At 42.1% G+C, this 43,167-nt stretch carries 43 protein-coding genes, 2 pseudogenes, 1 riboswitch and 1 other annotated feature; of the genes and pseudogenes, 34 read left to right on the top strand and 11 right to left on the bottom strand.

Annotation, left to right across the window (positions count from 1 at the left end):
* On the bottom strand, positions 1-1,149 hold a 1,149-nt coding region (locus DSOL_RS18860), incomplete at its 3' end, for a YeiH family protein (protein ID WP_075366357.1).
* A 574-nt stretch (positions 1,150-1,723) separates the two neighbouring features.
* Between DSOL_RS18860 and DSOL_RS18855 the strand changes: the two genes are divergently transcribed.
* The 6 genes from DSOL_RS18855 (at position 1,724) to DSOL_RS18830 (ending at position 10,239) form a co-directional block, all read left to right on the top strand.
* The gene (locus tag DSOL_RS18855; protein ID WP_075366356.1) at positions 1,724-3,130 is read left to right on the top strand and encodes an MFS transporter; all 1,407 of its coding nucleotides are present in this window, start codon (positions 1,724-1,726) and stop codon (positions 3,128-3,130) included.
* A gap of 53 nt (positions 3,131-3,183) precedes the next feature.
* Positions 3,184-3,520: a binding site (T-box leader), on the top strand.
* A gap of 40 nt (positions 3,521-3,560) precedes the next feature.
* Positions 3,561-5,084 (top strand): 2-isopropylmalate synthase, encoded by a 1,524-nt coding sequence (locus tag DSOL_RS18850; RefSeq protein WP_075366355.1) that lies wholly within the window; start codon positions 3,561-3,563, stop codon positions 5,082-5,084.
* A gap of 129 nt (positions 5,085-5,213) precedes the next feature.
* Positions 5,214-6,299, top strand: a complete 1,086-nt coding sequence (gene serC / locus DSOL_RS18845; RefSeq protein ID WP_075366354.1) for a 3-phosphoserine/phosphohydroxythreonine transaminase — start codon at positions 5,214-5,216, stop codon at positions 6,297-6,299.
* Positions 6,300-6,695: 396 nt separating this feature from the next.
* Positions 6,696-7,670, top strand: a complete 975-nt coding sequence (locus DSOL_RS18840) for a LysR family transcriptional regulator (protein WP_075366353.1) — start codon at positions 6,696-6,698, stop codon at positions 7,668-7,670.
* A 380-nt stretch (positions 7,671-8,050) separates the two neighbouring features.
* On the top strand, positions 8,051-9,037 hold the full coding sequence (locus tag DSOL_RS18835; protein ID WP_170871562.1) for a (Fe-S)-binding protein: 987 nt from the start codon (positions 8,051-8,053) through the stop codon (positions 9,035-9,037).
* Complete coding sequence (locus tag DSOL_RS18830; protein WP_075366352.1) at positions 9,034-10,239, top strand: LUD domain-containing protein; 1,206 nt, start codon at positions 9,034-9,036, stop codon at positions 10,237-10,239. Before DSOL_RS18835 ends, DSOL_RS18830 begins: the two co-directional genes overlap by 4 nt.
* A gap of 110 nt (positions 10,240-10,349) precedes the next feature.
* On the opposite strand, the gene DSOL_RS18825 is transcribed toward DSOL_RS18830, so the two are convergent.
* Positions 10,350-12,575, bottom strand: a complete 2,226-nt coding sequence (locus tag DSOL_RS18825) for an acetyl-CoA hydrolase/transferase C-terminal domain-containing protein (RefSeq protein ID WP_075366351.1) — start codon at positions 12,573-12,575, stop codon at positions 10,350-10,352.
* A 311-nt stretch (positions 12,576-12,886) separates the two neighbouring features.
* Positions 12,887-15,115, bottom strand: coding sequence for an acetyl-CoA hydrolase/transferase C-terminal domain-containing protein (locus DSOL_RS18820; RefSeq protein ID WP_075366350.1), 2,229 nt, complete (start codon positions 15,113-15,115; stop codon positions 12,887-12,889).
* A gap of 428 nt (positions 15,116-15,543) precedes the next feature.
* Here DSOL_RS18820 and DSOL_RS18815 point away from each other — a divergent pair.
* A pseudogene (locus tag DSOL_RS18815) lies at positions 15,544-16,137 on the top strand (DNA-3-methyladenine glycosylase family protein); the annotation flags it as partial.
* A gap of 341 nt (positions 16,138-16,478) precedes the next feature.
* Here the strand turns inward: DSOL_RS18815 and DSOL_RS18805 are convergent.
* On the bottom strand, positions 16,479-17,315 hold the full coding sequence (locus tag DSOL_RS18805) for a DUF2889 domain-containing protein (protein WP_075366349.1): 837 nt from the start codon (positions 17,313-17,315) through the stop codon (positions 16,479-16,481).
* 251 nt (positions 17,316-17,566) lie between these two features.
* Here DSOL_RS18805 and DSOL_RS18800 point away from each other — a divergent pair, with 251 nt between their 5' ends.
* From DSOL_RS18800 to DSOL_RS18775, 6 genes are all read left to right on the top strand, one after another.
* Positions 17,567-18,133: an HD domain-containing protein gene (locus tag DSOL_RS18800; protein WP_075366348.1), complete on the top strand. Its 567-nt coding sequence runs from the start codon at positions 17,567-17,569 to the stop codon at positions 18,131-18,133.
* Positions 18,130-19,215: a dual-specificity RNA methyltransferase RlmN gene (gene rlmN, locus DSOL_RS18795; protein WP_075366347.1), complete on the top strand. Its 1,086-nt coding sequence runs from the start codon at positions 18,130-18,132 to the stop codon at positions 19,213-19,215. The genes DSOL_RS18800 and rlmN overlap by 4 nt, the downstream gene beginning before the upstream one ends.
* A gap of 247 nt (positions 19,216-19,462) precedes the next feature.
* Positions 19,463-19,882, top strand: a complete 420-nt coding sequence (locus DSOL_RS18790) for a DUF2089 domain-containing protein (RefSeq protein WP_075366346.1) — start codon at positions 19,463-19,465, stop codon at positions 19,880-19,882.
* Positions 19,883-19,935: 53 nt separating this feature from the next.
* The gene (locus DSOL_RS18785) at positions 19,936-20,391 is read left to right on the top strand and encodes an SHOCT-like domain-containing protein (RefSeq protein WP_075366345.1); all 456 of its coding nucleotides are present in this window, start codon (positions 19,936-19,938) and stop codon (positions 20,389-20,391) included.
* Positions 20,381-20,707: a hypothetical protein gene (locus DSOL_RS18780; protein WP_075366344.1), complete on the top strand. Its 327-nt coding sequence runs from the start codon at positions 20,381-20,383 to the stop codon at positions 20,705-20,707. The genes DSOL_RS18785 and DSOL_RS18780 overlap by 11 nt, the downstream gene beginning before the upstream one ends.
* Positions 20,708-20,720: 13 nt before the next feature.
* Positions 20,721-21,059, top strand: a complete 339-nt coding sequence (locus DSOL_RS18775; RefSeq protein WP_075366343.1) for a phage holin family protein — start codon at positions 20,721-20,723, stop codon at positions 21,057-21,059.
* 93 nt (positions 21,060-21,152) lie between these two features.
* On the opposite strand, the gene DSOL_RS18770 is transcribed toward DSOL_RS18775, so the two are convergent.
* Positions 21,153-23,198: an N-acetylmuramoyl-L-alanine amidase gene (locus tag DSOL_RS18770; protein WP_170871561.1), complete on the bottom strand. Its 2,046-nt coding sequence runs from the start codon at positions 23,196-23,198 to the stop codon at positions 21,153-21,155.
* A gap of 162 nt (positions 23,199-23,360) precedes the next feature.
* Positions 23,361-23,576, bottom strand: a complete 216-nt coding sequence (locus DSOL_RS18765) for a methenyltetrahydromethanopterin cyclohydrolase (RefSeq protein WP_139314527.1) — start codon at positions 23,574-23,576, stop codon at positions 23,361-23,363.
* A gap of 106 nt (positions 23,577-23,682) precedes the next feature.
* On the opposite strand from DSOL_RS18765, the gene DSOL_RS18755 reads away from it, so the two are divergent.
* The 8 genes from DSOL_RS18755 (at position 23,683) to aguB (ending at position 28,151) form a co-directional block, all read left to right on the top strand.
* Entirely contained in the window at positions 23,683-24,660 is a 978-nt protein-coding gene (locus tag DSOL_RS18755; RefSeq protein WP_235838895.1) for a hydantoinase/oxoprolinase family protein, read from the top strand.
* Between the two features lie 102 nt (positions 24,661-24,762).
* Positions 24,763-25,155, top strand: a complete 393-nt coding sequence (locus DSOL_RS29605; RefSeq protein WP_282433557.1) for a hydantoinase B/oxoprolinase family protein — start codon at positions 24,763-24,765, stop codon at positions 25,153-25,155.
* A 37-nt stretch (positions 25,156-25,192) separates the two neighbouring features.
* Positions 25,193-25,351, top strand: coding sequence for a hypothetical protein (locus DSOL_RS29600; protein ID WP_282433556.1), 159 nt, complete (start codon positions 25,193-25,195; stop codon positions 25,349-25,351).
* Complete coding sequence (locus DSOL_RS29040; protein ID WP_235838894.1) at positions 25,315-25,539, top strand: hydantoinase B/oxoprolinase family protein; 225 nt, start codon at positions 25,315-25,317, stop codon at positions 25,537-25,539. Before DSOL_RS29600 ends, DSOL_RS29040 begins: the two co-directional genes overlap by 37 nt.
* Positions 25,540-25,571: 32 nt before the next feature.
* The gene (locus DSOL_RS29035; RefSeq protein ID WP_235838893.1) at positions 25,572-25,715 is read left to right on the top strand and encodes a hypothetical protein; all 144 of its coding nucleotides are present in this window, start codon (positions 25,572-25,574) and stop codon (positions 25,713-25,715) included.
* Between the two features lie 277 nt (positions 25,716-25,992).
* Positions 25,993-26,181, top strand: a complete 189-nt coding sequence (locus DSOL_RS18745; protein ID WP_075366341.1) for a hypothetical protein — start codon at positions 25,993-25,995, stop codon at positions 26,179-26,181.
* Positions 26,182-26,233: 52 nt separating this feature from the next.
* Positions 26,234-27,271: an agmatine deiminase family protein gene (locus DSOL_RS18740; protein WP_075366340.1), complete on the top strand. Its 1,038-nt coding sequence runs from the start codon at positions 26,234-26,236 to the stop codon at positions 27,269-27,271.
* A 1-nt stretch (position 27,272) separates the two neighbouring features.
* Positions 27,273-28,151: an N-carbamoylputrescine amidase gene (aguB, locus tag DSOL_RS18735; RefSeq protein ID WP_075366339.1), complete on the top strand. Its 879-nt coding sequence runs from the start codon at positions 27,273-27,275 to the stop codon at positions 28,149-28,151.
* 105 nt (positions 28,152-28,256) lie between these two features.
* Here the strand turns inward: aguB and DSOL_RS18730 are convergent, their stop codons facing one another.
* The gene (locus tag DSOL_RS18730) at positions 28,257-28,583 is read right to left on the bottom strand and encodes a helix-turn-helix domain-containing protein (protein ID WP_235838892.1); all 327 of its coding nucleotides are present in this window, start codon (positions 28,581-28,583) and stop codon (positions 28,257-28,259) included.
* Positions 28,584-28,765: 182 nt separating this feature from the next.
* Here DSOL_RS18730 and DSOL_RS18725 point away from each other — a divergent pair, with 182 nt between their 5' ends.
* The 6 genes from DSOL_RS18725 (at position 28,766) to DSOL_RS18700 (ending at position 34,191) form a co-directional block, all read left to right on the top strand.
* Complete coding sequence (locus DSOL_RS18725; protein ID WP_075366337.1) at positions 28,766-29,137, top strand: response regulator; 372 nt, start codon at positions 28,766-28,768, stop codon at positions 29,135-29,137.
* A gap of 102 nt (positions 29,138-29,239) precedes the next feature.
* Positions 29,240-30,346, top strand: a complete 1,107-nt coding sequence (locus DSOL_RS18720) for an HD-GYP domain-containing protein (protein ID WP_075366336.1) — start codon at positions 29,240-29,242, stop codon at positions 30,344-30,346.
* A 449-nt stretch (positions 30,347-30,795) separates the two neighbouring features.
* A riboswitch (cyclic di-GMP riboswitch) is annotated at positions 30,796-30,887 on the top strand.
* Positions 30,888-31,087: 200 nt separating this feature from the next.
* Positions 31,088-31,552 (top strand): hypothetical protein, encoded by a 465-nt coding sequence (locus tag DSOL_RS18715; RefSeq protein ID WP_139314528.1) that lies wholly within the window; start codon positions 31,088-31,090, stop codon positions 31,550-31,552.
* Between the two features lie 3 nt (positions 31,553-31,555).
* Positions 31,556-32,134 carry an accessory gene regulator ArgB-like protein gene (locus DSOL_RS18710; protein ID WP_075366334.1) on the top strand — a complete coding sequence of 193 codons (579 nt, stop codon included), beginning with the start codon at positions 31,556-31,558 and terminating at the stop codon, positions 32,132-32,134.
* A 10-nt stretch (positions 32,135-32,144) separates the two neighbouring features.
* Positions 32,145-32,267 (top strand): cyclic lactone autoinducer peptide, encoded by a 123-nt coding sequence (locus DSOL_RS18705; protein ID WP_075366333.1) that lies wholly within the window; start codon positions 32,145-32,147, stop codon positions 32,265-32,267.
* A 139-nt stretch (positions 32,268-32,406) separates the two neighbouring features.
* On the top strand, positions 32,407-34,191 hold the full coding sequence (locus tag DSOL_RS18700; protein ID WP_075366332.1) for a two-component system sensor histidine kinase NtrB: 1,785 nt from the start codon (positions 32,407-32,409) through the stop codon (positions 34,189-34,191).
* Positions 34,192-34,194: 3 nt separating this feature from the next.
* On the opposite strand, the gene DSOL_RS27440 is transcribed toward DSOL_RS18700, so the two are convergent.
* A complete protein-coding gene (locus DSOL_RS27440; protein WP_170871560.1) occupies positions 34,195-34,632 on the bottom strand; it encodes a DUF6431 domain-containing protein in 438 nt (145 codons plus the stop codon).
* A 562-nt stretch (positions 34,633-35,194) separates the two neighbouring features.
* On the opposite strand from DSOL_RS27440, the pseudogene DSOL_RS18685 reads away from it, so the two are divergent.
* Positions 35,195-36,462: pseudogene (locus tag DSOL_RS18685) on the top strand (IS3 family transposase).
* A gap of 540 nt (positions 36,463-37,002) precedes the next feature.
* Here DSOL_RS18685 and DSOL_RS18680 read toward each other — a convergent pair.
* Entirely contained in the window at positions 37,003-37,440 is a 438-nt protein-coding gene (locus DSOL_RS18680; RefSeq protein WP_170871559.1) for a helix-turn-helix domain-containing protein, read from the bottom strand.
* Positions 37,441-37,696: 256 nt separating this feature from the next.
* On the opposite strand from DSOL_RS18680, the gene DSOL_RS18675 reads away from it, so the two are divergent.
* Positions 37,697-38,368 (top strand): flavodoxin family protein, encoded by a 672-nt coding sequence (locus tag DSOL_RS18675; RefSeq protein ID WP_075366329.1) that lies wholly within the window; start codon positions 37,697-37,699, stop codon positions 38,366-38,368.
* 158 nt (positions 38,369-38,526) lie between these two features.
* On the opposite strand, the gene DSOL_RS18670 is transcribed toward DSOL_RS18675, so the two are convergent.
* Positions 38,527-38,748 (bottom strand): hypothetical protein, encoded by a 222-nt coding sequence (locus DSOL_RS18670; protein WP_075366328.1) that lies wholly within the window; start codon positions 38,746-38,748, stop codon positions 38,527-38,529.
* A gap of 244 nt (positions 38,749-38,992) precedes the next feature.
* On the opposite strand from DSOL_RS18670, the gene DSOL_RS18665 reads away from it, so the two are divergent.
* On the top strand, positions 38,993-39,286 hold the full coding sequence (locus DSOL_RS18665; protein WP_075366327.1) for a hypothetical protein: 294 nt from the start codon (positions 38,993-38,995) through the stop codon (positions 39,284-39,286).
* Positions 39,283-39,651 carry a hypothetical protein gene (locus DSOL_RS18660; protein ID WP_075366326.1) on the top strand — a complete coding sequence of 123 codons (369 nt, stop codon included), beginning with the start codon at positions 39,283-39,285 and terminating at the stop codon, positions 39,649-39,651. The genes DSOL_RS18665 and DSOL_RS18660 overlap by 4 nt, the downstream gene beginning before the upstream one ends.
* A gap of 76 nt (positions 39,652-39,727) precedes the next feature.
* Here the strand turns inward: DSOL_RS18660 and DSOL_RS18655 are convergent, their stop codons facing one another.
* Positions 39,728-40,198, bottom strand: coding sequence for a hypothetical protein (locus DSOL_RS18655; RefSeq protein ID WP_075366325.1), 471 nt, complete (start codon positions 40,196-40,198; stop codon positions 39,728-39,730).
* 476 nt (positions 40,199-40,674) lie between these two features.
* Here DSOL_RS18655 and tnpA point away from each other — a divergent pair, with 476 nt between their 5' ends.
* The 3 genes from tnpA to DSOL_RS18640 all read left to right on the top strand — a co-directional run.
* Positions 40,675-41,013: an IS66 family insertion sequence element accessory protein TnpA gene (tnpA, locus tag DSOL_RS18650; protein WP_075366324.1), complete on the top strand. Its 339-nt coding sequence runs from the start codon at positions 40,675-40,677 to the stop codon at positions 41,011-41,013.
* 184 nt (positions 41,014-41,197) lie between these two features.
* Positions 41,198-42,430, top strand: coding sequence for a tyrosine-type recombinase/integrase (locus tag DSOL_RS18645; protein ID WP_075366323.1), 1,233 nt, complete (start codon positions 41,198-41,200; stop codon positions 42,428-42,430).
* Positions 42,423-43,167: tyrosine-type recombinase/integrase (locus DSOL_RS18640; RefSeq protein ID WP_075366322.1), on the top strand; the 745-nt coding region annotated here is incomplete at its 3' end. The genes DSOL_RS18645 and DSOL_RS18640, both read left to right, overlap by 8 nt.

The following is a 43,167-nucleotide window of genomic DNA, read 5'->3' as shown; positions in this document are numbered from 1 at the left end:
TGATGCAGTAATAACCTTGGATGTTGAAGCATCAACTGAACCAACTAAAGCGGTGATGATGATGGAAGCGACAAAGAATCCCAAGACGAATTTGGGAAAGCGGGTCCAAATCTCACCAGCATTTGGTTTGGTTCCATCCGTTTTCTTCTCCCATTTAGTGATAGAGATAAAGGCCATGATAAAGCACCAGATTCCAACGAACATGTCACGGCCAACGACTTTCATCAACGTAAAGGTTTTAATCGATTGTTCGCCAATGGCGGCAGCAGCAGCCATTCCAGCAGCATCGGCAAACTCGGAAGTTCCAATCCATGCTCCGGCAGGGCCAGCAGGAATTCCAAACGCTTTTATCATGATTGGGAGTGAAAAGATCATGACGATAGCCCACACGACGACGAGCGAAATTGCAATCGAGACATGATGCTTTTCGGCTTTAACGGAGCCACCAATGGCAATCGAAGCGGACACACCGCAGATCGATCCCCCAGCCGCGAGTGTGGACGCAAACCGCTTGTCCAAGCCGAAGAGACGGGTTCCCGCCCAGTAGATGGTTAAAAATGTGGTGGCAGCGATAACGGTTGCTTGAACGAAAGCGGTTGGGCCTGCCTGTAGGATCAACGTAAAGGGTAGGGTAGCACCCATGAGTACAATGCCCGTCTTGACGAAAAACTCGGTCCGTAAGGCAGAATCCATGAATTTTGGCAGCTTAACAAAATTGCCAATAATAAGTCCTACTGCAAGGGCCAGAAGCGGGGCTTCAAGGTTGAACTTCTTCATGACACTCCAAGAACCTAAGACAGTGACGATGAGACTCATGAGGAAGAGTAAGGCAAATCCAGGAATAAACTGGCTTAGTTTGTGGCCAAGGATCTTCACTGCGACGCCAAAGATGAGAAGAAACATTAGGAAAAGGCTGAAGATACCGCCGAGATGACTCGTGACAAAACCTGTAGCCTTGCCAAAATCGGAGTAGGCCGGCACGCTGATTGCGACATATTTCATAAAGTTACTGCCAGTGGCCCAAAGTAATATTGCAACAAACACTACCCCTAACCCAAGCCAGACTGCCCAATAGTCCTCTTTTCTCCACAGTGCGGACCAGCCGCCTGAGTGTGCAGTTGGTGTTTTTTCAATGGGAATATTACTCATTTTTTAATCTCTCCTCTAAAATAGCTTAGAAACTTTTTTCACAAATACCCCTAGACCTAGACCTTGGACGAGTTCACCTCCTAGTAATAGCAATACTTTTTAAATTTTTAGGGAAAAGGGAGAATGAGTGGACTTTTTTTTGGCACCGCTTTCCCTAAAAGCAGGCATAATGTGAATCCGTTCAAGGTTTTTCGAGAGATTCCAAAACTTTGAACGGAGATTGCGATATATTATTTGATTATTCATGTTTTTATTCAAGTATATCACTGATTCGCTGAATATCTTGTCTGTTACATGACAATTTAGACGCCTTTCGACAGATAGTAGTTTAGATCACGTACAGAGCGTTATTTTCTGACGGGTGTTACTGAGACGATGGCGGAGGGATTTTTGGGATACACGTGGTGTCTTTCCAATCAAATAAAGAGTTTAAATATCATGCAGTTCTTGCTTGACATTAATATATTTGCTAAAATGTCATAACAATTATCATCACGACAAGTAATTATTGCAGGCCCAACTAAAGAATTTGCTAACTCGAATCGTCAACAATTTGTAAGAGTGGAGGATTTCCATGCTAGAGAAAGTTAAAGATTTACCGAATTACCGCTGGTATGTCTTAGCGGCCGTCGCGATTGGTACCTTTATGTCCACGTTGGATGGCAGTATTGTCAATGTGGCTTTGCCTACAATTTCGGGTCAACTCCATTCCAATCTCTCTACCCTACAATGGGTAGTTTCAGCCTACCTTCTGACTATTTCTAGCCTATTGCCAGTTTTCGGTAGGATTGCTGACCTACTGGGACGTAAAAAAGTCTATGCGCTTGGTTTTTTAATTTTTACGTTGGGGTCAGCTCTGTGCGGCTTAGCCCAAAATATCTGGTTTTTAGTGGGGACACGGGTGTTGCAAGCTGTGGGTGCGGCTATGTTAATGTCTAACAGTGCTGCAATTATCACTACTATTTTTCCGCCTAGTGAGCGTGGTAAAGCATTAGGTCTTACAGGAACCGTTGTTGCCCTGGGTAGTTTAACAGGTCCAGCGTTGGGCGGACTGCTGATTGGTTTGGCTAGCTGGCGCTCCATTTTCTACATTAACGTTCCTATTGGAATTATTGGCTACGTGGTTGCTCTCCTAATTCTCCCCACTGATGAACCCCACAAAAACAACGAGAGTTTCGATTTTGCAGGTGCCTTCACTTTTACAATCGGAATGATTGGTGTACTCTTAGGCATAAATAATGGCGAGAGTTGGGGTTGGACAAGTCCTACTGTACTCTTAAGCTTATTTTTGGGAACGGCATTACTGGTCTTATTTATTATGATAGAACGTAAAGTTGAACATCCCATGATTAATTTATCTCTTTTCCGAAATCGCCCTTTTCTTATCGGGAATCTCTCGGGCTGGCTATCCTTTGTGGCTATGTTTGCCAACAATATGCTTCTGCCATTTTACTTGCAAGGAATTCTAAACTACAATCCCTCGCAGGCTGGATTAATGTTAATGGTCTTTCCAGTGGTGATGGCCATTGTAGCTCCCATTAGCGGTAATGCTTCTGACAAATACGGACCTGTAGTTTTAACAACAGGTGGTTTGGTCATTACTGCACTTGGCTTCTTTTATTTCTCGACTCTGCCGGCCACAGCTCCTTATTATCAAGTTATCCCCGGTCTTGTGCTCACGGGATTAGGTTCTGGCATGTTTCAATCGCCCAATAATAGCAGTGTGATGAGTTCAGTTCCCCCTCAGAAACTGGGTATTGCCGGGGGGATTAATAGTTTGGTGAGAAACTTAGGTATGGTCACGGGTATTGCTTTGTCGGTATCCTTGTTTGAGGCCTGGGGCGGTGTGACTATACCGAAATCAGGTCAAATAGGGGCGTTCATGTCAGCGTATCATTCTGTGATGCTCGTGGCCATGGCTGTGGCCCTTGCCGCCGCTGCTATCTCAGCTAACCGTAAAAGTTATGCCAAAGCCAAATAATATTTTTTGCCCTTGACATTATTGCGAAGTAGTGTAAGATATAAAAAACTGCTAAAATGACGATGAGAGGGAATAGTACAGTCGCGTTTCCGTTTTAGAGAGCTGCTGGTTGGTGAAAGGCAGTAACGGAATAGAATTGGAACTCTTCCTCGAGTAGCCGACCGAAATTGTAAGAAAGTAGGCTCGGACGGAGCTTCCACCGTTAAAAGGAAGGAGATATCGGAACTTTGATGTTAGAAGTTCGATGTTAGAAGTTCGATGAAAGAAATAATATTTCTCGTCGGACCCCGACCACCGAATAACGAAACTTGATTATTTCCGTATCTGCAGAGAAGACAGTTATTAACTGTCAACTTGAGTGGTACCGCGAACTAACCCTTCGTCTCAATCAGAGACGAAGGGTTTATTTATTTTTAAGGAGGAAGTTACAATGCGTAAATTATATGTTTTTGATACTACCCTTAGAGATGGAGAGCAATCCCTAGGGATCACTCTGAATGTAAAAGAAAAATTAGAGATTGGACATCAACTTGTGAAACTCGGCGTGGATATAATTGAAGCTGGTTTTCCTGCTTCTTCGCCGGGGGATATGGAATCAGTTCGAACGATGGCTAAGGAACTCAAGGGAGTAACCATTTGTGGGTTAACTAGGGCGGTCACTCAGGATATCGATATCTGTGCGGAAGCATTGCGCAAGGCAGAATATCCCAGAATTCATACGGGCATAGGGGTTTCTCCCATTCACATGGCCAAGAAATTAAGGCTTACCCCTGACCAGGTGGTGGAGCAAGCGGTTTTTGCCGTAAAGTATGCTAAGAAATTTATGAGTGATGTTGAATTTTATGCTGAAGATGCCTTTCGCAGCGATCCGGAGTTTTTGACCAGAGTTATCAAAGAAGTGATTTCAGCTGGGGCCACGGTAGTTAATCTCCCGGATACAGTTGGGTATGCTAACCCTTGGGAATACGGAGAACTTATCGGATATGTCATTAAGAACGTTGAGAATATTGATCAAGCCATTGTTAGTGTTCATTGCCATAACGATTTGGGAATGGCAACGGCCAATTCTCTGGCGGGTATCAAAGCGGGAGCAGGCCAAGTGGAAGGGACGATTAATGGTATAGGAGAGCGGGCAGGCAATACTTCCTTGGAAGAGGTAATTATGTCAATTTATACTCGCCGCGATGGTTATGGGGTGGGAAGCAATATTAACACCCGAGAGATATCCGCCACCAGTAGACTGGTTTCTCGGATAACAGGAGTGACTGTCCCGGATCATAAAGCCATAGTTGGAGCTAACGCTTTTATGCATGCCTCAGGCATACACCAGGACGGAGTTCTAAAAGATAGAGAGACTTATGAAATCATTCAACCGGAAACAATCGGCGTCCCACAGAATTTAATCAGCCTTTCGGCAAGATCAGGAAGACATGCCCTCCAACATTGTCTGGAGGAATTAGGGTATAAAGTAGAAGGGGCCCAGCTTGATGAGGTTTATCAAAGGTTCTTAAAATTAGCGGATCTGAAGAAAGAGGTATTTGACCAAGATCTTTATGTCTTGATGGGGGATTCAGAAACTACTGGAAATAGCATTGTACTGAAAAGCATGTCTATTGCGACTAGTGGTGTTCAAATGGCTACAGCTACTGTGATCCTAGAAATTGAAGGAACGACGATAACGGATGCCGCTTGTGGTAATGGTCCTGTGAATGCCCTTTTCAATACTATTGACAGGATCACTGGGAACATCGCAACCCTTGAAGATTTCACACTGAAGTCTGTCACACGGAGTAGTGAGGCTTTGGGAGAAGCCACAGTCAAGTTGCGTTATGAGGATGGTCGTCTGGTGGTTGGGAAGGGATTTTCGACGGATGTAATTGAAGCCAGCGCTAAAGCCTACCTTAATGCTTTAGAAAAGAGAAATCCTCATAGTGAGTTGGAAGCAGAGGGATAACAGAATGAATTTTGTGTCGTATAATAGTCGTATTATCCAATTTTTATATTGCTACAGCCGATCTAAGGGGATATAATGGTCCAATAAGGTTGTGCGAACTATTTCAAACTTGGAGAGGATTGATTAAATATGGAAAGAATATTTAACTTCAATGCGGGTCCAGCCACTCTTCCACTTGCTGTTTTAGAAGAAGCGCAGAGCGAACTTCTGAATTTTAAAGGCACGGGCATGTCTGTGATGGAAAATAGTCACCGCACCAAGGAATACGAGGCTATCAATTCAGAGGCTGAGGCTCTTGTCAAGGAATTACTAGGAGTGCCGGAAAACTATCGGGTATTGTTTCTCCAAGGTGGAGCAAGCACTCAATTTGCCGCAGTACCCATGAATCTGGTCTCCCCAGAGAGCCACGCTGACTATATTCTCACCGGAGCGTGGGCAGAAAAAGCTTACAAAGAAGCGTCAAAATTCGTTAAAACCAATGTTGCAGCAAGTACCAAGGAGGAAAACTACACCCGAATTCCCAGAGTCGATGAACTCAAGGTGAGTGACAGCCCTGCCTATCTTCATCTTTGCTCTAATAACACCATCTTCGGTACCCAATGGCAGTCATTTCCAGACTTGGGGGGTGTTCCGTTGGTTGCCGATATGTCCAGCGATATCCTCTCACGCCGCTTCGATGTGTCTAAGTTTTCTCTGATTTACGCTGGAGCGCAGAAGAACCTTGGTCCAGCCGGGGTAACTGTGGTTATTATTCGAAAGGATTTATTGGAGGACATCCCTTCCAACATTCCCACAATGCTTCGTTATGATATTCATGCTAAAAACGATTCTTTGTACAATACCCCACCAAGTTTTTCCGTTTATATGGTGAACCTGGTCTTGCGCTGGCTTAAAAATAACGGCGGGCTGGTCGCAGCGGAAAAACGCAACGCGGAGAAAGCGGCCCTTATTTACGAGGCCATTGACAACAGTGAGGGCTATTTTAGAGGGCATGCTGTCAAAGATAGTCGCTCTCTGATGAATATCACGTTCCGTTTACCTAGCGAGGAGTTGGAGAAAACCTTTGCGGCTGAGGCCACCCAACAAGGTATGATCGGTTTAAAAGGTCACCGCTCCGTTGGTGGCATCCGGGCATCGGTCTATAATGCCATGAGCATGGATGGGTGTAGGGCTTTAGCCGAGTTTATGAAAGCTTTCCAGAGCAAAAATGCGTAGGAAGTGACCTTTGATCACTCTAAACAAAAAGAGAAGGGCAGTCGAACCGAGACCATAGGTTTGACTGTTCTTCTCTTTTTTACCAATGTTTAGTGTTCATCGCTTGAGTATGGCTATATTTTGAAATATGCATATGTACTAATGTGGAAAATATTTGACTAAAGTGTTAAGATTATATTATGAATTTCAAGATATTTGGGTTAAAACTAGTAATATATCAGAAACTAGATATCAGATATCAGATATCAGATATCTGAAAGGTACTATTTTGAAATAAGTAGTACTTGTGGAAGGAAAAAAGGAACCGACACCTTAATTTATGAAGTGCCTCTAGAGATGGAATATACACGGAGCAAATAGAGATAGGAATTGAGGACCTAGAAAGGGTGCATCATTATGGAACAACACTTCAATGTTTTTAAAGAGGTGGCAGAAACAAAAAATATTACCTTAGCATCTAAGAAGCTCCATATGAGTCAACCTAGTATTAGTTTGCAGATTCAGAATTTGGAAAACCAGTATGGTGCTCGCTTTTTTGAGCGAACTAATAAAGGAGTTACTCTAACCAGAGAGGGTGAAATTTTTTATACCCATGTCCGAAGTATCTTGAACATTCTTAAGGATGCTAAAGAACAGATATGTGCTATATCCAAAGATCAGAGAAGGCTGATCTTCCTTGGTGCGACGTTAACCATAGGAGAATACATCCTTCCTAATATTCTCGCTCTTTTGTATAAGACTCACCCAGGTGTAGACTTCAAGGTGAAGATCGCCAATACAGATTCGATTACGCAAGATATTCTGGAGAAAAAGATGCATATTGGTCTGATCGAGGGACCTGTTCCTAGGTATAAGGAGTTAAATGTGGAGAGCTTCTGGGAAGACGAGTTAGTTGTTGTTATTCCCTATTTTCACCCATGGGCTTCAAGGAATAGTATTACCCTCGCCGAACTTCCTCTTGAGCGTCTAGTGACTCGGGAGGAAGGTTCTGGAACTCGCAAGGTCATGGAGATAGCCCTTAGAGAGAGAGGACTTGATCTGAGTGAATTGAATATTTCAATGGAACTGGGAAGTACTCACGCGATTAAGCAAGTGGTTTCGGCAGGGCTTGGAATCACCATTATTTCTTCGTTGACCGTTCGTCGGGAGTGCGACCTAAAAATTTTTAAGACATTAAAAATACAAGATGCTCCGGTTTATCGGCCATTAAGTATTCTCACCAATGCCAATACTACCCAGACCAAAGATGAGCGTCGTTTAACGAACTTACTCCATGATCGAGACTTGTTGTCAGATATTATAAGTATGGATTTTGGCGAATTAGAAGATCACGCGAGTAAGCTGCGTTTTTCACAACGCAGTGGTAAGTAATGACGAACATAGCAACTTTTGTCTTGTGATGAGACATTAAGCTGAATTATCTAAGTATACGGCGGTCTGAGACCGCCGTATTTTTTGCTGTGCAAACTCAACTGTTCCACCACTTGCTCGAACAGTACTATTGATTAAGAGATTCATTGCGCTGCCCAATCAAACAAATCCACTGGATGAAGCAACTTATGGGAAGGAATACATAATACATATTCTCTATGGGTTACTTTTACCAAGATTTTTCTTTATACTACAGAAAAGAAGATCAGTGCTAATTATAGTACGAATTGTAAATGATCAGGTAAAGGCGCGCAGAGGTATTCAATGCGCGCTTTATTAAATGAAAGAAAACTGTAGGGAATAATTTGGGGGGACGTTTGATGGTTGTGGAAATGAAGCTGCCGACGGTGTTGGACATTATCAGCGACAATATTGTAAAACACGGTAATCCACTGGCCTTAAAGGGTTCAGAGGTTGCCGCTTGGGCCAAGGGACTAGACTTACCAGTCCGAGGGGAACTGCTTTTTTATACAGGCGGGGAATACCAGTTGCTTCCCTTTATCGACTCTTTGGTTAAAACCATCACTCATATCGATCAGGGCAGCAAGGCGTTTTCTATGATGATGGGTGTACGTAATATGTTGGATAAGGCCGGGATAAGCGCGGAAAAGATATACTCTTCGGTATTGGCTAAGGATAGGGAAAGGTATAATTCGATTTGCTTTAAGGCTGCTAAGGTACTCCAAGGGTTAGGTTATGAGTTCTGCTATGCGGGAAATGAGGAATTGTACAGCGGTGCTTTGCTTTATGAACTGGGTTATATGGAAGATATGAAGGTCTATGTGAAAAAAGTTGCAGATAGGATCAGGAAGAGTGGAGCTAAAACCATTGTTTGTCTTTCTCCCCATGCGGCAGAAGTTTTTAAGTTCGTTTATCCTAAAATGGTTGAGGGTTTTGACATGGAAATCCGTACCTTTGTGGATTTGGTGTGGCAGCGGCGCGATAAACTAGGAATAATACCAACCCCTGGTGCCGTCGTCATTCATGATTCCTGTCGGTTAGCTCGAGAGTTGGGAATCCATCAAGAATTAAGAGATATCTTGGTATGTGTTGGAGCAGAGGTGAAAGAGGCTCCACGCAATCGAGAATGGACGTCATGTTGTGGCGGACCTATCAAAATTCTGTTTCCGGAGTTATCTCATGTCATTGGATCTCGGCGTGTTAATGAGTTGAAGGAAAGCGGCACGGAGCATATTCTGACCTCCTGTCCGTATTGTCTGTCAGCACTGGAGGGCGGCCAAGCCAAGGGCGATTCGGCCATTGTCGAAGATTTAATCGAATTCTTATATAGGGGGATTGAAGCATGACTGTTGATTTAAGAAAGGACTTTGTCACGTATGCCAAGTCCCTCAATGATGCTAGTAAAGATACCAACATACGAACGGCAATCTCTAGGGCGGTAACGTCTTACCGCAACACAGTTGCCGAAACATTGGAACGCTTTCCGCACACTCCAGAACTGGCAGTGGAGGTGCAGGAAATCAAACGCCAGGCTATGGCTAACTTGGATCAATTGTTAGAGCAGGCAATGGCTTCAGTGGAACGAAACAAAGGAAAAGCATATTACGCAAAGGATCATCAGGCTGCTTTAGAAATTGCCCTGGGGATCATTGGTCGGAATAAAACCGTTGTTAAAGGAAAAAGCATGCTGGGGGAAGAACTCCATCTGCGTGAGTACCTTGAAGAAAATGGGAACGAAGTTTGGGAAACTGATTTGGGCGAATTCATATTACAACTGCGTAAAGAACGCCCCATGCACATTCTTTCCCCCTCAATCCATGTGCCCCGTGAACAGGTGGCTGAGGTTTTTAGTAAGTTTTTCCAGAAGGAAGTACAGCCAGACATCGCCGAAGAAGTAAGGGTAGTGCGGGAATTTTTGCGCGAAAAGTATTTCACTGCCGATGTGGGGATCAGTGGGGCCAACGTGGTGGCGGCGGACACAGGCGCTATGGTTATTATTGAAAATGAGGGGAATGTGCGTCTGGCTACAGGTGCTCCACCCGTCCATATCGTGATGGTGGGTGTTGAGAAATTGGTGCCAACGTTCCAAGAAGCCATGAAAGTAGCTGAGGTCACTTGGCGTTATGCCCAGTATGGCGTGCCAGGTTATGTCAATATTGTCAGTGGTCCCAGCAAAACAGGGGATATTGAGAAGGTAACGACTTACGGTGCACACGGTCCAAAGGAATTTTATGTCATCTTCGTGGACAACGGGCGCAGTGAGATGGCCCAGGAGGATAAGTTCAGCCAGGCTTTACACTGTTTGCGTTGTGGCGGATGTATGTATGAGTGCCCCGTGTTTCAAGTGACGGCTGGACATTTCGGCCATATCTATATGGGCGGAATCGGTGCGATTTGGACGGCATTTGTGGCTGGGGGTATGGAAAAAGCGGCTCCACTCATTTATTCTTGTTTGCGGTGTGGGAGATGTGTAGAACGGTGCCCAATGAGTATTGAGGTTCCTGCCATGATCGGAGAGCTGCGCAAGCGCATTGTTTACGGTAAATAGGGAATAACCAAAAGACACTTCCTGTATAAGCTTTCATTCAAAGGGATTAATGGAAAAGTACCCACGACAATTATAAAATTATCGTGGGTACTTTTTGGTTGTTTTAAGGGCTATTCCGCTTTTGATCGATTTGTAACATGCATTTGATGAGGGGCAGCCTTAGGAAGGCTGTTGTTGTTCCTTAATGCAAAAACCACCGTCTTTCTCAGTATTCTCTCTTTTATAGTAGAAGGATTGAGAAGTTTCATTCTCTCTATGTGGCGGTGAGTTGATTCTGGGATAGGCCTGAAGAATTCATGCAGCACCCCTCCAACCATTTTAAGAGGATTTCCGGCAGAGAGTCTCTTTAAGGACTTCAAGGCTCCCCCCAGAACGGCGTCATCTTCAGTTAAATCAGTACCAAATGGGAAGGACTGGAAAACGCCGTTTTCCTGATAGGGCCTAAGCAGGGCAGTGATTTTTTGTGGTGTGTTATTTCTATACTCTTCGGGAATTTCATAATCCATGGGTATCTTTCCCGCTTTTTTTGCCTGATCAAGGAGCTGGTTTTGAAATCTGGAATCAGCGATCTTGATCATCTCAGCGATGACCTCTTTTTCTGGTTTGCTACGCACGTCAGCAATTCCATACTCAGTAACAATGATGTCCCTCAAATGTTTGGGTACTGAGCAATGGCCGTAGCTAAAGACTATGTTCGACTTGAGACTCTTACCGTAACCCTTTGTGCTTTTGATCATCATAATAACCCTAGCGTCAGGTAGGACATGACCCATGGCCACAAAGTTATACTGTCCACCAATTCCGCTCACAACCCGGCCATCTTCGAGTTGATCTGATGCTATTGCCCCAAGAACACTTGCCACCATACCAGTATTTACAAATCGGGCATCCTTCCTTTGCAGGGTCCTCAGTTCCTCCCCGCCGTAGAGCTGGTTAACCTTTTCAACTCCGGACATACCGAAAAGCTGTCTTTCCTCTTCGCTCATGTCATTAAGAGCCTGATAGAATGCTTTCGGGCCGAGAAAGAAAGCGCCAAGGATAACTTGACCTTTGAGAAGCTCTTTTCCGAGTAGCTTTTTTATCTCTATTCGACTTTTTTCATCATTCATATTAGTAGAGTAGCTGGTGGTTCCATCGATAATGGAACCATTTTCATAAGTAAGACCCTTTTTTAGAATTCCGTATTCAGTAAGAAAGGTAAAGTCTTCTTCATTAAGTTTAGAATGTAATGCTCTCATTTCAATCAGTTGGTCAATAATGTCGGAAGGGATGTTATCAGCGGTGAGTTTCCCTTCGTTTATGAGTTTCATAAGGGGGATGCTGTCAAAGACCTTTCTTTTTAATATCTTGCTTTTATACATTTGCATAAAGGCATCGACGAACATCTCTGATGAACCATAGAGCCCCTTCTGGAAAACCCCCGTATCGCCCCATGTACTGATCAGTTTTTCATATCGTTTCATGATACCGGCTTTTCCGAGGACTTCCTGATATAAATCATTATGTTCATTACGCATGATAAGTCCCGAAACAATAGCGTCACCTAAGGCTCCAATCCCTACCTGTATTGTGCCGCCGTCCTTTATCAAGGTGCTGACATTAATACCAATCATATGATCGGATAGGGCAACCGGATCTTTGGGAGGACAGAAAAGTTCATAGTCGTATTGTGGTCCCTGAAGAATCATATCATAGGTATCCGCTTCGACAACGGCATCTCCATACATAAAGGGCATATTCTTATTCGCTTCTCCTATAATAGCGACTTTTTCGCCGAGGGCCCTTTTGTCTTTAAGTGCTTTTACAGCTTCAATACAGACATCGGTGTTACAAGCCATAGAATACATCGTTTTGCCGCTGAGCTCCTTGTAGCCTACCAACTGGCCGAAGACGTTAGCTCCTAAGGCTATTGCATCACGGGTTGCATGAGTGTAGTTAGTGGCCAAATGGTTCTGCTGGGCTACGGGATTATTGAGATATCCGCCAGCTTTACTGAAAAATTCAAAAACCTCAACATTTTTGGGAAGTTTTCCTGCTCTGAAATCGAGCATGTAATCAAATTCCAGAACACCCGCAAAAACTCTGTCCGAAAGGGGTGTTAAAAATCTTTTTTCCAGTTCAGTGTGGCCTTTCGGTTTCTCAAGAGCGAGAGCAGTAATAATTTTAAGGTTAATTTCAGGATCCTCTTTGGCCCGCCTGTAAAGTTCATTGATAAAGAGAATTGGTTTTCCTAGGGCAAGGGGCATACAGAAGGTAATATTCTTCCCTACATAGTTGATAACTTCATCAACACATTTCTTTACGTCCTCATAGATCATTCCTGTCTTTTCTTTCATTAGGCACCTATCCTTTCCTCCAATTTTGTGGTTATTTCTATAACAAAAAAATGAGTAATCATTCATAATTGAACAAATAAATTTTATCATGTCTTGCTAAATAATGTAATAAAAATTATCCTAATTTAGTAAAGAATTTTGATTTTTTTATATTAATCAAATGATATTTTGTATTCCCTGCCTAGAAAATGCTGTTAATAGTAAGCGAATTGTTGGCTACTTGCTTGGTCTAGAAAAAATTAAACATGCCCCCGACATAATATTGTCGGGGGCATGTTTTGAGAACGGATGATTGTGGTAAGTATAAAGGATTATTTAGCGGCTCCTCGTTTTGAAGCATTCATCGGAAGAGAAGGCGGCTTATCGAAATTGGGGTTGTTATTTCTTAATGCAAAAACCACCATTTTTCTGAAGAGCTTCTCTTTCATAGAAGAAGGCTTGAGAAGCTTCATTCTCTCTATATGGGGGTAAGTAGATTTTGGGATCGGCTTGAAGAATTCAAGCAGTAACCCTCTCGCCAGTTTAAGGCGATTTCCGGCAGAGAGTCTCTTTAGGGCTTTCAAAGCTCCCCCCAGAGCGAGCTCAACTTCAGTAAAATCTGTACCAAATGGTAAGGGTTGAAAGAAGCCTTGAGCTTGATAGGGCTTAAGGAGGGCAGCAATCTTTTGCGGTGTGTTATTTCTATACTCTTCAGGAATTTCAAAATCCATGGGTATTTTTCCCGCTTTTTTTGCCTGATTAAGGAGCTGGTTTTGAAATCTGGAATCAGCTATCTTGATTATCTCAGCGATGACCTCTTTTTCTGGTTTACCCCGTACGTCAGCAATCCCATACTCAGTAACAATGATGTCCCTCATATGTTTGGGTACTGAGCAATGGCCGTAGCTAAAGACTATGTTCGACTTCAGACTCTTACCGGAACCCTTTGTGCTTTTGATCATCATAATAACCCTTGCGTCGGGTAGAACATGGCCCATGGCTACAAAGTTATACTGTCCACCAATTCCACTCACAACCCGGCCATCTTCGAGCTGATCTGAAGCTATTGCCCCAAGAACACTTGCCAACATGCCAGTATTTACAAATCGGGCATCCTTCCTTTGCAAGCTCCTCAGTTCCTCCCCACCGTAGAGCTGGTTAACCTTATCGACTCCGGACATACCGAAAAGCTGTCTTTCCTCTTCGCTCATGTCATTAAGAGCCTTATAGAATGCCTTCGGGCCAAGAAAGAAGGCGCCAAGGATAACTTGACCTTTGAGAAGCTCTTTTCCGAGTAGCTTTCTTATCTCCGTTTTGTTCTTTTCATCATTCATATCCGCAGAGTACTTGGCCTCTCCATCTATAATGAAACCATTTTCGTAGTTGAGCCCCTTTTTGAGTATTCCGTATTCAGTAAGAAAGGTAAAGTCTTTTTCACTAAGTTTAGAATGTAATGCTCTCATTTCAATCAGTTGGTCGATAATGTCTGAAGGGATGTTATCAGCGGCGAGTTTCCCCTCGTTTATGAGTTTCATAAGGGGGATGCTATCAAAGACCTTTCTTTTTAATATCTTGCTTTTATACATCTGCATAAAGGCATCGACAAACATCTCTGATGAACCATAGAGCCCCTTCTGGAAAACCCCCGTATCTCCCCATTTACTGATTAGTTTTTCGTATCGTTTCATGATACCAGCTTTTCCGAGGATCTCCCGATATTTATCATTATGTTCATTACGCATAATAAGTCCAGCAACAATTGCATCACCTAGGGCGCCTATCCCTACCTGTATTGTGCCACCGTCCTTTATCAAAGTGCTCACATTGATACCAATCATATGATCGGATAGGGCAACCGCATCTTTAGGAGGACAGAAAAGTTCATAGTCGTATTTTGGCCCCTGAAGAATAATGTCATAGCTATCTGGTTCAACAACTGCATCTCCATACATAAAGGGCATATTTCTATTTGCTTCCCCTATGATAGCGACTTTTTCGCCGAGGGCCCTTTTGTCTTTAACCGCTTGTATAGCTTCAATAGTGATATCTGTATTGCACCCCATGGAGTACATTGTCTTGCCGTTGACTTCCTTGACGCCGATAAGTTGGCCAAAAACATTGGTACCATAATCCATAGCATCCCGAACGACATGGGTGTAGTGTGAGGACAAGTGATTCTGCTGGGCTACAGGATTATTCAGGTTTCCCCCGGCTTTACAGAAAAATTCAAAAATCTCAACGTTTCTCGCAAGTTTACCTGCACTGAAATCAAGCATGTAATCAAATTCTGGAACACCCGCAAAAACTCGGTCCGATAAGGGTTTAAGAAATCTTTTTTCTAGTTCAGATTGACCTTTCGGTTTCTCAAGAGAAAGAGCGGTAATTATTTTAAGCTTCATTTCAGGATCTTCTTTGGCCCGCCTGTAAAGTTCATTGATAAAGAGAACTGGTTTTCCTAGGGCAAGTGTCATAGAAAAGGTAATATCCTTCCCCACATAGTTGATGACTTCATCAACACATTTCTTTACGTCCTCATAGACAATTCCTGTGTTTTCTTTCATTTAGGCAACTATCCCTTCGTTGAAATTATTTTAAAAATTACAAGAAGAGAGTATATCTCCACATACTCTGATTAGGCCCAACTGTAGTTAACTACTTAACAAGAAAATACAAAAAGTCAAAATGAATACGTATTCAATATGTGAATTTTATCATATATCAGTGGATAATGTAATGGGATTTATCAAAATTAATCAATTAATTTCGATAAATCCCATTACTCAAATTTCATTTCATAATCTCACCTGAGAAATTATGCTCCCGTCTCCATGGACAGAAGCAATAAAGTTTGAAGGGCTGCTTAACAAAAGATAAAGCCTGTAGTAAATTAGACCATAAAAATTAAGTAGAGATAGTTTAGTTATCTTTGTTATGATAATATATGAAAAGATGGTAGAAGAATGACACTTTGATTTGGAGACAAAGAAATATGCCGATTTTTGAATATGGACAAAAGGAAATTGACCACTTAAAACGCAAAGACAAAAAACTCGGTGCGGCTATTGACAAGATAGGAATGATCCAGCGAGAGATTACTCCGGATCCGTTTACAGCACTTATTTCAAGCGTTGTCAGTCAGCAGATTTCAAAAAAGGCTGCGGAAACGGTATGGAATAGATTGGCTACGCTGCTTGGTAATCTTACACCAGAAAGTATTACCCAAGTGGAGGTGTCTGCAATCCAAAGTTGTGGTATGTCTGAGAGAAAAGCAAGGTACATCTCGGGTATTGCAGATGCTGCTAAATCAGGTGTCATAGATTTTAAGCTACTTGATACTTTGACGGACGAAGAGATTATTAAAAACTTGTCCTCATTGCATGGTGTGGGTGTTTGGACTGCAGAAATGATCCTAATTTTCTCGCTTTGTCGGCCTGATGTGCTTAGCTATAAGGATTTAGCCATCTGTAGAGGTATGATGAATTTATACGGCCTCAAAGAACTCCCCAAGGAAACGTTTGAACGCTATAGAAAAAGGTATTCACCTTATGGCTCGGTTGCCTCGTTGTATCTCTGGGAGCTTTCTGGAGAAACAAGGGGAGAAACAAGGGGACAGGTTCAGTGTTTCAATTCCCATGATCTGAAACAACGTACCTGTCCCTCTGTTTCTCCCTCAGTTTGTCCTTAAGTGCAGCTTTCAACTGAGGTATCAGGGCGTTTGCTTGCTGGACATTACCAGTATGAACCAATAACGGTTCTTGAGTGATCAATAGGTATTGGTGGAAGGAAAGGTCAATGGGCGGAATGTACGTGCTAAATTGATAGAAATCTTGATCAATAGTTAACATGTGATTTAGCTCCTTGCTTTTTAAGTTCCTACAATTTCTTTCTCGACCTCACAGATAGTAATCTCCAAAGGATGCAATTTTAACTGAATGTTTTTTGGCCAATTCCAAAAAGTTCTAGAATTTGTGCGCAATCATTGACTAAATCAATCACGTGAACGCATCCCTGGCCTTTGCCCAAGAGGCCAGCCAGTTCTTTTTTGGCCACCCCCCTTAAATTAATGCCGTGCAGATTAGTTAGCAAAGCGGCCGCCTCGCGACATACTAGGTCCGGAGTACGCAGAAGAACACCATCGGCCTCTTCGACGGCAACCCCGTTTAATTTCAACCTTACGTTGACCTCGTGGAAAGAATCACTTAAATTCCCTGTCAATAGATAGCGACTCTTCCCCAAATGAAAAAGGCTCTGGGTTTTGAACCGTACAAACAAATTGCCCTCCCGTTTGCTCTCTCCGACATGGTCAAACCAAGTCTTAGTGATCCTATCCAGGCTGCTGAAGTAGCGACAGGAGCCTGAATAAAATTCCATCCACTTGTGTTCGTAGTCTTTTTCGGAGGCAAAGCCCCTCTCGCTCAGGAGAAAGGTTTCGGCTTGGATAATCCCTTTTACAGTTTCAGAAAACAGTGCAACCGCCAGTGGGTCCTTGAGAAACGCTCCCGCTTCTTTAAGCACAGGACCAGAACTGAAGTAAGCTTTCGAGCCACACAGTGGTGTAACCTGGAGAGTGCGAGCATTGATGGGTTCCGATGATCGCTGTTCTTCCCACAAGGCCTCCTGAATGATAAAGGAATTAATGTCGACCGATAGATGGGCCACTGCTTCCCGGTAAGTATCAATGTAACTAGTCTTTCCCTTAAGCAGCCCGTCCTCGCTACGGCGCACCTCCGTATACCAATTGCGTTGAAAAAGATTCCTCATACTTAACCTCCAGTTTTACGTACTCATTAATCCGAATATTCTGTACTGTTGATATTAAATCCTTCTCTGTTTTGAATAAAGTATTAACGAGCAAATTCAGTAAATGGGTTGGATTCTATCACTGAAAACAGAGAGCCGGACCTTCTGATTCGTCTTTTTAGGGACAGGTTGGAGTGGTATAATTGGATAGATCATGATATGTCACTCAAAAGCAATACATATTAATAGTTTGAGAAATTGGAAGGTGCATAATGTCTGATTACATCCTTACCTATTCTAAAATCAAATTTTATCCCCTAGAGCCTATCAAGGAAGACATCAAAATAGAAGATATCGCTCACTCTTTGTCGCTGATGACCAGGGCCAATGGGCATAGCAGCCATTTTTACTCCGTGGCCCAGCACTCGCTTCAATGCTATCAGGAGGCTGAAAGCCGAGGGTATTCGGCACGCGTCCAACTTGCTTGCCTCCTGCACGATGCCAGCGAGAGCTATATTTCTGATTTAACACGGCCGGTCAAGCGCAACCTCCCGGAGTATTTTATTATTGAGGAAAAGCTGCAAACGACAATTTACGAACGGTTTGGACTTGGTGATTTAGCGATGGAAGAACAGAAACAGATTGAAGATGTTGACGACACTCTGCTGCACTATGAATTTGAAGCAATGATGGATTATCAAATCTTTGAAACAGCACCTCAAAAATCGATGGAACATGATTTTTCCCAAAGGGATTTTGTCAGTGTAGAGCAGGGGTTTATTGCAGCTTTTAACAAATTAACGGGCAACAGTAGAGCTCTTATGAGGAGATACGAATGAATAAAGAATCCATTTATGGATTGCCATTAGATCAACTGGCTGCATGGCTTATAGAATATGGGCATAAAAGGTCTAGAGCCTTACAAATCTGGGATTGGCTTTATCGAAAGCAGGTTAAGCACTTCTCAGAAATGATGGATGTCAATCAAGAGTGTCTTCAATTATTAGCAGATCATTTTGTCTTCCAATCCTTAAACGAACACTTGAAGCAAGAATCAGACGATGGAACGGTGAAGTTTTTGTTCAAGTTAAAGGATGACCATCTGATTGAAACAGTTTTAATGAGACATAAATTTGGTTTGTCGGTTTGTGTCACAACTCAGGTCGGCTGTAATATGGGATGTAGCTTTTGTGCGAGTGGGTTACTAACTAAAAATCGTGATTTATCCAGTGGAGAAATTGTGGAACAGATTATGAAAGTTCAACAGCATCTGGATCAAGTGAAACAAGATGAAAGAGTGAGTCACGTTGTGGTGATGGGGATTGGCGAACCCTTTGACAATTTGCAAAACGTCGTAGACGCTATTCAGATTATTAAAGATCACAAAGGACTGGCCATTCCTGCTAGACATATCACCGTATCGACCAGCGGCTTGGCCGATAAAATCTATGAATTCGCCGATGCTAATTTGCAGGTAAACCTAGCGATCTCTTTACATGCTCCAACGAATGAGCTTCGGACGCGGATCATGAAAATAAACCGTGCCTTTTCGATAGAAACATTAATGCAGGCCGTTGATTATTATTTGATGAAGACGAATCGTAGGATTACATTGGAGTATATTCTGCTCAAGGATCTGAATGACCGTAGAGAACATGCTCTTCAACTTGCTAACCTAATTGGGGAGAAGAGACATCTCATCAATGTAAACCTAATTCCCTATAATCCAGTGGATGAACATCATCATTATCAACGAAGCGAGCATGAGTCAATGCTGGCGTTCTATGATACATTGAAAAAGCAAGGGATTAATAGTAGTATTCGTCTTGAACACGGAGTAGATATTGATGCGGCCTGTGGACAGTTGAGAAGCAAACAGATTAAACAAGGTGAAAACAAGGGGACAGGTTCCTTGTTTTGATTCCATTTTATGAAACAGCGTACCTGTCCCTCTGTTTGCCACCCAAACATAATGCAGCGAGTCTCTCGGAGAGGCTCGCTGCATTTTTATGTTATCTGTCCGGACAAAAATTGCGGAGAATCACTTACCTTGAAAATATCAAGTTAAATATTAAATATATTAAGCATTGCATTGACATTATTAACATAAGATATTATTATCTTAATCATAGAAATGTTTAAGGCAATTTGACGAGAGGTGATGATCTTTGGATTATAAGATGCCCCATCGGTGTCCGGTGTGCGATCATGAAATGAAGATTAGCAAACTAACTTGTACCTACTGTCCAACGAAAATTGAAGGGGAATTTAGCTCGTGTAAATTTTGTCGGCTACCTGCTGAGCAGCTAATTTTCATGGAGGCGTTTATCAAATGCCGGGGGAATATCAAAGAGGTGGAAAAAGAGTTGGGTATTTCTTATCCAACCGTGCGAAGTCGCTTAGACAGCGTAATTGAGGCGCTGGGTTATGGGGTGGATAAGGAAAAAGAACCTGAAAATAATGTGGTAAATCCCCATGAGGAAAGTCTGCGCAGGCAGGAGATTATGGAAGCTCTTGAGCGAGGAGAAATTTCAGCGCAGGAAGCGACGCGTCAAATGAGGAAACAGATAAGTAAGGATAAGAGTTAAATGTTACGGGTTTTAAGGGTGAATCGAAAATTGGCTGGAAGGGAGTAGGAAAAATGAGCAGCGAAAAAATGAAGATCCTAGAGATGATTCAGGAGGGTAAACTTACTGCGGCTGAGGGGATGGATCTGTTGAAGGCGATTGAGGAAGGAGGTTCTCCAGAAAAGGTTTCTTCGATCTCAGAATTTGACCTAGTGAAAAAGGAGTCAGTTAGCTCAGTAGCTGGGGAGCGCTTCTTACGTGTTCGGGTCGTGGGAGAAAAGTCGTTGAAGGTTAATGTCAATGTTCCTTTGAGTCTGATACGCTCCGCTTCTAAGCTGGTGGTTTACGCAATGAGCTTTGTTCCTGCGGACAAGCGAGCGGAGCTGGAGCAAAAGGGCCTTGATTTGCAAGCCTTGGACGTTGAGGAACTGGTACGATTAGTGGAAGAAACTGTGGATGGCAAGATCGTGGATGTGGAAGTAGCGGACCCTCAAGAGGGAAGAATCAAGGTGGAAGTGTGTGTGGAGTAAATCAGCCAGGCTGTTAATGGTCCGGGTTAAAGTGAAAAGGCGGATGGGGTTTGCGTTTCCGGTTCCTATTTGGGTAGTGGACGAATTCTTCGAGGCCCTTGCGGACTTGGCTTGGGTTGGAGAAATGGCACTGAGGCGTGTACCGCTCCCCCGAGAGGAAAAGGCTCGCAACCATCTGCGCTGGGTGAAAGCAATTTCTCCAAGCGGCATTGTTGCTGGCTCGCATAGCATCATCAAAGATTTGAGCAAGTATAAAGGGCTGGACGTTGTCGATGTAGAAGCGGGAGATGTTCGGGTCAAAATAAGTTTAAAGTGAACGGGGGGATAGGATGAAACGACAGATTTATCGTGTTTTAATCAACACACTCGCCTTTTTCGTGGCGGCTCAATTTTTGCCCATTGAGGTGTCAACCCCCCTGCACTTCTTAGGGGCCGGATTGGTCCTCTGGCTTATCAATCTGCTGATTCGCCCTTTGCTGATCCTATTGACTATCCCGCTGAATCTTTTAACGTTAGGGGTTTTCACTCTTATTATAAATACCTGGATGATCATGCTCACTAGTGGGCTTTTACCGGGTTTTTATATACATGGGTTTTGGGTTGCCTTCATCGTGTCGATAATCGTGTCCCTGGCTAACTGGGGTTTAAAACATAGTATCCGTTCCTAAGCCAACGCTGTAGAAACAGGGGGACAGGTACGTTGTTTCAATTAAATCTGAAACAACGTACCTGTCCCCCTGTTTCCAAGTATCGAGTATTTATCATGGATTGGGTAGAGGATTTTTATAGTAGTTGTAGATGCCATGGAAAATCGCGCCGGCAACGTTTTTCTGGAACGTCGGGTTTTGTAGTCGAGCTTCTTCATAGGGATTAGAAATAAAGGCTGTCTCAAGCAAAATGGCCGGCATGGTTGTTTTGCGTAAAACATAAAATCCGGCTTCTTTTAGTCCGCGATTTTTTGTTTGAACAGTGTTGGTCACAGCGGATTGGATGCTGTTTGCCAGCTGTAGGCTTTCCTGTTGCTTAGGATTATCTTGGGAATAATAGGTTGAAGAGCCTTGCACATCGGGGTTGCTGAACGAATCATTATGGATGCATATAAATAGGTCTGGATTACTTTTGTTGGCCAAGTCCACTCGGGCCTGGAGATCTTCTATTTCTGAATAATTGGAAGCGGGAGAACTATCGTCGGTTCGAGTTAAGATAACCTTGGCTCCTGCTTGTTGCAAGATAGTATTTAGGGAAAGCGCAATGGCCAAGTTGTTAGCTTTTTCATAAGTATGATTGGGGCCGATTGCTCCTGTATCTGGTCCCCCATGTCCAGGGTCCAGCATAATTGTCTTGCCGGCTAAAGCGTTGGCTGGGATGCCTGCAAATGGGTCTTGGAGAACTTCTTTGGAAGGATCATAAGTTGTCTGAACAGGAGAAGTGGTGTCAGAAGGAGTGTCAGTAGGGGGAGGGGTAATGACGTCGCCACCTCTTGAGGGAGTCTCAGGTTTTTGGAGGGTTGAGGGTAGAGCGGGGAAGTCTTTAAGATTGGTGTTATAGTTGGAAGACGTTTTTCCCTCGATAATGGTTTGTGTTTTTGAGCTAATAACACCCGTTCCCCCTAAAATATAAACTGTACCGTTGACACTTAAATCAATGTTAGACGTAGAAGTGGAGTCATTCGTAGAAGCAAGTGTTACATAGTCAGCGGATACCCAACCCGTTTTAGATTGATAGGTTGTTTTATACCAGCGGTTTTGCTGATTGGCAAGATCAATGGTCGCGTCTTTTGGAATCGTTAGTAGCAGTTTTCCGGTGGATGAAGGGGTATCTCTAAGATTTAAACCCCCTGCCGCTGTGATTCTCCCTTTGTTAAGGTCACTGCTAGCATTATTTGTGCTTGAGGGGGGTTCAACTTTCATATGTTCTCGCATGAGGGCGTAAACGGAGGGCGGGATATCTTTCTGTTCTGTGAGTAATAGGGGAGCCTTAAATTTTGAAGCAAGAACTGTACCGGCCACGGCATCAGGAAAAGTGATGCCGGATGCCAAGAAGAGATCATCGGATTGATAGGTTTCTTTCATATAGGTAGTGACTTTGGCATTGGTTTCGTATCGGTCCAGACCGCCCAAACGGGTTTCGATCGCAAAGTTGTTTTTAGTGAGTTCTTTGGAAGGAACGACAACTTCTCCGCCAATGACAATTATGTGCTGGGGTGCTTTATCTTTTATGTATTGAAGGACAGATTCGGGAAGCGTTGTTGAAGTAAGGGCGATGGGAATTTGTTTGATTCCAGCAAATGTTGCGGCTGATAATGCGTCCGGGAAATCATCCCCGTTGGCGACGATGAGGGAATCCGTAGACAATCGCTTGGCGAGTAGGATGGATGTTTCATAGCGATCTACTCCGCCGATTCGCTCCCAAGTTAGGGATAATTGATTGAGCTCTTTTTCGATAGAAGGCTGCAAACAGACGGTTCCCCCCAGAAGAATAACTTTTTGGGGCTTTAAGCGTTGGAGTTCTTTAAGCACACGCGGGTCAATTGAGTCTCCTTTAGTCAACAGTATGGGAGCGTTTATGCTCACAGCAAAAGGAGTTGAGGCGATAGAATCTGGGAAATCGGAGTATTCGCATAAAATAACGGTTTGAGCAGAGTCCCATCCTTTTTGAGATATTTTAAGAGCCGTGTCAACTCTGTCTTGCCCAGATATTCGCTCGGTGGGGTATACTAAGGGGCTCGCCTGAGTAATAAACGGTGTGCATAATACTACTGCAAGCGAAGTAATAATCGATAAAATGATCTTTTTCACAAATCCCATCCTTTCATTCTCCTCTATATAACGATTATAGCATAGAAACTAACCTATATTGATGAAATTTGTGAAATTGGCGGACTTTTGGATTTCTAAAAACGGGGTATGCTGGCCTATTCGAAATGGCAAGTTATTGGCCATGGGTTCCGGTCCTGGACGTGCCATTGTTCAAACTTGGGCCAAACCTCCGAGGCAAACAGACGCAAACAAAATCCCAGCTTCCCAACCGCCCGGAACATGAACACCGCAGTCGATCACAGTTGTCCCGTTTTGATTGTGCACCTTAAGCCGAAGCAGTTCGTTCCTAGAGATAAATTCCATAACCAATGGAAAAGCTAGATTGTTCGGACTTAGTTTAGATTGTGGGCTATGCGGCAAAAACATTGTTCCCCTCTTCTCTGGGTGTAATTAGTCTGAATCGGATACCCTGTCCAATTGCCGATGTTAGATATTCATACAGTTGGGGCAGGTGGGGGAAGTATCGCTTGGTTTGGACAAGGGAGGAATGTTGCGGGTTGGACCACATTCTGCCGGTGCGAAGCCTGGGCCTGCTTGTTATGGTTTAGGGGGTCAAGAACCCACCATCACTGATGCGGCAGTAATCATGGGTCTATTAGACAGTTCGATTTTTTTGGGCGGACGCATGGCTTTAGATGAGAAACTAGCCTATGAGGCAATTGAAACGAAGATTGCTCAACCGTTAGGTTTATCCGTCCCTGAAGCAGCCTATGCCATTTATCAGGTGGCTCTCTCCTTGATGGTGGATGCCGTTTACCTCATGACCGTCAAAAAAGGGTATGATCCCCGTTTATTCGCCTTGGCCGCAGTCGGCGGTGCACTGCTGTTGTTTGCGACGGCTTTGGCAGCGGGGGTAGGGATTCAAGAAGTTGTAGTTCCTGAACTAGCGCCCGTTTTCTGTGCCCAAGGACTGCACCACGCTTGTTTTCAGATTGAAGTCTTGCGCAGCCTCTTTGAAGTGTTAGGTGAAACGCCAGGTCCAAGTTGGAATCAGGTCGTAGTGGAACTTCAACGGCAAGCGGATCAAGAATTGTCACGCCTCGGGGTAAGTATCGATCAGCGCGAATACGTTTGGTCAGCGGATTTAAAGTACCCTGATCAGCATCATGAAATTAACACACCCCTGCCGTGTAGTACGAATGATCCGACAGTTTGGCAACAGTTAGCTAGGGGATTTCACGAAAACCCTCATAGACTTTACGGTTATAGCCAGCCGGAGAAGCCCTTAGAACTTGTGAACCTGCGACTGTTAGCTAAGGAAAAGGAGAATTCCTTTCAGGATAGGATTGAAATACGCGCGGGACTGGAGAAAACAAGAGAAACACTGGACGCATTGGACAACAAAAAGTTACAATCGGTCTATTTGCGTGGGGTCTTTTCAGCGGATAGAGATTTATGGCAGGACTTAAATCTAGGAATGAGGCTACGAGGTCCAGCGTTAAAGCGTTAATTAGAAAGGATTTTCGACCATTTTAATAGAAGAAAACTGTCAGGCTGAACTTGATCAAGCGGGTAACTTAAGGATTAGGATAGGAAAGGATGGACGATAACGATGAATGCCAAAATGGATGAGGTTATCGAGCGCGCAGTGATTGCTAACCGATTGGATACGATCACAAAGGAAATGGGCTATGCCTTAGAACGATCGTCCAGATCCCCTAATTTTGCCGAGGCCTGCGATTTTGCCTGCGGAATCTGTAACGGAGATGGGGATTTAGTCTCACAGATTAATGGTATTCCTATTTTAGCAGCCGCTGGAACATTTAGCGTTAAGGAAATTATTAAGAAATATCCAGGACAGGTCGAAGAAGGTGACGTTTTTATTATTAATGATCCTTATCAAGGGGGGAATCATCTTCCCGATATCGGCATAATCACCCCTTTGGTCGTTAATGGAGAGGTTCTTTTCTACTGTGTGAGCAGGGCTCATCACTGTTGCCGGTAGTTATAATGCTAAAGCGACCGAGATTTTCCAGGAAGGCTTGCGTATTCCCCCGATTAAACTTGTGAGTCGGGGGCGGGTTATCAATGAGGTTATGGAGCTGATCACCCGCAATGTCAGAAATTCGCAAATGCTGCAAAATGATTTAGTGCCGGGTCAGGGATGTGGCGTGGGGGGCCAGGTATTCGCTATAGTCTGAAATTTTATGGCGAGCCGACCAATATTGTCATGTTCGGTGACGGGATGAAAATTCCACCCTTTGGCTCTGTTTCAGGAAAACCGGGCAGTCTAAATTTCGCCGAATTGACCATGGAAGATGGACGACGGATCACTATGGCGAGTAAAGAACGTGATCGTTCGTTGCCGAAGGGGACGGTACTACTGTAATTACCTCAGGTGGGGGTGGGTGGGGAGACCCTTTGCAGCGAGATCCAGAAAGGGTTCGGCAAGATGTCTTAAACGGTATTATTTCTCCGACCAAGGCCAGGAACGACTATGGGGTTGTCTTAACAGAAGAGGGTGTCGATTGGGACGCCACCACAGAATTGCTTTCAGAGGGTTGATATTAATAGGAAGGGTTACAGATAGTCTTGTAGCCCTTCCTATTATGTATTACGGATATTGAAACTAAGCAACGTTCGTTTAATAACTGCTTTTTCTGATGGAACATAATAAGTAAGGGACTTTGCGTTGGCTTGAACAGGAAAACCGAACATTTTTATTGTATAATGAAAGCTGAGCCTTGTGAAATGAACGCCATTTACTTCGATTCCGGAAACTATTATGTTCGCAATTGAAGGCGGGTGAAAGGCAGTCGCTGATTTTGCAGGAGGAGATCAGTTGGAGAAAATCATTGAGGAACGAAAGGAAGTTTGTTCAGTTGTTTCTAAGATGGTATCCCTCGAAATCCATCGATTAAAACCGCTGGTTGGACAAGGAGAAGGTGAAATTGTTGGCTTTAACTGTCATAATAGCACCCATCAGTGTGAATCGTGCTGCTCCTATAGATTTTTATTAGAAGATTATTGACAGACAATAGCTGATATCGAGACAATAAACGATAAGAAGATGAGGTAAAGTAATGTATCCAAACACTTTAAACTATAAAATGCCGGCGGAGTGGGTCAAACATACGCGCACTTTTATTTCCTGGCCTGTTCAGGCGTCTATGTGTCATCCAGAAGATTTTGATGCGGTTTGCAGTGGTTATGCCGAAATTATCCTGGCTATTGCAGAGTTTGAACCTGTGACGGTTGTGGTTAACCCTACCGATTTGGAAAGGCTCTCGCGCCTATTTCAGAATGAACGGATTGAATTCCTGGTTATCGAGCATAATGATGCATGGCTAAGGGATAACGGACCGACATTTCTGGTCCATGATAGCGGGGAGGTTGCAGGGGTCAATTGGCTGTTTAATGCTTGGGGGGGCAAATACGCGCCGTGGGATTTGGACGATAGGGTAGCTCCGCAAATCCTCAACCATTTTGGATTGAAGCAGTTTGATGCTCCCTTGGTTATGGAGGGGGGTTCTCTTCATGTGGACGGAGAGGGCACGCTCTTGACGACGGAAGAGTGCCTCCTAAATCCCAATCGTAACCCTGAACTGACGAAAGAACAGATTGAAGCAGAGTTAAAGAAATACTTAAATATCCAGCGAGTTGTCTGGTTGAAAAACGGGTTAGACGGCGACGAGACCGACGGGCATGTGGACAATATTGCCTGTTTTGCAGCTCCGGGTAAAATTCTGATGCAAGTTTGTGACGATCCTGAGGATGAAAATTACGCGATTACTCGAGCAAACTTAAAGATCCTCCAAAAAGAAACGGATGCTCTGGGGAGAAAATTTGAAATTATTCCTATCCAGCAAGCCCCGAAATTGTGTGACAGGGAGACTGATACACGCTTAACCTTGAGTTATCTGAACTTTTACTTTGTTAATGATGGAATAATATTGCCCATTTTTGGCGGTGATGCGAAAGATACAGATCGCTCAGCGGCGCAGGTGCTGGGCGAAGTTTTCCCTGAAAGACGGATTCGAACTGTCAATGGAATGGGGATCATCCGAGAGGGAGGGAATGTGCATTGTACAACCCAGCAGATGCCCGCAGGGAGGGATTAATGTGAGAAACGTAAATGTGGCGGCTACTCAGATGAGTTGTTCTGAGAATGTCGCTGAAAACATTGAAAAAGCGGATAGCTTGGTTAGGGAAGCAGCAGGAAAGGGCGCTCAAATCATCTTGTTGCAAGAGCTGTTTGAAACCCCTTATTTCTGCCAGAAGGAAAAAGCGGATTATTATGTCTATGCTACGGAATTGGAACAGAATAAGGCTGTTCAGCATTTTAAACAAGTAGCTCAAGAACTTAAGGTGGTCTTGCCGATCAGTTTCTATGAGAAAAAAAACTATGCCCGCTATAATTCCCTTGCCGTTATTGATGCCAATGGTGAAGTGCTGGGAAAATATCGCAAGAGTCACATACCGGATGGTCCGGGTTATGAAGAAAAGTTTTATTTTAACCCGGGGGATACAGGTTTTAAAGTGTGGAATACACGATACGGAAAGATTGGGGTTGGGGTGTGTTGGGATCAATGGTATCCGGAGGCCGCCCGTTGTATGGCGTTGATGGGAGCTGAACTGCTTTTTTATCCTACGGCTATTGGCTCTGAGCCTCAAGATGGGTCCATTGATTCCAAGGATCATTGGCAGGCCTGTATGTTAGGGCATGCTGCTGCGAATCTGATTCCGGTGATAGCATCGAACCGAATCGGGGTTGAAGTAGACGAAGATTCCAGTATTACTTTTTACGGTTCTTCCTTCATTGCTGGCCCACAAGGGAACAAGGTAGTCGAAGCAAACCGCTACGATGAAACGGTGCTGGTGGCTGAATTTGACTTGGATCAATTAGAAACGCAGCGCCTAGAGTGGGGAATCTTTCGGGACCGTCGGCCTGATTTGTACAGAAGTATCTCATCGTATGATGGTGAGTTAACGATTAAGTGAACAAAGGGAACAAGCGGAGTTTAACTTAATAGGGTGTATACATAAAAACTGAGGGTCTTCGCAGATTTACGCGAAGACCCTCTTCCAGATAGGAGATAAACTGAATCACTTAATTGACGCGATATAGGCAACAGCAACTTCATAAAGAAAACGAATTGGTTTTGGATTTTGTCCTGCAAGGAGGGCATTGAGCTTCTTTAGTATTGGGTCGGTATCCTCTGAGGTAGTTTTGAGTAAAACTGTTGGTTCAACTTCCAATGCGTTGCCTATTCTGGCTAATAGGTCTAGGGAAGGAGTTCTAAGTCCACGTTCAAGATATCCTATGTATGAACTACTGACGTTTGCTAGTTCAGCGAGCCTCTCTTGAGTTAGCCCCTTAGACTGGCGGAATAGTTGAATATTTTTCCCTACAACTTCTTGAATGTTAGACACATCTATCACCTCCCATTCCATTTTAAGGTGGCCACCAAAAACATCTTACCGACTTATTGTCTATATTTATATTGAAAAAAGAGACATATAGTTATAAAATGAATGAAATTACTATAATATGTGGCCTTTCTCGTTGCTTACCTGTGTAACAAATAGAATGTTAAAAAGAAGGAGTGAGAAAATTGGCAAAATACATTCTAGTGGTCGATGATCAATTTGGGGTTAGACTCTTTATCCACAAGGCTTTGGAGGAATCAGGCTATATCGTTAAAGCAGTGGATAGTGGACCGGAATGTTTGCGCCTTGCGACTTCAGATAACAGCCCGTCTCTTATTCTGCTCGATCAAAACATGCCGGCGATGACAGGGCTGCAAGTGTTAACTCTACTCGCGCAGAACGATCAAGCTAAACATATCCCAGTTATCATGATTAGTGCCGAATCTGATATCGAGACCGCTGCACGATGCTTTGGCGTACGCAATATCTTACGTAAACCGCTGGAATTGGACATTTTGCTCAAAACTGTAGAAGTAGTTTTAGCGGAGGCAAGTTAGAACACAATGGCAGCGAAATGATACCAAGTTAAGTTGCAGAAGTGAAGCATAAGTTTGATTTCCTAAAAAGTTAAGCAGGAACGGGAATCAGGGAGGTATTAGATGAATTTGGTTTTTGAAAAGCTACCACCAGGCTTTTTAGTATTAGGGAACCACGTCCACGTAGATTTGTTTGATGCTAGCGGTCTTCTGCTCTTAACAAGGGGACAACTTATGACAAAGCGGATTTGGGAACGGCTGGTTAGAAAAGAAGTGTATACTTTAAAAGCTGAGAGGAATCCGGTTATACCTACTGTAAACAATAATAAGTCTTTTTCCAAAGATTTATATTGGAACATCGTGGGTTCAATATGGAGTATTTATCATGAAGCCAAGTTAATAACTACCCAACAAATTTCACAGACGATGGTAAGTATAGAGTGTATTATAAATGAGATTAAAGACAAATCTATTTACATGGATTTTAATTCTCTACAAATAGATATGGTAAGGTTCAAAGAGCACGATTATTGCACCTTTATCCACTCTGTTAATGTCGCAATATTAGCGACATTAACAGCGCGGGAACTGGGCTATAAAGGGCGACGTTTACGGTATTTAACTATGGGTGCGATTCTTCATGATCTGGGTAAACTTAAAGTACCCTGTGAGATATTAAATAAGTCAGAGCCATTAACTGAAAGTGAATTAAACCTAATTAAACAACACCCGATTGAAGGTGAAGCTATGCTGCGAAATGCAGATGTTTTACCAAGTATCTTGAGAACAGTTCGACAACATCACGAACGATGGGACGGTAAAGGATACCCCGATGGGCTTAGTGGGATTAAAATTCACCTTGATGCCCAAATTGTTGCTGTTGCAGATGTATATGATGCCCTAACGGCTGACCGTCCATATCGTAAAGCACTTCCACCTTATCATGCTCTCGAAATAATTTTGACTGTGGGAAAGGATTTTAATCCAAAAGTTGTTGAAGCTTTTCGCAAATCCTTAAACCTTTATCCTGAGGATACCATAGTAACCCTCAATACTGGTGAAATTGGTATAGTCGTAGCCGTACCGACTAGTTTTCCCACACGTCCACTTGTGCGACTTCTGTTCGACAGCAATGGGAGATATTTAAATAGAGAGACATATATCGATTTGCTATACGAGTTAACGTACTTTATCAAAAGTATAAAATGTAAGAATGGGGTGGTTGTATAAATACAGATTAAGGTTAAGGTGAAAAATATATCTTGCTGACTGTATTTATTATGTTAAAGAAACTGATATATAGTCATATTAATATTAAATAGCCTTCAATACAAAATAGCCTTACGTTTAAAAACGTGGGGTTTTTATTTTGATCTACTCTGGCTTCTTGTGGAACATATTCTCATGGTTATGCAATTTAAACAGTGGTCGCTCTTTTCATGCCGGATTCTTACGTCCTGATATTTTACGTTCTTCTTCTATAAAAATATAACGTTCTCTTATAGGCGGTAATTTTTTAAATAGAGTGAAAAGAATAATTATTTAATCATCTTGAAGGAAATGTGAAGTATTTGTAGAAGTATAAATCCATTGGTAGAGATAGGCATAAACTACAAACTTTGATAAGAGAAAAGGCTACTCAGTGGAACTAAATATTGAAAAAGTAAAAACAGTTATTCAAAGTCATATGGCAAATCTATCGAAAGGTAGAGACGCAAAGCCACGGGTCTAAAACAGTACTTGATGCTGCCACGACAGCCGGGTTGCAGAAATGGATTCTAGATGCCTATCTGCTGAGCGTTCGGCATGTGGGCATTTTTGGCTTAATTCTCCAAGCTCGAAAAAGTTATTTCGGATGATAAGGTTCGTGCAAATTCGACTCTTGGAGTGTGCAATAATTGAACTGAGAGAGAGAATGGTAGGGCGTTGTGAAGTAGTTATGTTTAAAGGTTTATGGTTAGTGGAGAGGGTGTGGGATTTATAAACATTCCATTCATTGCTTTACTTTTACAAGGCATACCTGAACAAACTGCAATGGTAACTTTAGCTTTTGTAATTGCAAGAATACCCTTGAGATGGAATAAAATACTACTAATTGGGATTATTTTAGCTGTTAGTGCGTATGTAGTGAGACTGTTTTCTGTCCCTTTTGGGGTTCATTCATTTTTGCTAATCATTTTATTATTTATAGCTTTGACTTGGCAAGGCAAGGGAGACTTCAGTTTATTCCTTATTGCAAGTATATTGAGTTTTTTAGCTTTAGCAATATTTGAGTTTGCGTGCCTATCATTGTTAATGTCTGTTTTTGGAGTAACACCTGAAACCCTATTCACTAACCTAGGAATAACGATTGCCATAACAGAACCACAAGTACTTCTTTTATTTCTCTCTGCTTTTTTATTAAATAAACTTATCCAAAAAAAGAGGTTGAATTAATAAATGAATTTCTCTGAAAATATTAGTAATAAACTCACTGAAGTAATAACCGATGAATTGGATTATAGCGAAGATAAAAAGGAAATTATAGCGTATGCCATTGAAACGGTAATTCTATTTTTATTAGGGTCATTATTAATAATAGTATTAGGATATATGTTTAATGCTTTAATGCCAGCTGTTTTTGCAACTGTTTTCGGTGTTTCTTTACGAAAGGTATCGGGAGGAGCTCATTTTAATACTCCACTAAAATGTCTGGCCTTTGGTTCTATTATTTATAGCATTATTGGAGTTTTAGCTAAAAAACTTGTTGATTTTGATTTTGCTAATCAGTATATTATGATCTTTATTTTGGTCGTTTCTTTTTTACTAGTAGCTTTCTTAGCTCCTGTAGACAGCGAAGCAAAACCAATTCATTCTAGTAGTTTAATACTTAAACTCAAGATCTCGTCAATAGCTTTCGTAATTGTTTCATTCTTTGTAATTTCTTTTGTCGATAATAAATTATTAAATGTTAGCGCAGTTTTAGGTGTATCTTACCAAAGTATCACCTTACTGCCTATTTTCAATAGAGGGAGGTGAATATAGACTTATGAAAAAGTACTTTTTTGCTACGATTGCCTCAATGTTAATGCTCCTAGCCAGTGCAACCTCCGTTTTTGCATGTGGTTTATGGGCATATCAACCCAAAACCCCGAAAGCTTTGCAAAGATAATCAGAAGGTTATCAATAGGTTATCAGTAGCTAAACACATTTGGTAGTTTAAAAGCTGGGGATATCCCAGCTTTTAATTGTTTGCTATAAATTCTCATAAGCTTTTTATGTTTAAATTTCGGACAGTTGGAGGTAGCTTAATGATTTTAAATATAAAAAATATTATAAAAAAACAATCTATTATTCAATTAACTTTATTCAAAATCATATTCAGCATCTTTACTTTCCTTATTATATTCATATTTAGTTATGGACAAAGCTTTTTGAAAAATCAAGCCTTGCAATTTAATTATAATTTATTATTAAGTGCATTGAGTGTTCAATCTAAAATACAACCCCAAATATCCCTAATTGGTGAATTAAAGAGAGATACAAATTTAAAAAAGAATCAAAAAATATTAAAGATAGATAGTATTGTACAGTCAATAATTAATAATGTTAATGATAATTTAGTAGGTTATTACGATGTTGAATTAGACTTAATAGTTAAAAATCAAAATAATATCGAATTTTCTTTTGATGAAATACGATCTATAATGGGATCAATAAGTGAAAATAACTTATCAACCAATAACAAATTGTTGGGGGTTAATATACCAATATATGATAAAGAAAAATTAGTAGGCTATGTTTGGGCCTATGCCAAGAAAACAGATTATGTATTAGTATCCTTCTATGAATTGAGTGAAATTGTTATATTAGTTTTAACCTTATTAGCCTTAATTATATTTTTAATAAGAAAATATATTAAGCAGATTGAATCGTGCTTAGATGAATTCTGTATAATGATAATTAATAATGATTGTGAGCAAGATCAAATTCTAACAAAATTACCGGAATTAGTACCTGTTTTAAATAAAATTACTACTTACACAGATGATTTAAAAAAAATAAATCAGAAATTAGAATCGTCAACACTTAAAACGAATAAAATCATGGAAGGGATTTCAGATGGTTTTTATGCATTGGATCGCGACTGGAAGTTCACGTTTGTTAACAATAAACTAAAGATAGTTATTAGCGAGGAGAACACTGAGCTAATAGGAAAAAGTATCTGGGAGGTATTCCCTCAGGTTATTGATACGTTAAGCTATGATAAAATGCAGGAAGCTATGTCCCAGAATCAATCAGTTCATTGGGAAGCAGGAGGGTTCGCAAGACCTGATCAAAATCATGAATACCATGCCTATCCCTATAAGGAGGGCTTGACAGTTTTTGTTAGAGATATTTCTGAGTTAAAGCGACAGCAGCAAGAGTTTGACCGTTTAGAACGACTTAATCTTATTGGTCAGCTTGCAGCTGGAATTAGCCATGAAATAAGAAATCCACTAACAACTGTTAAGGGATTTTTACAGATCTTTGGGACAAAAACCAAATATTCAGAAGACAAAGAGGTTCTAGAGTTGATGATTACCGAGATTGATCGGGCCAATGCCATAATTACAGATTTTTTATCATTGAGTAAGGTGAGCTTAGATAATATTAAACTCAAAAATATTAATGAAACGATCCTTAAATTATTTCCCATGCTCCAAGCGGATGCCTTTAATAGTAATAAACAAGTTGTTTTAGATCTAAATGTTCTGCCAGATATCATGATCAACGAAAATGAAATTAAACAGCTTATTCTCAACCTAGTTCGTAATGGCTTGGAGGTTACTCCTGAAAAAGGGAGAGTTTTAATCAACACCTATCCTATGGGAGATAAAGTTGTTTTGGCGATCAAAGACCAGGGAACAGGGATACCTCAAGAGATACAGGAGAAGATCGGAACTCCATTTTTTACGACAAAAGAAACTGGAACCGGTCTGGGGTTAGCCATTTCGATAGGGATTGCCCAAAGGCATGAAGCTGTTTTCAATTTTGAAACAGGTAAAAATGGGACAATTTTTACTACAATATTTCCGACCTTAACTGCTAATTAAAGATTAGCTCATCTTCAAATCTGCGGTGCCGACAAATCGTCCAAGGGATTGGAGTACCGACTGTGGACGAACGGACGAGTTCTCCACAGGAAGGTTGAAACGGGTCGCGATCGACTGTAAGCAGCCTTGAGCGTACACGATCCACGTAAGAAACCAGAGTTTCCAGCGCAAGAGGGTTGATTCATCCGCTGCAATGTCCGTTCGTGCTGGTTCGCTTAAAACGCCTTCGATGCTTTCCGCGTCATAACGTTTGTAAGGAACGAGCAAATCCGGCAATTCATGGTGAATCCTCGCACACAACTCGCAGCGTAATCTGCGAATGATAAGTTTTGCTCTTTCTCCAGAGCTTTGGTACCATGATCGAGGACGACTGCCTACAACGACTAAGGGTGCTCCGCAAAAAGGGCAAGGTACGATTTCCGCACTCCTAACAAAAAACACCGGTCTTATCTTTCTTCTCAACCAGTGAATAATTTGATACAATGACCATGTTGTTGGTGGGAAGACGTCTCTAGTGATACTGTTGTAGCGGTACCACATATAAGCAGAGGCGTCTTTCTCCTTTCTTCAAGGAAGGTAACGTCATGGTCATTATATCGATCAAATCATGGACAGGCAACACCGTCAGCTTTTGGGCTTTTTAATTCAGCGTTAACAGTTGTGCAAGAACTCCGGCTGTAAATATTCTCAGCCACTACATAACGTGATAATTAGCTGACCAAACGGGCCGGGGCTCTTATCTTTCGTAAAGCTGTATACAATTAACGAAGATAGTACCTTTGGTAAACTAAATTAATAGTAGTGGGTAGCTGGCGGTGGGGTATGGAATATAATGGAGCGTAGTGGGACGTATAGCGACGTTAAGGTGCGATATGGGCGTTATGCTCGTCTTTTTCTCTGACATCAGGCGTATGTAACGCTGAAAAGGGCCCCCCTGTGTTACGATAGTTGACGTAGAGACTTAGGAAAAGTATCCTTGAAGGAACACAGGAGGGAAAACGGCATGAGATATCCAAAAGAGTTAAAAAGTTCTATTATTGCGAAGATGTTACCGCCAAACAACCAGTCTCTTGGTCTGATTCAGCAGGAGACAGGCGTCCCAGAGGGGACTTTGAAGTTGTGGCGGAAGGAAATACGGGGAAAGGGATTTGCAGCCCCTGCTGGTGAGCAGCAAAGTGAGCAGTGGAGCACACGCGACAAGTTTCTCATCGTGATTGAGACATCCACTCTCAGTGAGATCGAACTAGCAGAATACTGTCGCAAGAAAGGTTTGTATGTTGAGCAGGTTAAGTCCTGGCAGGACAACTGCATACAGGCGAACGGCGGTGTGGCCCAGGAACTAGCCATCAGCGACCCTTGGCAAAGCGCCCTGAACCAGCGAATAAACTCACGGAAGCAGAATGCAAAGACATTCTGGAAGTAGTTAACCAACTTGAATTTCAAAGTTTGCCACCCAGTCAGATTGTCCCGATTCTTGCGGATCAAGGTATCTACATCGCCTCCGAATCAACCTTCTATCGAGTCATGCACGAAGCGGGTGAACAGAATCATCGTGGTCGTTGCAAGGCACCCTCCAGCAAGCCTAAATCCACGCATTGTGCTACCAAACCCAATCGCGTATGGTCGTGGGATATTACATATTTGCCTGGCCCTGTTCGAGGACTCTACTTCTCTTTATATCTCATCCTGGACATCTTTAGCAGGGACATTGTCGGATGGGAAGTCTGGGTCGAAGAATCAGCAGAAAACGCTAGTCAACTCATTCGGAGGGCGGTCATGGCTCAGAATATAACCAGACAAGAAAGCCTTTTAGTACTGCATTCCGATAATGGAAGCCCGATGAAAGGCGCATCCATGCTGGAAACACTCTATCAATTAGGTATTACGCCTTCTAGGAGCCGCTCAAGGGTTAGTAATGACAATCCTTATTCGGAGTCTGTTTTCAAGACCTGCAAATACCGACCAAGCTATCCAATGGGAGGATTTGCAACGATTAATGATGCCAGGAGATGGGTCAAGGAATTTGTCCATTGGTACAACTACAACCATCACCATAGTGGTATCAAATTCCTCACGCCACACCAGCGTCACAGTGGCCAGGGTGAAGAGATACTTAAGAAACGGCACCAGCTCTATGAGGCTGCAAAAGCTCGTCATCCGGAACGTTGGACACGTCAAACAAGGGACTGGTCCTTGCCCAATGAAGTATGGCTTAATCCAGAGAAATCTCAGGCTGAGGATCAAGTTGAGTCTAAAACGGATGCGTCATAGTTCTATTTAATGAAGTAATGAGTTAAGTGTCAGCGGTGGCCTTGTATGGTTAATAAAACTTCACGAAGCAGGAACTTAAAGAGAATTTAGGGTCAGCGAAAGGGAATATGAACGGATTGATTTACTGCGGAACATTAGAAATCGACGAACATGATTAGAGCTATAAAGGAGGTTAAGTTCATGCTGATATTCAAAATAACTGATAAAGCGAGGGAGTATATCTTAAAATATGGAGGTACGATTACGCTAGAGCCGGTTCACGCACGCATTTGTTGAGGTGGGGTTAATCTACCCCCGTCCGTGCGGCGGGGAAAGCCAGTTATCAAGCCGGAAGAGTATCTGACCCAAAACGTCTCAGGCATCACCGTTTACTATGATCGCTATCTTCGCATAAGACAACCTTTAATTATTGATACAAGAAAGATTCTAGGTATATCCTCTTTGGTGCTGGATGGATGGGCAATGGTATAAAAGACGCGAAGAGCTAGGAAGAAATCTATCAGATGGATCATTTTTATGGAGCTTATGGACGTGATGCCTTTATAACAGTGACTTCTTGTTACTGCATGTAGGAAGACATATCTCCCGTGAGCATTCTTTGCAAACATTTAGGGCCTCCATGCCTTTCTCAATATTTGCTTTAGAGACTTCAAGCTCGGAAATCTTATCTTCGATTTTCTTTAATTGCTTTTCAAACAAAGAATAACTCGCCATTATTCTTTGCATTTTGCTTTCTCCGGGTTCTGAGCTGTCAATCAATGCGTGTATTTCTTCCAGAGGTAAGCCTAGATCTTTGAATCGTTGAATGAACTGGAACCGATATAAATCATTTTCGGTATATAATCTAAACCCGCCTGGGCTGACTTCAGTCGGAGACAGTAGTCCCAATTCTTCGTAGTAGCGAATTGTGCGTACTGTTACCCCTGCCCTTTTTGCCAATTCCCCAATTTTTAACAACTTCTTTTTTTCTTGGTTCATCCCAATCATTCCCATTCGCATTAATCTTGAATTTATTTTAAATATATTTTAGTATAGCACATCCTTCTCGAATTCGAATAAATGAAATATATTTAGGGCTCGCTTATATTGACGTTAACGTAAGGATAAAGATATAATGGGTTTAACGTTGCCACTCAGAACGGTTTGTACGTGTTGAGTGTATATGTTATTTAGAGATTCTTTAGCCTTAGGTGAATTTGTGTACAAGTTGTTTAAAGTGAAAGGGAGGATTGCCTTGATTCTCGGGATTGGTGCCAGTGCAAGAAAGGATGGAATTACCAGTGCGGCAGTAAAAGCTGTTCTTCAGGCTAGTGGGATGGAGTACGACTATGTTTCATTAACCGGTAAAAGAATCAACGGTTGCATTGGATGTACAAGGTGTGCAACAGATAATTTTTGCAAAGTTAAGGATGACTGGAACGAAATCGGGGAAAAGATGCTCAAAGCTGAGGCTATTGTATTTGGAGCCCCCAATTACTATGGTACAATCAATGCCTTAGGTCACGCCTGTCTGGAACGGACATTTTGTTTTCGGCACAGAGATGTGTTTAGTCTAAAAGGTAAGCTAGGTGTCGTTGTGAGCGTGGAATATAGCAGAGAGACTCGAAATACCGTTCAGACTTTTATTACCAAAATGATGCAATCAAATAAGATTGAGATCGTTGGTGCGGTTGCTGCACGTGGTTATTCCCAATGTTATACTTGTGGGTATGGAGCAAGTTGTAGTATTGGCAATGTTGTTAAGGACCACGGATTTCTCGACGAGATTAAGAGCGAGCATTGTCCTCTCCATTTTGATGAACAGAAGGATGCAATAGATCAAGCTTATAGGGCAGGCAAACTATTAGGTTCCGAACTTAAGAATAAGACATTGGGTTTTAAAACAAAGGGTTATGAACAAGTTTGAAATTTAGATGGCGGGATGCAAGCTCTGGGATAAATAACCGTGAGTTGACAAAAACAGGGCAGCGTATAACTATCCGGTTTGTAGGCAGGAGATAATAAGAATAATTGTTGTAAAAAAAAGGAGTAGGGTTTGAACCTACTCTTTCCATTTAAAAATCCTCAACCTTCTTCATAAATTACTAGTTCATCTTTCGGATAGTCCTGATGGCTTACGTAGAATCTTCCTTCCTCTTCTACGTAAAAGCTTCCGTCTGGAGCATTGAATACTGCACCCTCTGGAAGTTCAACCTCTCCAAAACATTTTGGCCCGATTACTAAATTAGGGTTTCCGTCCGTTACCACTGTGAAAGTTCTGTCAGTTCCGTTGTAAATCTTAGTCATGTGTGTATCCCCCCGCTTTTTTGATCTTAATCTATTCTGCCATATATTGATTGCGTTAAATACGTATTCAAGAAAAAGGAGGAAATCTATGAATAAATTTAACACTTGGTTAGCAGTATAAATAACTAAAGGCATGGCAACCATGTAGTGCGCTTATGCCTTTTTGTTTTGGAGCTTAATCCCCTTAGCTTTCCCTGAAGCTCAAAGTGTGGTGTTCTATGTCTCAGGAGGGATTATCCAGCTTGTGGCGCTCAGCTTGATCATGGTTGGGCAGAATGTCATTGGAGAAGCATCGGAGAGGCGGGCGATTGAAACGCATGATTGCGTTATGGAGGAGCTGGCGTTGGTGCAGGAAGAGTTATATCTTGCACGTGAGGAACGAGACAGAATGAAACAACTCATGTCCGAAATCCACAAACAAACGAAAGGAAGGTCCTGCAAACCGCCCAGGCTGGTGTTCATGCTGCGCAACAATTATGTGATAGCTCCCAACTTACCGAGGATCAACGCAAACAGAAAGCATTTGATTCGGCCATGAATTTACTGAAACTTGAGGAATATCAACCAACTCCAGAGTTGGAGGCAGCGGTCAAGGACGCGATTGAGACGGGCGTATTTGTGATGAAGAATATTGTTAAGCCGAGTGCAAAGCAAGATGCGCTGGTGCCTTCCGACTCCTCTTCGCAAGGCATTCCTGCCCCGGTGCCAGTTACTGTGGCCGCGGATCAGTCAGTTACAGCCCAAACACAGACAACAGTCCAAGAAGCGGTAACGCAAGCTATACGGCAAACCGTTCAGCCTGTCGCACAGCAAACAGCGGATCAGACCGTGCAGGATATCATTGCTGAAGCCGTACAGAGTGGAGTTAAACAGATTCAACCAAGTGCTCAGCCAAGTGCATAGGTAAATCAATACAAAATAGGAAGGCCGCAGCTTACTGCTGGGGCCTTTTTCGTATTTACAATTGTCCTTTAAATCATCATTGGTTTTTAAATACATCATCGGCTCCTAATCCTGTTTTGTGACCCGTATTACGATGGCAGTTAATACATGGTGAGTCATTTTTCAGTATTTCTAGATGATCTTTTGGCATTAGAGGAGCTTCTTTGTAAGATTTAATTTTACCTATGTGACAAGTAATGCAATTGTTCATAGGAAGACTTTCATATCCTGGTTTAAAAGAACCAAACTCCCCAGTTATTTGGAGGCCCAACCCTCTTATCCCGTGCGTTAATGCATTTTCTATCTTACCGAACGGACCTCTTTTCTCATGACATTTTATACAAGGTACATAACTGTGGGGAGATTCCTTCCAAGAAACAAAGTAGGGTTTAACCTCATGACAAACCACGCATGACCCGGGTAGAGTGGCAACCCAGTAACCGCCACGGAATAATGCATAAACTAAGATTACAACAACAAGCCCTACAATTAAATAATGTTTCTTCACTCAGTTCCTCCAAAAGAATCGAACACACTTATTAGTAAGGTTATAATGCACAGTTAAATTTTGATTATACATTATCTTTTGTGAGAAAAACTTAGGTCTCAGCTTAATTGCAAGGGCTTTTTCAATTTTTCATAGCATTTCAGTAGATTTCCCATTATAAGGTTTAACATATTCTTTACACAGTGTTCATGGAAAGGTAACAATTATAGTTTATGATAAACACAATAGATGGCCATCTTGGATAAGTTGTTTTAAAAAGGGTGTTGACTAAAGATGAAATTAGTTATCTTTCTAATGCTGATAGGTATTGATTGTGTCATCCTTATAAAGAGTATAGTTCGTAGCGACCAATATCTAAATTAATTCAGGTATTCATTTAGATAAATACGTAAGCGGTGGACAAAATAGCGTAGCGAAAAAATCTCCTGACTTTGTTATTCTGTTAAAAACAGTGAATACAAGACAGGAGGTTTTTTATGGCTAGAGATTTAGCCCTTGAACAGCAATGGCGAGACCGCATTGAAGAATACCGCCAGAGCGGACTGAGTGTAAAGGCGTGGTGCCAGCAAAACGGACTGAAGAATACCGCTTACCATTACTGGGTTAAAAAATTAAAAATTCTGGAACAGCAAGAGGCCGGAGATAATACATTCGCAGAAGTGGTTCTGCTGCCAGAAAATAAAAACAACGCGAAAGAAACATGGCCTATAAAAGCGGAATTTTCCTTATCCTTTGGAGACTATTCCATCGGCATACCGGATGGTTTCAATCCGATTACCTTAGCGGAACTGGTGAAGGTTCTGCGGAAGCTATGATGGAGCATATGGCCGATAGCGTCGAACATATTTATCTTGCTTATTCCGAAGATTATACTATACCGAAGTTTTTCAGATATACTTGAAATTATCGCATTTATCATAAAGCTTTCGGAATAGTCTATTGCTTTTCTTTCTCATACTTGAGAGCCTAACCTTATCAAACGTAAGGAGGCATTCAAAAATGGATATGAAGAAAACATTAGAAGAACTAATTGCAACTATTCTTGCTGGCATGAAAGAGCATTACAGCACAGAAACCTGTCGACAATACCGCGATGTTTACAATCGACTATTGAAACTAGCTGACTCTCGTGATGAACAGTTCTATTGCGATGAACTTGGGAATGTATTTATTGCTGACAGCAACTATGTCTTCAAACCAGGTGTTTATAGCAATCACCGATACTACTTTCATAAACGATGCGTTTTGTTGATTGAAAGGCTAATTGCTATAGGCAAGACTGACTGGTCTAAGTGTCAACGCAATGATTCAATACCGAGGAATTTTGAAAATCCTCTCTTTGAAAAAATTTATAATGATTATCTACAGGTTTTAAAAGATGAAGGTTTGAAACCTGGCAGCATATGTTCCTACAGTAGGGCAGCATTTTATTTCTTGAGCTATCTTTCAGAAAAAGGATACTGTTCATTAGAAGAATTATCTCCAGGTGATACAACTGAGTTTTTCCTGGAAATGTCAAAAACTCATTGGGACTTGAAATGTTTAGGTTCCTATATTTCTGGTATGAAAAAACTTTTAAACAGGTTTGATAGCAGCCGTGTTTACATCAGAGAGCTCCCTTCCCACATGCCTCGTAAAAAAGAAATCATTGAAGTATATACTGATGAAGAACAAACGCAACTGCGATCATACTTGGACCATGCTGATATATCAAAACGGAATAGAGCAATCGGTCTTATTGCCTTAGAAACCGGTATGCGTGCGGTTGATATTTGTAACTTAAAACTTTCAGATATTGATTGGAAGAAGGAAACGGTTTATCTGATTCAAGAAAAAACAGGAGCTACATTAAACCTTCCTCTTAGGGCATCGTATGGGAATGCCATGATGGAATACCTACTTGAGGAACGCCCAATGTCAGATTCGAAGTACCTTTTTTTACAAGAAAGAGCGCCACATGGTAAGATTACTTCCCATTGTTGTTTATATGTGATTTTAAAGAACATCGTTAAAAATGCAGGCATTGATTCTAATGGTAGAATTAATGGAACCCGAATGATGCGCCATAATGCCGCATCAAACATGGTCAAAAAAGGAGTTCCTCTTCCTGCTATTGCTGAGGTTCTTGGACATCGAGATCCTAACAGCACAATGACATATATATCAACGGATGGTAAAGAGCTTTCAAAGTGTACACTTCCACTTCCACTTCCAGGAGGTGCACATGTATAAAACAATCGATATACTGGCAGATGAATTTCTGTCATACAAACATGGCATAGGATATCAGTACAATTCGTCAGAAATATTTCTGAGGGGATTTGTGAAATTTATTCTACAAAAATATCCTGATGCTGTAGTTCCTGACAAAGAGTCCATACAGGATTATCTTGATACAAAAAAGCAGAATGTTGGTGCACTATACGGGACGATTGCAGTATTAAGAGAATTCTGCAGATATCTGATCAATCAAGGCTATGAGGATATTTATGTTATCCCACCAAAAAGAAGTCCAAAAATTTGTCCTGAACCACCATACTTTTTTGCAGAAACAGAAATCTCAGATTTTTTTCATGAGTGTGATTTAATTACCCCACATGCATCATTTAAAGGTAGAGACCTGGTTATTCCTGCGCTGTTCCGACTTTTATACTGTTGCGGATTAAGATGCAAGGAAGTAAGAATGCTCAAATGTAAGGATGTTCATCTGAAGAATGGATATATTGACATACTTCAATCCAAAGGGCCAATAAGCAGAAGGATATTTATAACTTCTGAACTTTCAGACTATCTTGCAGAATACAATTGCTGCATTGAAAAAATATTTCCGGTACGGATATATTTCTTCCCACGCACAACATCCGAAAGCTATGGTTCAGGATTTATTTCGCAAAATTTTAGGCGTATATGGATACAGGCTTATCCTGATTTTGAAGAGACATTCACACGCCCAAGAGCATATGACTTTC

Origin of the sequence: Desulfosporosinus metallidurans (genome assembly GCF_001936615.1) — a bacterium.
Classification (GTDB): Bacteria; Bacillota; Desulfitobacteriia; order Desulfitobacteriales; family Desulfitobacteriaceae; genus Desulfosporosinus; species Desulfosporosinus metallidurans.
The sequence above is the reverse complement of the archived record's forward strand: the minus strand, read 5'-3'. Positions and strand labels throughout refer to the sequence as shown.

Coding starts and splice junctions, on each gene's coding strand:
- DSOL_RS18710 (WP_075366334.1), top strand. CDS start 31,556: ATGAATTTCTCTGAAAATATTAGTAATAAACTCACTGAAGTAATAACC.
- DSOL_RS18670 (WP_075366328.1), bottom strand. CDS start 38,748: ATGACTAAGATTTACAACGGAACTGACAGAACTTTCACAGTGGTAACG.
- DSOL_RS18835 (WP_170871562.1), top strand. CDS start 8,051: ATGGTTGTGGAAATGAAGCTGCCGACGGTGTTGGACATTATCAGCGAC.
- DSOL_RS18700 (WP_075366332.1), top strand. CDS start 32,407: ATGATTTTAAATATAAAAAATATTATAAAAAAACAATCTATTATTCAA.
- DSOL_RS18805 (WP_075366349.1), bottom strand. CDS start 17,315: ATGAGGAATCTTTTTCAACGCAATTGGTATACGGAGGTGCGCCGTAGC.
- DSOL_RS18850 (WP_075366355.1), top strand. CDS start 3,561: ATGCGTAAATTATATGTTTTTGATACTACCCTTAGAGATGGAGAGCAA.
- DSOL_RS29605 (WP_282433557.1), top strand. CDS start 24,763: ATGAATGCCAAAATGGATGAGGTTATCGAGCGCGCAGTGATTGCTAAC.
- DSOL_RS18820 (WP_075366350.1), bottom strand. CDS start 15,115: ATGAAAGAAAACACAGGAATTGTCTATGAGGACGTAAAGAAATGTGTT.
- DSOL_RS18705 (WP_075366333.1), top strand. CDS start 32,145: ATGAAAAAGTACTTTTTTGCTACGATTGCCTCAATGTTAATGCTCCTA.
- DSOL_RS18680 (WP_170871559.1), bottom strand. CDS start 37,440: ATGAACCAAGAAAAAAAGAAGTTGTTAAAAATTGGGGAATTGGCAAAA.
- DSOL_RS18720 (WP_075366336.1), top strand. CDS start 29,240: ATGAATTTGGTTTTTGAAAAGCTACCACCAGGCTTTTTAGTATTAGGG.
- DSOL_RS18830 (WP_075366352.1), top strand. CDS start 9,034: ATGACTGTTGATTTAAGAAAGGACTTTGTCACGTATGCCAAGTCCCTC.
- tnpA (WP_075366324.1), top strand. CDS start 40,675: ATGGCTAGAGATTTAGCCCTTGAACAGCAATGGCGAGACCGCATTGAA.
- DSOL_RS18825 (WP_075366351.1), bottom strand. CDS start 12,575: ATGAAAGAAAAGACAGGAATGATCTATGAGGACGTAAAGAAATGTGTT.
- rlmN (WP_075366347.1), top strand. CDS start 18,130: ATGAATAAAGAATCCATTTATGGATTGCCATTAGATCAACTGGCTGCA.
- DSOL_RS18855 (WP_075366356.1), top strand. CDS start 1,724: ATGCTAGAGAAAGTTAAAGATTTACCGAATTACCGCTGGTATGTCTTA.
- serC (WP_075366354.1), top strand. CDS start 5,214: ATGGAAAGAATATTTAACTTCAATGCGGGTCCAGCCACTCTTCCACTT.
- DSOL_RS29040 (WP_235838894.1), top strand. CDS start 25,315: ATGTGGCGTGGGGGGCCAGGTATTCGCTATAGTCTGAAATTTTATGGC.
- DSOL_RS18775 (WP_075366343.1), top strand. CDS start 20,721: ATGAAACGACAGATTTATCGTGTTTTAATCAACACACTCGCCTTTTTC.
- DSOL_RS18645 (WP_075366323.1), top strand. CDS start 41,198: ATGGATATGAAGAAAACATTAGAAGAACTAATTGCAACTATTCTTGCT.
- DSOL_RS18800 (WP_075366348.1), top strand. CDS start 17,567: ATGTCTGATTACATCCTTACCTATTCTAAAATCAAATTTTATCCCCTA.
- DSOL_RS18740 (WP_075366340.1), top strand. CDS start 26,234: ATGTATCCAAACACTTTAAACTATAAAATGCCGGCGGAGTGGGTCAAA.
- DSOL_RS18840 (WP_075366353.1), top strand. CDS start 6,696: ATGGAACAACACTTCAATGTTTTTAAAGAGGTGGCAGAAACAAAAAAT.
- DSOL_RS18660 (WP_075366326.1), top strand. CDS start 39,283: ATGAATTTACTGAAACTTGAGGAATATCAACCAACTCCAGAGTTGGAG.
- DSOL_RS18765 (WP_139314527.1), bottom strand. CDS start 23,576: ATGTTTTTGCCGCATAGCCCACAATCTAAACTAAGTCCGAACAATCTA.
- DSOL_RS18770 (WP_170871561.1), bottom strand. CDS start 23,198: ATGGGATTTGTGAAAAAGATCATTTTATCGATTATTACTTCGCTTGCA.
- DSOL_RS18785 (WP_075366345.1), top strand. CDS start 19,936: ATGAGCAGCGAAAAAATGAAGATCCTAGAGATGATTCAGGAGGGTAAA.